General features: G+C 70.1%; 49 protein-coding genes and 3 pseudogenes. 21 read left to right on the top strand and 31 right to left on the bottom strand.

Annotated features, from left to right (window positions below; genetic code table 11):
- Positions 1-30: 30 nt before the first annotated feature.
- The 6 genes from ACWDA7_RS24110 to ACWDA7_RS24085 form a co-directional block, all read right to left on the bottom strand.
- Positions 31-513 (bottom strand): methylated-DNA--[protein]-cysteine S-methyltransferase, encoded by a 483-nt coding sequence (locus ACWDA7_RS24110; protein WP_432934394.1) that lies wholly within the window; start codon positions 511-513, stop codon positions 31-33.
- Positions 514-522: 9 nt separating this feature from the next.
- Positions 523-1989 carry an AlkA N-terminal domain-containing protein gene (locus ACWDA7_RS24105; protein WP_450606283.1) on the bottom strand — a complete coding sequence of 489 codons (1467 nt, stop codon included), beginning with the start codon at positions 1987-1989 and terminating at the stop codon, positions 523-525.
- Between the two features lie 144 nt (positions 1990-2133).
- Positions 2134-2643, bottom strand: a complete 510-nt coding sequence (locus ACWDA7_RS24100) for an O-acetyl-ADP-ribose deacetylase (protein ID WP_450606281.1) — start codon at positions 2641-2643, stop codon at positions 2134-2136.
- On the bottom strand, positions 2640-4049 hold the full coding sequence (locus ACWDA7_RS24095) for a phytoene desaturase family protein (protein ID WP_359398197.1): 1410 nt from the start codon (positions 4047-4049) through the stop codon (positions 2640-2642). Before ACWDA7_RS24095 ends, ACWDA7_RS24100 begins: the two co-directional genes overlap by 4 nt.
- Before the next feature lie 154 nt (positions 4050-4203).
- Positions 4204-5049, bottom strand: a complete 846-nt coding sequence (locus ACWDA7_RS24090; RefSeq protein WP_450606280.1) for an inositol monophosphatase family protein — start codon at positions 5047-5049, stop codon at positions 4204-4206.
- A 188-nt stretch (positions 5050-5237) separates the two neighbouring features.
- The gene (locus tag ACWDA7_RS24085) at positions 5238-7064 is read right to left on the bottom strand and encodes a gamma-glutamyltransferase family protein (RefSeq protein ID WP_450606279.1); all 1827 of its coding nucleotides are present in this window, start codon (positions 7062-7064) and stop codon (positions 5238-5240) included.
- A 128-nt stretch (positions 7065-7192) separates the two neighbouring features.
- Between ACWDA7_RS24085 and ACWDA7_RS24080 the strand changes: the two genes are divergently transcribed.
- Both ACWDA7_RS24080 and ACWDA7_RS24075 read left to right on the top strand, forming a co-directional pair.
- Positions 7193-7465 carry a DUF6480 family protein gene (locus tag ACWDA7_RS24080; protein ID WP_450606278.1) on the top strand — a complete coding sequence of 91 codons (273 nt, stop codon included), beginning with the start codon at positions 7193-7195 and terminating at the stop codon, positions 7463-7465.
- A 414-nt stretch (positions 7466-7879) separates the two neighbouring features.
- The gene (locus ACWDA7_RS24075) at positions 7880-8572 is read left to right on the top strand and encodes a hypothetical protein (protein WP_450606277.1); all 693 of its coding nucleotides are present in this window, start codon (positions 7880-7882) and stop codon (positions 8570-8572) included.
- 22 nt (positions 8573-8594) lie between these two features.
- On the opposite strand, the gene ACWDA7_RS24070 is transcribed toward ACWDA7_RS24075, so the two are convergent.
- Positions 8595-9149, bottom strand: coding sequence for a cytosine permease (locus tag ACWDA7_RS24070; protein WP_450606282.1), 555 nt, complete (start codon positions 9147-9149; stop codon positions 8595-8597).
- A 394-nt stretch (positions 9150-9543) separates the two neighbouring features.
- On the opposite strand from ACWDA7_RS24070, the gene ACWDA7_RS24065 reads away from it, so the two are divergent.
- Positions 9544-10113, top strand: a complete 570-nt coding sequence (locus tag ACWDA7_RS24065) for an HD domain-containing protein (protein ID WP_450606276.1) — start codon at positions 9544-9546, stop codon at positions 10111-10113.
- A 10-nt stretch (positions 10114-10123) separates the two neighbouring features.
- On the opposite strand, the gene ACWDA7_RS24060 is transcribed toward ACWDA7_RS24065, so the two are convergent.
- Positions 10124-10591 carry an NUDIX hydrolase gene (locus ACWDA7_RS24060; protein WP_450606275.1) on the bottom strand — a complete coding sequence of 156 codons (468 nt, stop codon included), beginning with the start codon at positions 10589-10591 and terminating at the stop codon, positions 10124-10126.
- A gap of 7 nt (positions 10592-10598) precedes the next feature.
- A complete protein-coding gene (locus ACWDA7_RS24055) occupies positions 10599-11348 on the bottom strand; it encodes a helix-turn-helix domain-containing protein (protein WP_450606274.1) in 750 nt (249 codons plus the stop codon).
- A 98-nt stretch (positions 11349-11446) separates the two neighbouring features.
- Between ACWDA7_RS24055 and ACWDA7_RS24050 the strand changes: the two genes are divergently transcribed.
- From ACWDA7_RS24050 to tyrS, 11 genes and pseudogenes are all read left to right on the top strand, one after another.
- Positions 11447-12145, top strand: coding sequence for an HAD family hydrolase (locus tag ACWDA7_RS24050; protein WP_450606273.1), 699 nt, complete (start codon positions 11447-11449; stop codon positions 12143-12145).
- Between the two features lie 147 nt (positions 12146-12292).
- On the top strand, positions 12293-13387 hold the full coding sequence (locus ACWDA7_RS24045; RefSeq protein ID WP_450606272.1) for a hypothetical protein: 1095 nt from the start codon (positions 12293-12295) through the stop codon (positions 13385-13387).
- Positions 13387-15432, top strand: a complete 2046-nt coding sequence (locus ACWDA7_RS24040) for a phosphoketolase family protein (RefSeq protein ID WP_450606271.1) — start codon at positions 13387-13389, stop codon at positions 15430-15432. The genes ACWDA7_RS24045 and ACWDA7_RS24040 overlap by 1 nt, the downstream gene beginning before the upstream one ends.
- On the top strand, positions 15429-16499 hold the full coding sequence (locus ACWDA7_RS24035) for an enolase C-terminal domain-like protein (protein ID WP_450606270.1): 1071 nt from the start codon (positions 15429-15431) through the stop codon (positions 16497-16499). Before ACWDA7_RS24040 ends, ACWDA7_RS24035 begins: the two co-directional genes overlap by 4 nt.
- On the top strand, positions 16481-16927 hold the full coding sequence (locus ACWDA7_RS24030) for a hypothetical protein (protein WP_450606269.1): 447 nt from the start codon (positions 16481-16483) through the stop codon (positions 16925-16927). The genes ACWDA7_RS24035 and ACWDA7_RS24030 overlap by 19 nt, the downstream gene beginning before the upstream one ends.
- Positions 16924-17589 (top strand): HAD family hydrolase, encoded by a 666-nt coding sequence (locus tag ACWDA7_RS24025; RefSeq protein ID WP_450606268.1) that lies wholly within the window; start codon positions 16924-16926, stop codon positions 17587-17589. Before ACWDA7_RS24030 ends, ACWDA7_RS24025 begins: the two co-directional genes overlap by 4 nt.
- A complete protein-coding gene (locus ACWDA7_RS24020; protein WP_450606267.1) occupies positions 17586-18383 on the top strand; it encodes a class I SAM-dependent methyltransferase in 798 nt (265 codons plus the stop codon). The genes ACWDA7_RS24025 and ACWDA7_RS24020 overlap by 4 nt, the downstream gene beginning before the upstream one ends.
- Before the next feature lie 10 nt (positions 18384-18393).
- Positions 18394-19116: pseudogene (locus ACWDA7_RS24015) on the top strand (creatininase family protein); the annotation flags it as partial.
- Positions 19100-19864 carry a phytanoyl-CoA dioxygenase family protein gene (locus ACWDA7_RS24010; protein ID WP_450606266.1) on the top strand — a complete coding sequence of 255 codons (765 nt, stop codon included), beginning with the start codon at positions 19100-19102 and terminating at the stop codon, positions 19862-19864. The pseudogene ACWDA7_RS24015 and the gene ACWDA7_RS24010, both read left to right, overlap by 17 nt.
- A 3-nt stretch (positions 19865-19867) precedes the next feature.
- Positions 19868-20518, top strand: coding sequence for an L-threonylcarbamoyladenylate synthase (locus ACWDA7_RS24005; protein WP_450606265.1), 651 nt, complete (start codon positions 19868-19870; stop codon positions 20516-20518).
- A gap of 184 nt (positions 20519-20702) precedes the next feature.
- Positions 20703-22108: pseudogene (gene tyrS, locus ACWDA7_RS24000) on the top strand (tyrosine--tRNA ligase).
- Between the two features lie 413 nt (positions 22109-22521).
- Here tyrS and ACWDA7_RS23995 read toward each other — a convergent pair.
- From ACWDA7_RS23995 to ACWDA7_RS23950, 10 genes and pseudogenes are all read right to left on the bottom strand, one after another.
- Complete coding sequence (locus tag ACWDA7_RS23995) at positions 22522-24072, bottom strand: NCS1 family nucleobase:cation symporter-1 (RefSeq protein WP_450606264.1); 1551 nt, start codon at positions 24070-24072, stop codon at positions 22522-22524.
- A 239-nt stretch (positions 24073-24311) separates the two neighbouring features.
- Positions 24312-24491: pseudogene (locus ACWDA7_RS23990) on the bottom strand (nitrate reductase); the annotation flags it as partial.
- Positions 24492-24651: 160 nt separating this feature from the next.
- Positions 24652-25671, bottom strand: coding sequence for a TIGR03842 family LLM class F420-dependent oxidoreductase (locus tag ACWDA7_RS23985; protein ID WP_450606263.1), 1020 nt, complete (start codon positions 25669-25671; stop codon positions 24652-24654).
- 11 nt (positions 25672-25682) lie between these two features.
- Positions 25683-27083, bottom strand: coding sequence for a dihydropyrimidinase (hydA, locus tag ACWDA7_RS23980; protein WP_450606262.1), 1401 nt, complete (start codon positions 27081-27083; stop codon positions 25683-25685).
- A 133-nt stretch (positions 27084-27216) separates the two neighbouring features.
- Complete coding sequence (locus ACWDA7_RS23975) at positions 27217-28059, bottom strand: nitrilase-related carbon-nitrogen hydrolase (protein ID WP_450606261.1); 843 nt, start codon at positions 28057-28059, stop codon at positions 27217-27219.
- 148 nt (positions 28060-28207) lie between these two features.
- Positions 28208-29767 (bottom strand): PucR family transcriptional regulator, encoded by a 1560-nt coding sequence (locus ACWDA7_RS23970; protein ID WP_359398215.1) that lies wholly within the window; start codon positions 29765-29767, stop codon positions 28208-28210.
- A gap of 67 nt (positions 29768-29834) precedes the next feature.
- Positions 29835-31118, bottom strand: a complete 1284-nt coding sequence (locus tag ACWDA7_RS23965; RefSeq protein WP_450606260.1) for an aspartate aminotransferase family protein — start codon at positions 31116-31118, stop codon at positions 29835-29837.
- Positions 31115-31957 (bottom strand): nitrilase-related carbon-nitrogen hydrolase, encoded by an 843-nt coding sequence (locus ACWDA7_RS23960; RefSeq protein ID WP_450606259.1) that lies wholly within the window; start codon positions 31955-31957, stop codon positions 31115-31117. Before ACWDA7_RS23960 ends, ACWDA7_RS23965 begins: the two co-directional genes overlap by 4 nt.
- A 184-nt stretch (positions 31958-32141) precedes the next feature.
- On the bottom strand, positions 32142-34244 hold the full coding sequence (locus ACWDA7_RS23955) for a hypothetical protein (protein ID WP_450606258.1): 2103 nt from the start codon (positions 34242-34244) through the stop codon (positions 32142-32144).
- Positions 34245-34401: 157 nt separating this feature from the next.
- On the bottom strand, positions 34402-34653 hold the full coding sequence (locus ACWDA7_RS23950) for a helix-turn-helix domain-containing protein (protein ID WP_450606257.1): 252 nt from the start codon (positions 34651-34653) through the stop codon (positions 34402-34404).
- Positions 34654-34704: 51 nt separating this feature from the next.
- Here ACWDA7_RS23950 and map point away from each other — a divergent pair, with 51 nt between their 5' ends.
- Both map and ACWDA7_RS23940 read left to right on the top strand, forming a co-directional pair.
- Positions 34705-35481, top strand: a complete 777-nt coding sequence (map, locus tag ACWDA7_RS23945; RefSeq protein ID WP_450606256.1) for a type I methionyl aminopeptidase — start codon at positions 34705-34707, stop codon at positions 35479-35481.
- 265 nt (positions 35482-35746) lie between these two features.
- Positions 35747-38401, top strand: a complete 2655-nt coding sequence (locus ACWDA7_RS23940) for an ATP-dependent Clp protease ATP-binding subunit (RefSeq protein ID WP_450606255.1) — start codon at positions 35747-35749, stop codon at positions 38399-38401.
- Between the two features lie 12 nt (positions 38402-38413).
- Here ACWDA7_RS23940 and ggt read toward each other — a convergent pair whose 3' ends face one another.
- Positions 38414-40213, bottom strand: coding sequence for a gamma-glutamyltransferase (ggt, locus tag ACWDA7_RS23935; protein ID WP_450606254.1), 1800 nt, complete (start codon positions 40211-40213; stop codon positions 38414-38416).
- Between the two features lie 264 nt (positions 40214-40477).
- Between ggt and ACWDA7_RS23930 the strand changes: the two genes are divergently transcribed.
- Both ACWDA7_RS23930 and ACWDA7_RS23925 read left to right on the top strand, forming a co-directional pair.
- Positions 40478-41233, top strand: a complete 756-nt coding sequence (locus ACWDA7_RS23930; RefSeq protein ID WP_450606253.1) for a hypothetical protein — start codon at positions 40478-40480, stop codon at positions 41231-41233.
- Positions 41234-41348: 115 nt separating this feature from the next.
- Positions 41349-42914: a CocE/NonD family hydrolase gene (locus tag ACWDA7_RS23925; protein WP_450606252.1), complete on the top strand. Its 1566-nt coding sequence runs from the start codon at positions 41349-41351 to the stop codon at positions 42912-42914.
- A gap of 52 nt (positions 42915-42966) precedes the next feature.
- Here the strand turns inward: ACWDA7_RS23925 and ACWDA7_RS23920 are convergent, their stop codons facing one another.
- The 11 genes from ACWDA7_RS23920 to ACWDA7_RS23870 all read right to left on the bottom strand — a co-directional run bounded on the left by ACWDA7_RS23920 (position 42967) and on the right by ACWDA7_RS23870 (position 52669).
- Positions 42967-43857 (bottom strand): amino acid ABC transporter permease, encoded by an 891-nt coding sequence (locus ACWDA7_RS23920; RefSeq protein ID WP_450606251.1) that lies wholly within the window; start codon positions 43855-43857, stop codon positions 42967-42969.
- Positions 43854-44498, bottom strand: coding sequence for an amino acid ABC transporter permease (locus ACWDA7_RS23915; protein WP_450606250.1), 645 nt, complete (start codon positions 44496-44498; stop codon positions 43854-43856). Before ACWDA7_RS23915 ends, ACWDA7_RS23920 begins: the two co-directional genes overlap by 4 nt.
- 11 nt (positions 44499-44509) lie before the next feature.
- Positions 44510-45421, bottom strand: a complete 912-nt coding sequence (locus tag ACWDA7_RS23910) for a glutamate ABC transporter substrate-binding protein (protein ID WP_450606249.1) — start codon at positions 45419-45421, stop codon at positions 44510-44512.
- Between the two features lie 18 nt (positions 45422-45439).
- Positions 45440-46183 (bottom strand): amino acid ABC transporter ATP-binding protein, encoded by a 744-nt coding sequence (locus ACWDA7_RS23905; protein ID WP_450606248.1) that lies wholly within the window; start codon positions 46181-46183, stop codon positions 45440-45442.
- 138 nt (positions 46184-46321) lie between these two features.
- Positions 46322-46762 (bottom strand): DUF6278 family protein, encoded by a 441-nt coding sequence (locus ACWDA7_RS23900; protein ID WP_359403739.1) that lies wholly within the window; start codon positions 46760-46762, stop codon positions 46322-46324.
- Between the two features lie 285 nt (positions 46763-47047).
- A complete protein-coding gene (locus ACWDA7_RS23895) occupies positions 47048-47827 on the bottom strand; it encodes an exodeoxyribonuclease III (protein WP_450606247.1) in 780 nt (259 codons plus the stop codon).
- 85 nt (positions 47828-47912) lie between these two features.
- Positions 47913-48548, bottom strand: coding sequence for an MBL fold metallo-hydrolase (locus tag ACWDA7_RS23890; RefSeq protein ID WP_450606246.1), 636 nt, complete (start codon positions 48546-48548; stop codon positions 47913-47915).
- Positions 48549-48618: 70 nt separating this feature from the next.
- The gene (gene pcaDC / locus ACWDA7_RS23885) at positions 48619-49917 is read right to left on the bottom strand and encodes a bifunctional 3-oxoadipate enol-lactonase/4-carboxymuconolactone decarboxylase PcaDC (RefSeq protein ID WP_450606245.1); all 1299 of its coding nucleotides are present in this window, start codon (positions 49915-49917) and stop codon (positions 48619-48621) included.
- 30 nt (positions 49918-49947) lie between these two features.
- A complete protein-coding gene (locus tag ACWDA7_RS23880; RefSeq protein WP_450606244.1) occupies positions 49948-51186 on the bottom strand; it encodes a site-specific integrase in 1239 nt (412 codons plus the stop codon).
- Positions 51187-51212: 26 nt separating this feature from the next.
- Positions 51213-52019: a hypothetical protein gene (locus tag ACWDA7_RS23875; RefSeq protein WP_450606243.1), complete on the bottom strand. Its 807-nt coding sequence runs from the start codon at positions 52017-52019 to the stop codon at positions 51213-51215.
- 122 nt (positions 52020-52141) lie between these two features.
- On the bottom strand, positions 52142-52669 hold the full coding sequence (locus ACWDA7_RS23870) for a hypothetical protein (RefSeq protein ID WP_450606242.1): 528 nt from the start codon (positions 52667-52669) through the stop codon (positions 52142-52144).
- A gap of 175 nt (positions 52670-52844) precedes the next feature.
- Between ACWDA7_RS23870 and ACWDA7_RS23865 the strand changes: the two genes are divergently transcribed.
- The 3 genes from ACWDA7_RS23865 to ACWDA7_RS23855 form a co-directional block, all read left to right on the top strand.
- Positions 52845-53108, top strand: coding sequence for a helix-turn-helix domain-containing protein (locus ACWDA7_RS23865; RefSeq protein WP_450606241.1), 264 nt, complete (start codon positions 52845-52847; stop codon positions 53106-53108).
- A complete protein-coding gene (locus tag ACWDA7_RS23860; protein ID WP_450606240.1) occupies positions 53105-53326 on the top strand; it encodes a DNA-binding protein in 222 nt (73 codons plus the stop codon). Before ACWDA7_RS23865 ends, ACWDA7_RS23860 begins: the two co-directional genes overlap by 4 nt.
- 210 nt (positions 53327-53536) lie before the next feature.
- On the top strand, positions 53537-53883 hold a 347-nt coding region (locus tag ACWDA7_RS23855), incomplete at its 3' end, for a hypothetical protein (RefSeq protein WP_450606239.1).

The following is a 53883-nucleotide window of genomic DNA, read 5'->3' as shown; positions in this document are numbered from 1 at the left end:
GCCGGGCGCACGCGCCCGGCACCGCCGCCTTCAGAACAGACCCGCTCCCTGTTCGAAGTCCAGCAGGCGCCTCTTGCGGTCGAGGCCGCCGCCGTAGCCCGTCAGGCCGCCGCCCGCGCCGATCACACGGTGGCAGGGGACGATGATGCCGACGGGGTTCTTGCCGTTGGCGAGGCCGACGGCACGTGAGGCGCCGGGATTGCCCAGGGCGTCGGCCAGTTGGCCGTACGAGCGGGTCTCGCCGTAGGGGATCCGGGACAGCTGCTCCCAGACGCTGCGCTGGAACGGCGTGCCGTGCAGGCGCAGTTCGAGGGTGAACTCCTTCAACTCGCCCGCGAAGTAGGCCCGCAGTTGATCGATCGCCTCCCCGAAGGGGGTGTCGTCCGGCTCGCCGAAGCTCTCCTCGGGTGGGCGGTGGCGCTGGCCGACCATGTACAGACCGCACAGGACGCCGTCGTCGGCGACGAGGGTGAGCGGACCGTAGGGGCTGTCGATGACCGTGTACTGCTTCATGGAACGTCCTTACACAGGCAGGAAATTGATGGGGTGGCCGTCGGTCGCCCAGAGGTACTGGACCGCGTACGCCCGCCAGGGCCGCCAGGCCGCCGCCCGGGCCGTGAGCGCGGCCGGGGTGGACGGCAGGCCCAGCCCCTGGGCCGCGCGCCGGATGCCGAGGTCGGTGGGCAGGAAGGCGTCGGGGTCGCCGAGGGCGCGCATCGCGATCACATCGACGGTCCAGGGGCCGAAGCCGGGCAGCGCGAGCAGGCGGGCCCGGGTCTCCTCCCAGTCGCTCTCCACGCCCAAGTGGATCTCCTTGTCCGCGAGCCGGCGGACCAGGGTGGTGAACGTGGTGCGGCGGGTGCGGGGCATCGCGAGCGACTCGGGGTCGAGCGCGGCGAGCGCCTCGGGTGCCGGGAAGAGGTGGGTGAGGCCGCCCTCCGGGTCCTCGACCGCCTCGCCGTACGCCGTGACCAGACGGGCCGCGTGGGTGCGGGCGGCGGCCGTGGACACCTGCTGGCCGAGGACGGCCCGTACGGCGAACTCGTCCTCGTCCACGGTGCGCGGGACCCTGCGGCCCGGGGCCTTGTCGACCAGCGGTGCCAGCAGCGGATCGGCGCGCAGCTGGTCGTCCACCGCGACGGGATCGGCGTCCAGGTCGAGCATCCGGCGGCAGCGGCTGATCGCCACGGGCAGGTCGCGCAGATCACTCAGGGTCAGACGGCAGCCGATGTGGTCGGGCCGCGGTGTCAGGGCCACGATCCCGTGGCCGTACGGCAGCCGGAGGGTGCGCCGGTAGGCGCCGTCGCGCCATTCCTCGACGCCGGGTACGGCGGTCGCGGCGAGGTGGCCGAAGAGGTTGTCCGGGTTGAGCGGGGCCCGGAAGGGCAGCCGCAGGGTCAGGACACCGGGCGCGATCGCCGTCGTCTTCGGCAAGCGGGCGCGCAGTTCGCCCGGCGCCAGCGCGAAGACCTCACGGACTGTGTCGTTGAAGGAGCGGATCGAGGAGAAGCCGGCCGCGAACGCGATCTCCGCCATCGGCAGCGCGGTCGTCTCGATGAGGAGCCGGGCCGTCTGGGCGCGCTGCGCCCGGGCGAGCGCGAGGGGTCCTGCACCCAGCTCGGCGAGGAGCTGGCGCTCGATCTGGCGGGTGCTGTAGCCGAGGCGCGCGGCCAGCCCGGGCACGCCCTCCCGGTCGACGACGCCGTCGGCGATCAGCCGCATGGCGCGGGCGACCAGGTCGGCCCGCTGGTTCCAGGCCGGCGAGCCGGGGCTGGTGTCCGGGCGGCACCGCTTGCAGGCCCGGAATCCGGCCTGCTGGCAGGCGGCCGCACTCGGGTAGAACGTCATGTTCTCCGGCTTCGGCGGCACCACCGGGCAGCTGGGTCGGCAGTAGATCCGCGTGGTCAGGACGGCGGTGAAGAACCAGCCGTCGAAGCGTGCGTCCTTCGACTGCACCGCGCGCACGCAGCGCTCCCTGTCGGTGTGCATCCCGTTCCGCATGCCTCCAGCATGGGTCATGACCGGCGGCCGGGCTGGCGGAAATCCGACATGTACGTGAGCCTACCTGGCACTGTCCCGATCGCCAGCGGCGCCGGAACGGGCCGCGGTGCGTCCCGGCCGAGAGTGCCCGCGTCAGACGACGTGGGCGGCGAACGCCTCGTAGGCCCGCTCGTCGAAGAGGACGAACCGCACCTCCACGACGTCGGTCGCCACGCTCCGCACGGTCTCGACCGCGATACGGGCTCCGTCGTCCAGCGGCCAGCCGTAGACACCCGTGGAGACGGCCGGGAACGCGACCGTCCGGGCGCCCAGTGTGTCGGCGACCCTGAGGGACTCCCGGTAGCAGGAGGCCAGCAGCTCGGAGCGGTCCTCGGTGGCGGACCAGACCGGGCCGACGGTGTGGATCACCCAGCGTGCGTCCAGTTCGCCCGCGGTCGTGGCGACCGCCTGGCCGGTGGGCAGTCCCTTGCCGTAGTGGGAGGCACGCAGTGCGCGGCACTCCTCGAGGATCGCGGGCCCGCCGCGCCGGTGGATCGCGCCGTCCACGCCTCCGCCGCCGAGCAGCGAGGAGTTGGCCGCGTTGACGATCGCGTCGGCGCTCTGCCGGGTGATGTCGCCCAGCACCAGGGTGAGACCGGTCATGTCGCTCTCAGCCTCCTCCAAACGGCCTTCGCCGCGTTGTGCCCCGACATGCCGTGCACTCCGGGGCCCGGCGGGGTGGCCGAGGAGCAGATGAAGACGGCCGGGTGGGGGGTGTTGTACGGGAACAGGGACGGTTTGGGGCGCAGCAGGAGCTGGAGACCGGACACCGCGCCGGAGGCGATGTCACCGCCGACGTAGTTGGCGTTGCGGGCGGCCAGTTCGGGCGGGCCCGCGGTGGCGCGGGCGAGGACGCGGTCGCGGAAGCCCGGCGCGAAGCGCTCGAGTTGGCGTTCTATGGCGTCGGTGAGGTCTCCCGTCCAGCCGTTCGGCACATGGCCGTACGCCCAGAAGACGTGCTTGCCCTCCGGTGCCCGGGTGGGGTCGGCGACGCTGGGCTGCACGGTGATCAGGAAGGGTTTGTCGGGGGCGCGGCCCTCCCGGGAAGCGGCGCGCAGGGCATGGCCGATCTCCGCCTTGTCGGCGCCGATCTGGACGGTGGTCGCGACACGCGGTTCCTTCGCGGTCCAGGGCACGGGGCCGTCCAGGGCGTAGTCGATCTTGAAGATGCCGGGGCCGTACCGGAAGCCGTCGTAGTACCGGCCGAGACCTGCGATGCGGGCCAGGGCGGTGGGCGAGGTGTCGAAGATGTAGGCGCGCGCCGGGGGCAGGTCGTCGAGGCGCTTGACCTCGTAGTCGGTGTGGACGGTGCCGCCGAGGTCCTTGAGGTAGGCGGCGAGGGCGTCCGAGACGGACTGGGAGCCGCCGCGGGCCACCGGCCAGCCGCGGGCGTGCGCGGCCAGCGCGAACACCAGGCCGATCGCGCCGGTGGCGAAGCCGTCGAGCGGGGCGATCACATGGGCGACGAGACCGGCGAACAGGGCTTTCGCCCGCTCGTCGCGGAAGCGGCGCATCAGCCAGGTCGACGGGGGCAGCCCGACGAGGCCGAACCGGGCCAAGGTGACCGGGTCACGAGGGAGCGCGGTGAGCGGCAGGGACATGAAGTCACGGGCCAGGGTGTCCCAGCGGCCGAGGAAGGGCTCGACCAGCCTGCGGTAGGCCCCCGCGTCGTGCGGCCCGAACGAGGCGGCGGTCTCGGCGACGGAACGGGAGAGCACCGCGGCGCTGCCGTCGGGGAAGGGGTGCGCCATGGGCAGCTCGGCGTGCAGCCATTCGAGGCCGTAGCGCTCCAGGGGCAGTGCCCGGAAGGCCGGCGAGTTGATACCGAGGGGGTGGGCCGCCGAGCACGGGTCGTGCCGGAACCCGGGCAGCGTCAGCTCCTCCGTCCGGGCGCCTCCGCCGACGGTGTCGCGGGCCTCGAAGACGGCCACGGAGAATCCCCGGCGAGCCAGCTCCACGGCGGCCGTCAGTCCGTTGGGCCCCGCTCCCACCACGACCGCATCGTGCATCGACGGCACCTCGGACTCCTTCGTCAGCCGACGCCCACAGGCATTCAGGATATGCCGGGGCACTGACAGTGCGGAGGTGCGGGTGGCGGCCGCCGGATCCGGCGGTGACGGCGATGTCGGCCTGGACGCAAGGGCGTTGCGGGCGCTTCCGGGTTCAGACGCCGCCCGACAGCAGTCCCACCACCCGCCGGGCCGTGGCCTCGTCCCTGGCGGCGGTGAACGGCAGGGTGTTGCCGCCGGTGACGCGGTACGGCTCACCCGTGATCGTGAGGTGGGCGCCGCCCGCCTCCTCGACCAGGAGGATGCCCGCCGCGTGGTCCCATGCCGCTTCCCAGGAGAAGGCGGTGGCGTCCAGCAGGCCCTGGGCGATCTTCAGATACTCGAGGCCCGCCGAGCCGCACGAGCGCGGGCGTATTCCCTCGGTCTGCAGGCCGAGGAGCGCGCGCTTCTGCTCGTCCGTCGTGTAGTACGGGTGCGAGGTGGCCACCTCCAGGTCGCGGCCCGGGGCGGGTGAGCCGGAGCGCAGGCGTACGCCGTCGAGGAAGGCGCCCTGTCCCCGTACGGCCGTGGCGAGCTTGTTCTGGGCCGGTGCGTAGGTCCACGAGGCCAGCAGGACGCCGTCCTGCGCGAGGGCGACCAGCGTGCAGAACCCGAGGTCGCCGTGGACGAACTGCCGGGTGCCGTCGACCGGGTCGACGATCCAGACGGGCTCGCTGCCCCGCACCGCCTCGTACGTCGCCGGATTGGCGTGGACCGCCTCCTCGCCCACCACGACCGAGCCGGGCAGCAGCTTGACGAGCGCCTCGGTGAGGTAGGCCTCGGCCTTGCGGTCGGCGTCGGTGACCAGGTCGTGCGGGCCGCTCTTCTCGTCGATCTCGTCTGCGGCGAGCCGGCGAAAGCGCGGCATGATCTCGGTGGCGGCCGCCGTGCGGACGGCCTCCTCCACGTCTGACGTGCGATGAGCGAGAAACTCGTCGATGGTTTCAAAGCCTTCGATCATGCGTCCATGAGAGCACGCGACGCTGACAATCCCCCCCGGCCCGGTGTACCACCGGTGGAATCCGGATGAATTGGAGACTTCGTTGATCGGGACGCGGGCACACTCGATCGCCCGTCGCCACCGGGGTAACCGGCCCGGCCGCGCCACTCCGGCCCGGCAGCGCGACCTCGGCGGCCCGCCGCTCCCGCCTAGCGGCCGACCGCATACCCCTGCATCCCGCGCGGATTGGCCGCGGCGGACAGCACCCCCGTCCGCGGCTCCCGGGCCACCGCGCACAGCCGCCCCTCGGACCAGGCGCCGCCGACGGTCACGTCATGGCCGCGCCGGCGCAGCTCCTCGACCACCGCGGAGTCCATGCGGGACTCCACGGTGACGCTGCCGGGGCGCATACCGCGCGGGTAGAAGGAGCCGGGGAAGCTGTCGTTGTGCCAGTTCGGGGCGTCGATGGCGCCCTGCAGGTCCAGCCCGCCGCGGACCTCCGGGAGCAGGGCGGCCGCCAGGAAGAAGTGCATCTGCCACTGGTCCTGCTGGTCTCCGCCGGGCGTGCCGAACGCCAGCACCGGCACACCGTCGCGCAGCGCCATCGTGGGGGTGAGGGTGGTCCGGGGGCGTCGGCGCGGGGTGAGGGAGTTCGGCAGGCCCTCGTCCAGCCAGCTCATCTGCAGCCGGGTGCCGAGTGGGAAGCCCAGCTCGGGCACGACCGGGTTGGACTGCAGCCAGCCACCGCTGGGCGTGGCGGCGACCATGTTGCCCCAACGGTCGACGACATCCAGGTGGCAGGTGTCGCCGCGGGTGGTCCCGTCGGCGGCGACGTCCGGTTCGCCGGGCACCGGGGAGGTCGGGCTCTTGGCGACCGTCGGTTCGCCGGCCCCCATGGGGTCGAAGCCGGGGTCGTCGGCGGCCACCACGCACGCGTACTCGCTCAGGCGGGGAGCGCGGCCCCTGGGTGCGCCGGGGCGCACCTCGTAGGAGGCCTTGGCGCCGACGAGGTCGCGCCGCCCGGCGTTGTAGGCGTCCGAGAGCAGGTCGCCCAGCGGCACCTCGGCCGCGTCGCCGTACCAGGCCTCGCGGTCGGCCATGGCGAGCTTGCAGCCCTCGATCAGCAGGTGGACATAGTCCGCGGAGCCGTAGCGGGGCAGCTCGGGCGGGAGCAGGGCGAGCTGCTGGAGCAGGGCCGGGCCCTGGCTCCAGGGGCCTGCCTTGCACACCGTCCAGCCGTTCCAGTCATAGGTGGCGGGCCGCTCGTAGGAGGCGGACCAGGAGGCCAGGTCGTCGGCGGTCAGGGTGCCGCTGTGGCGCTCGCCGCTGGTGTCCTTGGTGGGCCGCCGCGCCTGCCGCACGAGCGCCTCCGCGATGAAGCCCGACCGCCACACCCGCCGGGCGGCCTCGATCTGCGCCTCCCGGTCCCCCGCCCCGGAGACCTCGGCGAGCAGCCGCTTCCAGGTGGCGGCCAGCGCGGGATTGCGCAGCAGCTCACCGGGGACGGGTGCCTTCCCGTTCGGGAGGTACACCTCGGCCGAGGAGGTCCACTCCGTCTCGAACAGCTCGCGGACGCTTTCGACGGTCTCGCCGACGCGCTCCACTGGCGCGTGCCCGTGCTCGGCATAGCCGATGGCGTACTTCAGGACGTCGGCGAGGGGCTTCGTACCATGGTCGCGCAGCAGGAGCATCCAGGCGTCGAAGGCGCCGGGGACAGCCGCGGCGAGGGGTCCGGTGCCGGGCACGAGATCCAGACCGAGTCCCCGGTAGTGGGCGATCGTGGCCCCCGCGGGTGCGACGCCCTGACCGCACAGCACCCGTACCTCACCGCCGGCGGGGGCGAGCAGGATCGGGACCTCCCCGGCGGGTCCGTTCAGATGCGGCTCCACCACATGCAGCACGAACGCTCCGGCCACTGCGGCGTCGAAGGCGTTGCCGCCGTCCTCCAGCACCGCCATGGCCGACTGCGAGGCCAGCCAGTGGGTGGAGGAGACCATGCCGAAGGTGCCCTGGAGCGTGGGGCGGGTGGTGAACATCGGAAACTCCTCACTGCTCGCCGTCCGGTGCGGCGATCGTACGCACCCCCGGTGCGACTAAGGCAGCACCTGCCCTTTTTATCCCGATATGCCTGCTTGACCGCAGGTGGCCGGGGTATTCGGAAGACATGAACCAGATGCACCGGAACAGCGGAATGAGCGGCGCCTGGGACGACCGCTACGGAGCCCCCGCGGCATCGTCATGGAGGCCGAGGGTGGAGCAGGGCGGGGTTCCGCCGGGCGAGACCCCACCAGGCGAGAGCAGCGTCGAAGAGGCCGTTCCGCAACTGGAGTACCAGCGGCAACGAGGCTGGGCCATGGGGCCACTGATCGCGATCATGATCGTGACCGTGCTGGTGGCCGGGTTCTTCCTGGCGTACGCCATCTCGCTGATGCTGTGAGCGGCACCGCCCCCTGTGCCGCCGACGAACCCGACTCGCAGAAGGGGACGACGAGCCGGGGTGATGAAGCACGCCCGACGGCCGAGAAATGATCCGCGTACGACGGCCGGGGTGATGACCCGCGTACGAGGCCAGGCTCAAGACACGCACGACGGACCGGAGCCACGCCCCTCGAACCCCGGATCCCCTCCGCGACTACGCGGCACGCAGAGCCCGTCCAGGTCCTGACGGCGAGGACAAAAGCGGCACACCCCAGCAAGGACGTACAGACCTCACGGCCCGTCAACAGCCGTCCGCTGTCACCGAGCAGGCACGGAGCGAGTTCGCACTTCCGCCTCACGGGCAGTCATGTGACACTGGCGTCCCGTCCGCAGTGTGGACCCCCACTCCGCACCGTCCCCCACGAGAGCGCCCGTGCAGTCTCTTCCTCTGCCGCTCGCCCTGACCGCACGCCTACTGCCGGTCGCCGTCCTCGCCGCGGCGGGCTGGTCCCTGTCGTCCGGGCCGCTCGCCGCCGCCCCGGCCACCGACCAGAAGGCGGCGCAGGGGACCCCGAGCACGCAAGGCACCGAGAGCGCCGGGGGCGCCTCCACCACCGCCACCGCGCCGGCGGCCAAGACCTACTCCGCCGCGCCTGCGCCGTGCGGCGCCGTGGCCACCAAGACGATCGAGTCGCTCGTCCCCGGCGCCAAGACGGACGGGAAGGAGATCCCGTCGACGGACAAGTCCGTCCGGCGCACCTGCTCCTGGAACGCGCTCAAGGGCTACGACTACCGCTGGCTCGACGTCTCCTTCGAGATCACCGGCTCCAACGCCCAGGCGCAGAAGTCGTACACCGAGCGGACCACGGAGAAGAGCGGCGGCGGCGCGGTCCCCGGCCTCGGCGATTCGGGCTACTCGGTGGTGAACCTCACCACCGAGGACAAGCAGCAGACCCGTGAGGGCGTGGTGCTGGTCCGCGTGTCCAACGCGCTGGTGTCCATCACCTACAACGGCAGTGACTTCGAGACGAAGAAGGCGCCGAGTACGGACGAGATCAACAAGGGCGCCATCAAGGCCGCCAAGGACGCGGTGGCCGCGCTGGAGAACGGCCAGACGAAGGGCTGACCGTCCTCCAGCGCGGGCCGGGTCAGGCCGCGGCCCTCTCCCGTCCCCGCAGCAGCATGAGCACCACGTACAGCACTAGCGACGTACCGAGGCCCACCGCCCAGCCGTAGTCCGCAAGGGGCCTGAGGGCCGGGATCGGACGTCCGTCGACCAGCGGATGGAAGTCGGCGCCGCCGATCGCCAGGACGCCGCCCACCACGAAGGCGACGACGGCCCGCCAGTTCCAGCCACCCTCGTACCAGTAGCGCCCGCCCGAGCGGTACAGGTCCCCGAGGCCGAGGGAGCCGCGGCGCAGGATCCAGTAGTCGGCGATGAGAATGCCCGCCACCGTGCCGAGCAGTCCGCCGACCAGGCCGAGCCAGGTGAAGATGTAGCCCTGCGGGTCGGAGGCGCGGGCGGAGACCGGGAAGGGGATCCCGTACTTGGGTCCCGCGTGCCCGGTGAGCAGCATCGGGACCAGCGCGATCACATTGGCCAAGGCGATGGTGAACACCGCCTGCTTCCAGTCCATGCCCACGGCGATCAGGCCCGAGGCCAGGGTCCAGGACGCCGTGTTGTGGGCCCTGCCGACCCACAGTGCACGTGATAGAACACGTACTCTGTTCGAATCCGAATCCGCCCAGCGGTGTCACCGCATTCCGCCGCCACGAGGTGGCGGCCTCATTTCGGGCCCGGTAACGGGGGCCCGTCGGCGGGGCATGGGGCCACCAAGCGGGGCCGTTCCTCCCCGCGCTCGGGAGGGTCTTCACCTCGGGGCGCGAGACCGCCTTCCCAGCTGTCGGCGGCTCTCTCGGCACGCGTGATCCCTGGCTACTCGTCTCCGTCAACGGGTTGCCCGGAAGGATACGGACGCCGCGATCGCGTCCGCAATCGAGAAACCTTTCGGTGTCTCCTGTAGCGTCCGGGCTTCCCGTTACCCACGATCACGGATGCCCAAGACGCTCTGGCCGTTGCTGCCCTATCCTCCCCGCGTGGCGACGACCGAGGTTGACTGGGCGTATGAACTGGCTGGCGAGCTGCTGAGTAGCAGCCTCCCGCGCAGGTGGGCACACACGCAGGGCGTTGCCGCTTGCGCCCGGATGCTGGCGCCGCTGGTCGGCAACAGCGCCCCGGTACTGGAAGCCGCTGCGGTGCTCCATGACATCGGCTACGCGCCACCGCTGGTCTCAACCGGATTCCATCCGCTGGACGGAGCACGGTACCTCTGGAGCGTGCACGCGGCGGAGGAACGGGTTGTCCGCTTGGTCGCGAACCACTCGTACGCCCTGCTGGAAGCCGAGGAGCGTGGCCTACGAGACGAGTTGACCGACGAGTTCCCCCTCCTGGGTGATCCGCTCCTGGTGGATGCGCTGGTCTACTGCGATATGACCACGACGCCGGACGGCCGGCGGACGACGTCCCATGAACGGCTGCATGAGATCTTGGGCCGCTACGGCGAGGACAGCGTGGTGGGGCGTTTCATTCGCCGGGCCGCGCCGCACATCCACGCGAGTGTGGATCGGGTGCGGGCGGCCGCGGTCGAGGCCGACTTCGAGTTGTGAATGCGAGCCGTCACCCGAGGTAGGGGTAGGCCCCGGTGAGGTAGTGGCCGATCTGCTCGTGCATGCTCGCGTGGATGTCCAGCGTGTGCAGGTCGTCCGGGTGAACCCAGCGCACGCCGTCGGCCTCGTCGTTGACGGTGGGCTTGCCGCCGACGGGGCGGCCGATGTACACGGCCTCGTACTGTTGCCGGATCTCGCCGTCGGTGTACTCGATGATGTGGTCCGGGTTGGAGTAGACGCCGAGGAAACCGGTGACCTCCGCGACGATGCCGGTCTCCTCCTCGCACTCGCGGACGGCGCACCGTGCCGGGCTCTCGCCGATGTCCTGGGCTCCGCCGGGCAGGGCCCACTGGCCGGTGTCGCGGCGTCGCTGGAGGAGGATGGCGCCTTCGTCGTTGACCACGAGCAGGTTGCTGGCGGGGATGAGGGTGTTGGCCTTGGGGGCCTTGGGGTCGTGGTAGTACTCGGTCCTGCCCACGGTGGTGCTACTCCTGACTGTTGGGCGCCCAGGGGCGCGCGGATTCCCACACGGCCTCGAAGCTGTCGCTGTACCGCTGGAACCACTCTTCGCCGTCGGTGTTGCGGAGTTGGAGTAGCGGGTTGGCGCTGGCCGGCTGGCCCCAGATGTGCGGGTTGACCATGAGGTGGTCGTCGTATCGGAAGATCGAGTTGTAGAGTGTCGTGTCGTGAAGGCGTACCTCGCAGCCTGGGTAGCCGACGAGGTCGCGGTAGTACGTGAGGGACGCCTTGATCTTGGCCGCGAGCGTGTCTCCGATGTCCTCCTCCCTGCCCCTGACACGGACCGCCTCCCCGTCCGGATCGCCGAAGCACAGCCGGATACGAACGCCTGCCTGCGCCCTTTCCTGGAGCATCCTCGCGATGTGCGGGTTCGTCTGCGCGAAGAAGGTCCCTGAGAAGACGAGTACGTCAACTTGCTTCATTGCCCCCAGGAGCAAGGAGAGCCACACATCGCGGGGGACGCTCGCCCGGTTGGGATAGGTGTCGACGAGTTCCGAGCGGGCCGTACCGGGCCGTTGAGCTCCCTGGCCGTTCTCCGGCCACAGGTATGTCTCGTCGACGCTCAGTAGGTTTGCGACCGTCCAGCGGTGCCGACGGTGGGGGACCCGACCGCCGACCCACCGGCTGGCAGTCTTGGGATCCACGGCGCAGGCTTCGGCCAACTCCTCCACGGTCAGGCCGCGTTGCACGAGCGCGGAACGCAGTCGTTCATTCACTCAGGCAAGCCAACCGGACTGTGGCAGCAGGCCGCAAGTGCGATGAGCCCGGCGGACGCGGTTGTGGCCGGAACTGTTCGTACGCCTAGGCTGGCCCGGTGCCACTGATCGTGCTCTGGGACATCGACCACACCCTCATCGAGAACTCCGGCGTCAGCAAGGAGATCTACGCCGCCGCGTTCGAAGGCGTCGTCGGCCGTGCCGCCGACCATCCGGCCCGCACCAAGGGCCGGACCGACCGACTGATCCTCACGGGGATGTTCCGGGACCACGGTATGGAGTCACCGGAGTGGGCGTTGATCCAGCCCGCCCTGGAGGCCGCCGGCGCAGCGCGGGAGGCTGATCTCGCCCGTCGTGGCCGAGCGCTTCCCGGTGCTCGCGAGGCGCTCGCCGCGGTGGCGGCCGAGCCCGGCCTGATCTCCTCAGTCCTGACCGGGAACATCCGGGCGAATGCCCGGGTCAAACTCAGGGCCTTCGGGCTGGACGGACTGGTCGATATGGAGTGCGGGGCGTACGGAGCGGATGCGACGGACCGGGCGGATCTGGTCGACGTCGCCCGGGGCCGTGTCCGCGCCGCCTATGGCACCCCGGCCGAGACGCCTGTGGTGCTCATCGGCGACACCCCGCGTGATGTCCAGGCCGCCCTCGACTCCGGCGCGCACGTGATTGGCGTGGCCTCCGGTGTCCACAGCGCAGATGAGCTGAAGCAGGCCGGAGCGAGCACCGTGCTCGCCGACCTCACGGACATCGCCGCCCTGATGCTTCACCTACGGTCACTGGCCCACGCCGTCTACTGAAAAACGTCCCAGGACGTCCGCCAAAAATCCCTGCGCGTGGTTCGCCGTCCTGCCCTACGACGGCACGCTCTTGGAAGCCGTCGACGGAGCATCCCCCGGGTTCCGCCGACGCCATCCCCTCTCCCGCCTCATGGATGGAGCATGCGCGTGACAGCTTTACTCGGCGGACAGGCGGGCGCGACGTCCACACTCGCGGGCGTAGAGCGACTCGCGCAGCAGTACGGCATCCCGGTCGAAGACGCTTTGCTCATCGCGATCAACCTCCACGGAATCGACGGGGAAGCCCCGCGTCACCGCGCCCGCTTGCAGGTGCGGCTGGACAGCGCACGTTCGGTGCCCTGGCAGCTCATCGTTCCGCTTAACGCGGCGGAGTCGCCCTTCCGCCTCTTGGCGGACGGGCAACTGCTGCTGGGTGAATCCGCAATCGGCCTTGTGGAGCGTGTCGATGCCGATGAGGCTGTCGGTGGCTACTTCCGCGACAACGGCACCGCTATGACCCTCAACCCGAACGCCCGTAGCCGATGCGTGGGCTGCGCCTTCTGCCCCAACACACTGGAAGCGGCGGCAGACCCGCGGCTGTCGGAGGAACAGGACCTCCGAGAACTCCTCGTCGCGCTGCGCGAACAGCACCCGCGGCGGAACCTGACGGAAGTCCGAGAGGTCACCGTCTCCACCGGATGCTTTGAGCGGGAGCCCGCGGCCGTTGTCCATCTGCGGGCTCTGCGCTCGGTACTCGTCGAGTACGGCATCGAAGCCCGGCTCGGCTTCCTCACCTCAGTGCTCCACTCCAGGCAGGCGTTCGACGAGCTAGCCGACGTCGGCCCCTTCGTGCTCCGGCTCACCGCTGAGTGCTTTACCCGACGCGACCTTCTGCTGAAGGCCAGCAAGGCCGTACTGACGAGCACCTCGATGCCGGAAGTGCTGAGGCGGGCGGTCGCCGCCGGCCACGGCACGTCGTTCACGTACATCGCGGGCCTGGACGACCTCGACGCATTGCGCACCGGTGTCGAGGCCCTCGCGCCGTACGTGACCGAGTTCCCCAACTTCCAGGTCTACCAGGCACACAACCGCATCATGGCCGGCCTGCGCGCCTCGGGGGCCCAGGAGCTTGAGTACTACCTCCGCGCCCGCACCGAGATAGAGAAGATCATGAAGCCCTCCGGGCTGCGGCCTGCGGCATGGGAGTGCTACCGACCCCTGTGGTACTTCACCTTCGCTGACGAGCCCCTGGTCGGTGGCTGATGGAGGGCAATGCCGTTCTGGCCGATGCCCTGTGGAGAGCCGTCTGCTACGCCTCGGTGTGCCAACTCCACCTACAGGACAACGTCCTGCTCAGTCAGCCGCTGACCGCCGAACACGTGAAGTCGCGCCCCTCGGGTCACTGGGGAACCGTGCCGGGCACGGCCTGGGCCTTGTCCCACCTCGCTCTCGCCGCCGGGGCCCTCGAAGAAGAAGTCGGCCTCGTGCCGCTGCTCGGAGCCGGGCACGCTGGCGTGGTCCAGCTCTCCGCCTCCTGGGTGACGGGCGAGCTTGGCAGGCTGCGCCCCGATTTCGGCCCGGACGCCGACGGTTTGCGACGGCTTTCCAGGTCGTTCCCCGACGTGGATGGACTGGGTGCCGAGGTCACCCCGACGCTTCCCGCAGGTGCCTTTCTCGGCGGACGCCTCGGCGGCTGCCTGCCCTTTGCCCAAGGAGCCGCCCTGGGCGCTCGCGGTAGGGTCGTCGTCCCTGTGATCGGCGACGGCGAGTGCGAGACTCCGACCACCGCAGCCGCTTGGCTCGCGCACGGAGACCTCGCTGGCGCTGCCGTCCTTCCCGTAGTGCACGTGAACGGCTTCCGCATGGGTGGTCCATCTCTGCTCGGACGGCTGAACGACGATCGCCTTCGCGCGTACTTCGCCGGCCTTGGATGGGATGTCGAGGTCGTCCACGTCACCACCGGATCACAGGCCGAGCACGCCTCCTTTCACGCCGCTCTATGGGAGGCCATGGAGTTCACCCTGCATGGCAGGCCTACAGCTCTCGTCCTGCGCTGCGTCAAGGGGTGGACCGGCCCCGTCGCCCTCGGCAGCCAGACGCTCCTCGGTACGCCTGCCCTGCACAAGACACCCCTCACGAACCCGCGCGCCGACGCGGAACAACTGGCGCAGCTCAATGACTGGCTAGCCTCCTACCGGCCTTCACAGCTCTTCGACGCGAACGGGCACAGCCGAGGGTCTCTCGCGGAAGCGGTCGCTCAGGTTCGCTGGTACTCCCTTCCCTCCGCACGGTCGGCAACTCCCCCTGCTCCACGAGAGGTCAGTGTGGTTTCGTTCGCAAGCGCGGTCACTGGGATTGTCCGGCAGCACGCCGAACGAGGGGACTTCCTGCTCCTCAGCCCCGACGAACTGGCCTCCAACCGTCTCCCCGATCTCACAGCTGAGCGATGGGCTCACGAGCTGCTGGCAGAGGAGATACTGCTGGAGTGGCTCGCTGGCTGGACCGCCAGCGGGCGACGGGGCCTGCTCGTGTCGTACGAAGGCTTCGCCCCTCTGCTCTCGAGCGGCCTGGTGGGGCACATCAAGCAGCGACGCCTCGACGGCGCGCGGGGCCTGCCCAGCCTCAACGTCCTCCTGACCTCCTACGGCTGGCACAATGTCCACACGCACGGCGACCCATCCCTCGCCACAGCCCTGCTGGGACTGGGCGCGCCCGGAGTGCGCGTGCTGACGCCGGCGGACCCGGCGCGGACGGCGGCGGTCTTGGACGAGGCGCTCGACTCTGTGGACCGCGTCAACCTGATCATCACCGGCAAGCACAGCCGCACTCGCCACCCAGCGGGATACCTCGCCGAGGAACAGAGCCGTGGTCTCGCGGTGTGGTCGCACCTCAGCGACGATGACGAGCCTGACCTGACAATCGTGACAGCAGGTGACATCCCCGCTGCCGTGGCCACGGAGGCCGTCGACCGCATTCGCAACCGTCACCGGTGCCGGGTCCGAGTCGTCAATCTGCTGGACCTCACGGTCCTCGGTGCTCCAAGCGTGTGGCCACGGGGTCTGAACGGTCGTGAGATCGAGCACTATCTCGGTGCCCACGCTCCCGTTTTCATCCTCACTCTCGGCCACCCGGCGGCTGTGTGGGGCCTGTTGGCGGGAAGGCTTCGCCGCCCCGTCGACGTCATCGGCTGGCAGGAGCCCGCCGGACCGATGCTGCAGCGCGATCTCGCCCGCACCATGGGCATGGACGTGTCGGGAGTCGAACGGGCTGCCGACCTCCTCCTGGCCTCCCGCGAGGTGGTCCGATGACCTCGTGGACCATCCAGGACCTCCACGTGGTCCAGACAAGGCAGCCCGCGGCAGTCGGAGACGACACCTTCTTCGTCGCGGCCCGCGCTGGGCACGCGGTCGGCTGGTACGGCCCGGTCGGGGAATGCGTGGCACGCTTCGTGAACGACGTACTGGCCCCTGAGACGAAGGACGCGCTGGTCACCGACCACGTTGGCCTGCTCGACGGCCTGCGGACTGCGGCTCGCAGGCATCCGTCCGAGGTGGCCTCGTGGGCGGTCGGCACGGTCGACTGCGCCGTCTGGGACCTCCACGGCCAACTCGCCGAGCGCAGCGTGGCCGAACTCATTACGACCGCAGCCCCCCAGCCGCTCATCCCGGCGTATGCCTCCTGGCTTACCCAGGATCTCAGCAGCATCAACAGCCCGAACGTGCTGACCAGCGTCATGGCCGGCGGCTGGAGCTTCAGCAAGTGGGGGCTTCGTCGCGATCCGGCCGAACCGTCGGGGGAAGCAGCGGCCCGCATGGCCCAAGCGGTAGAGCTCTTCTCCGATGCTCTCGGCGCGCCGCTCGCCGTCGACGCGGTCGGCACCTGGACACCGGCCGTTGCCCTGGCCTTCGCGCAGGCCGCCGATCCCGCCTGCCTTCGGTGGCTGGAGGACCCGCTCCTGCGTCACGACGCGGACACCTACGAACTCCTGGCGGCTTCCCCGTTGCCCTTGGCAGTCGGCGAACGCGCGCACTGCGACGAGGACCCCGCCGGACTGATCCAGTACATACGGCCCAGTGCCCTGACCCTCGACGCCGTCGGATGTGGCGGTCTGACCCGAGCGGCACAGATCATCCCAGTCGCCCAGGCCCATGGCGTCCCCGTGTACCCGCACGGTCGCTCATTCCTGCCCGGCCTCCACCTCGCCGCCGCCTATCCCGACGCCGTCCCGGCCGTCGAGTACCGGCTGCGGTGGGAGCCCGGTCGCCAACGCCTCTACGAGGTGCCGCTCCGCCCTGAAAAGGGCCACATCCGCCTGCCCGACACCCCAGGTCTTGGCACCACACCAAGGAGCACAGCATGCCCAACGCCTCACTGAACGTCCCTGTCGAGGGCACGGTTACCCACAGTCCGGAAGGGCCCCTGCTCCGCCTGTCGCGACGACTCGACGGCCACGACACCTTCCTCACCGGAAGCCTCGACATCGAGGACTCGTCCGTCCCCGTGCGCATCCTGACGCTGGACGACGTCACCGTCTTGCGCCCCACGAACGGCTTTCCGGCATCGGCTGACGGCGAGCACTGGCACGGCCGACTGCACGTGCCGCACGGATTGCGTCCCCGCAGCGTCCCACCGGACCTCAACGCCGCCGCCGATCAGGAAGGGCGATCACTCGGCGCGCTCGACGAAGCGGAGCTGCGGTACGTTCTCACGTTCCTCTCCGAAGCCACCACGCCGGACATCCGGCAGGCCCGTATCGAAGCCGTCGTCTCCGCGCTCCCGGCCACCACGGGGAGGACCCAGTGACGTCACGGCCCGAACTGCTGGTCTCGGTGGACGTCGGGGGCACCCTGGGCATGGCCGACGGCCCCGGCCTGACGATGCGGCTGGTCGAGGCGTCACCGCTTCCTCCCGCGCGTACCCGCGAGATCCTTCGGTCCAGCCTCCACACCCGCCCGGTCTTGACCGACTCCCTGGTCCACGAGGTCTGCGAGGCCATCCAGGTGCCGGCAGAGACGTTCCCGCACGATGTGCCACCGGCCCCGTTCAGCCTCTACCCCGGTACCATCGAGGCCCTGCGCCGGGTCAGTGCCGTAGCAACCGTCGTAACCCTCTCCAACGTGACATGTGTCGACGCCGACACCGACGGAATGCGCACGCTCCTCTCCCCGTGGGTGAGCGACTTCTTCCCGTCCTGCCGCATCGGCCACACCAAGCCCGACCGTCGCGCCTTCCAGGCCGTAACCGACCACTTCCACACGGACCCAAGTGGCCTGATCCACGTCGGTGACGACTGGGCGTGCGACATCTTGGGTGCCATCGCAGCAGGGGCGCGTCCCGTGTGGATCTCACGCGGAAGACAGGTCCCCGACGAATCCCTGCTCGTTGACCACCGTGTGCTCGTCGCCGACGACTTGGCGGCAGCCGCTGCCCACATCCAGCACCTCGCACCACGGAGCGCCTCATGAGCCTGTTCACCGGAACCGCCAGCTACTACCGCCAGTTCCGACCCGGCATCCCGGAAGACGTCGCCGCAGCCTTGAACCAGGCCGCACCGACCCGTACCGGCGGTCCACGTCGCCTACTGGACGTCGGCACCGGCACCGGACTGGTCGCTGAGGCACTGCTCGGCCGCTTCGACGACATCATCGCCATCGACAACGACGCCGACATGCTCGCCGCGGCGGAGTCGGCGCTACGCCCGAAGCTCCCCGAGCGAACACGCCTGTCGCTCGTAGAGAGCACCGCCGAGGACTTCGTGCCGCCCGCCGACTGGAAGGCCGACTTGGTCACGATCTGCCGCGCATTCCACTGGCTCGACCAGGCCGCCGTACTGACCCGCCTGGACGACCAGGTCGCTCCCGACGGCGTCGTGGCCATCTTCGGCGACAGCAGCTTCTGGACCGCCACCAACCCCTGGAAGGAGGCCGCCCGAGACGTCATCAAGGCGTTCCTCGGCCAGGAACGGCGCGCCGGCTCCGGCACCTTCCAGCACCACAACCGCCCCTACAGCGAGATCATGGAGGAGTCGCCCTTCGACCAGGTCGAGGAGGCGCGAATCCCTGTCCACCGCACCTGGACCACCGAGAGCATCCTCGGCTACCTCTACTCCACCTCCTTCGCCGCACCCCACCTCTTCGGCGACCGGCTGCCGGAATTCGAGACCGCGGTCAAGGAGCGGCTCACGGACTTCAGTAAGGACGACACCTTCCCGGAGGAGAACGAGTTCCTGATCCGCTTCGGGCGGCGGAGCAGGAGGTGAACAGCACGGCCCACACCTGCCCCTGGACACCGACACCGTCATCGCCGAGCGCTTCGCCCACCGTCTGGCCGCGCATGTGGCGGGCCGGTGCGACCTCTGGGTAGGACCGGCCGTCCCCTACGGTCTCTCGCCCGAACACGCTCGCACGCCGGGGACCATCACCCTGGACCTCCACCTGTACGCCACGCTGATCACCACGCTCGTCACCGAGTACACCCGCTCCACGCGCGTCGGCTCCGTGCTCCTCATCAACGGACACGGCGGCAACCGCGGCGTGCTGGAAGCGGTCGTCCACCAGCTCCGCCACTCCCACAGCGTTACCACCTGCGTACTGCACCCGGCCGCACTCGCCGCCGGCCGCATTCCGCTCGACAGCGAGCTGCCCGAGGTGCATGCCGGGGCGCTGGAGACCGCCCTCATGCTCGCCCTCGACCCGGACCGGGTCCGACTGGACCTCCTGCCGAGCGAGACGTTCCCCGGCCCCGGCCAGCCCCGGGCGATCGGCCAGCTCGTACTCGATCGGGGCGTCACCTGGCCTTGGACCTCCGACGACCCCGCGCTCTCCACCGACGGCGTCATCGGCGGCGATCCGCGCAAGGCCACCCCGGAAGTGGGCCAGAAGCTCCTCACCGCAGCGCTCGACGCCAGTACGCACGTCCTCGACCGCATCGACACGGCCACGTCCCATGGGCCGTCGCAGACCCTACGGAGGCACTATGCCCCTCACGTCTGAGGAGCAGACCACGTTCAAACAGGCGGGCGTTCTCGTACGCCGTGCACTAGTCGCCCCCGCACTCGTCCAACGCGCCACCTCCCTGGTCGGAACCTGGTACCGCGACCTGAAACCCGGCGACATCCCGGCCTACAGTCAGCGCACCTTCGCCCCCGAACTCGGGAGCCACCCCGACATCCTCGCCCTGTACGGGGAGACGGACGCCGCCGAACTCGCCACCGACCTCCTCGGGGACACCCTCCCCGTCACCACCGCCCAGATCCAGATCCGCGTGCCCGAGTCGGAGTTCCCCGAAGCGCAGCCGGAGAAGGCGATGCACGTGGACGGGGTCTCCTGCCCTCACCTCGATCCGCGAGAACTGCGTACCTTCTCGCTCCTCGTCGGGGTCATCCTGTCCGACGTGAGCAGCGCGCAGGACGGCGCGCTGCACTACCAGCCGGCCGGTCACCACACCATGGCGGGCTGGTTCCGGACTCAGTGGTCGCTCGGCATGACGGAACAGGTGCCCCCAGAGGTCGACCACGAGCAGGGTGTGCCCCTGCTCGGCGCCCCCGGCGACGTCCTGCTCATGCACCACCTCGTCCCGCACTCGGTAGGACGAAACCTCACCCCGTTCCCCAGGGTGATGGCCTACTTCCGCGTCTCCCACCCGGACCACCCGCGCCGCCGCCTCGAAGCCCTGCGCGACCCATGGCTCGACTATCCACCTCTCACCGCGACCTCTCAACCCGCAGTCGACAAGGAGTAGCCCATGCGTGTCATCGGTCCCGAAGACCTCGAAGCCGCAGCACAGGCGATCGAGGGCGGAGGACTCGTCGTCGTCCCGACCCGACGCTGGTACATGGTCTGCGCCGACGCGAGCAACGCGCAGGCGTGCGACGACATCATCACGGGCAAGCGCCGCCCGAGCGGCAAGCCCCTCGCCTACGTAGCCACCTCCACCACCTCCTGCGAGGAACGCTTCAGCCTCAGCCCGGAGGCCAGGCTCCTCGCCGCAGCCTTCTGGCCCGGCGACCTCGCCTTGCTACTGCCGTGGCAGAACGCGGCAGACGCCGCCCAGCACGCGGCAGTCGGATCACCCGCCCTGGTCACCATCGCCCCCGGGTTCCTCGGGGACCTCGCGTCGACGGTGCAAGTTCCTCTCGCGGCCACCACAGCCAACATCTCCGGGGACGCCGGCCCCAACGACCCCGGACCGGCCATCACCCTCGACCAGGTCCACGCCTTCCTGGCCGCATCCGGCCTGGAACCCGACGTCATCGTCGACGGAGGAGTGTGCCCAGCGGCGAACCACATGACCATCGTCGACTGCTTCACCCCGGAGGCTAGGCTGGTGCGTACGGGCCTCGTCCACCAGCGTGCCATCTCGGCGGCGCTCGGCACCGAGATCCGGACCGCCTGACGGCCTCGCCCCCTCCCACTGAGCAGACAGGAGCGGGCTACCGGAGCGAACAAGAGGGTGCGCGGGCCGTGCAGTTGCCGTCTCCCAAATTCGATGTACTGGCACAACGCCTACTCGGTAGTGTCGCCGCTTCCAAATCCTTACTGGACAAGGATGTTGTCCGGCCCAGGAGTGCAGAGGTGCCATGAGCCGTTTGAGTGAGTCCGTCACCCGTGTGATGCACATCCTCGATGGAGCGGACCTGGGCGCGGACTACACGGTCGCGCAACTGCTCGGCGAGACAACAGCAAGGCGCTCCCTCGACCTCTCCGACCTCTCCCCCCAGGAGCAGGCCTCCCTGGTCGAGCGGCGCGCGATCAACCTTATCCCCTCAGCGACGGTGCTCGCCGAGAAGATCGAGGCCGCGCAGGCGGCGGGACGGCCGTTCGTCGTGAAGTACGGCATCGACCCGCCCTCGCCGGATGTCCACCTCGGACACGCGGTGCCGATCATTATCGCAAGCCAGTTCCAGCGGACGGGCCACCACGTCGTCTTCATCATCGGCGACGTCACGGCCAAGATCGGCGACCCTTCGGGACGCTCCTCCGAGCGACCGCCCCCCCACCGACGAGGACATCGCCCGCAACCTGAGCGGCTACCAGCAGCAGGTCACGCCGTTCATCGACTTCGAGCGCGCCGACCTGCGTTTCAACGGCGAGTGGCTGAACCAGGTCACCCTGCCGGAGCTCGTCTGGGTCCTCGCCCCGGGTGCCGGTCTCCATGTCGCTCCAGCGCGAGGACTTCCGCACCCGGCTCGCCGAGGGCCATGGGCTGTCGGTCGCCGAGTTCGTCTACTCCGTCGTCATGGCGTGGGACTCGGTGGCCATCGACGCCGATGTCGAACTCGGCGGTGTGGACCAGCTGCTGAACCTCCAGATGTGCCGCAAGGTGATGGAGATCTCGGAGCAGACCCCCGAGGTCGTCATCACCACCCCGCTCATCGAGGGCACCGACGGCACGGGCACCAAGATGAGCAAGAGCAAGGACAACTACGTGGGCCTGACGGCGTCGCCTGATGACGTCTACGGCCGGCTGATGTCCATCCCCGACCACCTGACCGAGCCGTATCTCCAGCTGCTCACCGAGTGGACGGACGACGAGATCCGCGTGGTCACCAAGCGCCTGGAGGAGGGAACGGCGCACCCGATGGCGGTCAAGCGCATCCTGGCCGGCGAGGTGGTGGCCGCCCTCCACAGTCTGGACGCTGCTGCCGCGGCCCGCGCGGAGTTCACGGCGCGCTTCTCCAAGCGCTCCTTCGGAGACGCCCAGAACCTCCCCGTCGTCTCCCTCAAGGACCACGCCGAAGACACACTCGGGACGCTGATCAGTCGCACGCTGGACTTCGCTCCCAGCATCTCCGCCGTGCGCCGTGTGGCTCAGCAGAAAAGCCTCCGCCTGATCCGCGAATCGAACGGAGACCAGCAACCGACTCCGCTCACGGAGGCTTCTGTTCAACAGGCGCTCGGCGCAGTTGTGAACGAGGCCGGGGCACTCGATGGCGTCGAGCAGTACCTCAAGGTGGGTCGTAAAGTCGCCCGTATCCACGTCTGAGATCGAGGTCCGGCGCCGACCCACCAGTGTGGGTCAGCGCCTTTCTCTTTGGCCTCTGTGCGACCGCGCGAGGCAAGCCGGGGTAAGGGCGTGATTCACGCCCACTGGCGCGCTGTGTCCCGTCGATCCGAACCAGTCGAGAGACATCGTCCGCCCCTCAACTCCTGGGCCTTTTCAGGGACTTTCAGCGCTGTCCGAGGGACTTCCGAGGGACTTTTCGCCGCCTTACACGGCAAGCCCCCGAAAGACCGGAAAGAGCCTCCGACGCAGGTCAGAGGCCCTTTCCCTGGCAAAGCCGCAGATAGCGGCAGACGAGTCGGGCTGTACGCCGGGTACTGTCGCCCTCCCGGTACAAGGGCACGGGCGTACTCCGCCACACCCGTGCCCGGCGTACTCACCAGCCAGTCTGCGGTTCAGGCGTCCTGCTTCCGCCCGGTGCCGAGGCTGAGCAGCGTGTAGAGCAGCACGGCGGAGGCCAGGCCGACCGCCCAGCCGTAGTCGGCCAGCGGCTTGAGGAATGGGATGACCCCGTCGACGGGGAACGGGCCCTGCTTGACGCCCTTGACGACGGTCGAGTACGAGCCACCGACGGCCAGGATGCCTCCAACCACGAATGCCGCCACCGCGCGCAGGTTCCACCCGCCCATGTACCAGTACCGGCCGCCAGACTGGTACAACTCCCCCAGCGCCAGGCGGGTACCGCGCACGATCCAGTAGTCGGCGACGAGGATGCCGGCCACCGTGCCGAGCAGGCCTCCGACGAAGCCGAGCCACGTGAAGATGTACACGTGCGGGTTGGCGATCAGCTTCCACGGCATGATCAGGATGCCGACCACGCCGGTGATCAGCGCGCCGGTGCGGAAGCTGACCAGTCGCGGCAGCAGGTTGGACAGGTCGTACGCCGGTGAGACGACGTTGGCGGCGATGTTCACCGACAGGGTCGCCACCATGACGATGAGCAGTGCGAACAGGGCGCCGACGGTGTTACTCATCTTCGCGCTCAGTGCGATCGGGTCCCAGATCGGCTCCCCGTAGACAGCCTGCGAGCCTGACGTGACCAGCACCGATAGGACCGCGAAGAGCGTCATCGTGGTCGGCAGGCCCAGTGTCTGGCCCCACAACTGAGCGCGTTGGCTGCCGCCGAAGCGGGTGAAGTCGGGGATGTTCAGCGACAGTGTGGACCAGAAGCCGATCATGCCCATGAGCGAGGGGAAGAAGACCTTCGCGAAGTCGCTCCCCCAGCCGAGACGTGAGGGCTGGTCCAGGAGCGGGCCGAAGCCTCCCGCCTTGGCGGCCATGAAGCCCAGCAGGGCCAGCGCGCCGACGATCACCAGCGGCGCCGCCCAGTTCTCGACTCTGCGCAGGGTCTCCATGCCGCGGGTGATGATGGCGACCTCGATGAGCCAGAAGACAAGGAACGACAGCCACTGAGTCCATGGCGTGCCCGCTATAGTGCCGGCGTTCAGCCAGCCGTGGCCGAACAGTTTGCCGGCGAGCAGGAAGATGCCCTCCCCGCCGATCCAAGTCTGGATGCCGAACCAGCAGCAGGCCACCGCCGCGCGCACCATCGCCGGCAGGTTGGCGCCGCGCACCCCGAAGGACGCCCGGGCGAAGACGGGGAACGGGATGCCGTACTTGGTGCCGGCGTGGCCGGTCAGCAGCATCGGTATGAGCACGATCACGTTGGCCAGCGCGATCGTCAGCACCGCCTGCTTCCAGTCCATCCCCAGCGCCACCAGCCCCGAGGCCAGCGTCCACGACGGGATACAATGCGCCATTCCCACCCAAAGGGCGAGATAGTTGTAAGTCCCCCACTTACGGCGCTCGATCGCGACCGGCAGCAGGTCCGCGTTGGCGAAACGCGAGTCGTCCAGCACCGCCGAATCAGACAAGGCGACCCGGCCGTCCGGATACGCGTGCTGGGCAACGGCCGGATCGGCCAGGGTTCTTCCACTGGAGGACATTGGAGACCACCTCGCAACTCGGAGACTCATGCAGGGACGTGAATCCTGGGCCTTGTCGCAACCCCGGGGACTACAGCGAACGATGGAGAAGCCGACCAGCTCCGCGCGCACAGCTGCGGAAGGCGGCCTACTCCGACGGCGTCAAGCACGCACGCTGGACGCGTGCTCGCGCGACCAGCGCGGTCGCCGGCGAAGCACCTGTCAGCGCCTCACTGCGCAGTATGTGTTCTCTCTTACGCAACACCCAGTGCGGAGAAGTTGTACGTGGTCCAGGTGCGCCGTGCGACGGGGACCGGAAGCAGGTCCTCGTTGGCGTACGGACCGGTGGGCTGCGCGGAGCCCGGGGCGAACTCCACCCGCCCGTCGGGGCCGGTGACTTGGTCGGACAGCGGTATGGCCGTAGGAGCCGTGTCGGTCATGGGCAGGCCAATCATGAGGCGGGACGGGAAAGGCCGTGGGGGTGGCGTAGCCGATGGGGGGTGCGCCCCGGCAACGAAGGGACGGGAGCGCCCTGGCCCCTTCTCGGGGGAGCGAGAAGGGGACGAGCGAAGAGGGCCGGTGGAAGGACCCTTGCGGGAACTAGCCGTTGACGGCCGGGATGATCTGACTTCCGTACACGTCGATGACTGCTTCCTGAGCGTCGTGCATGTCGTAGACGGCGAACTGGTCGACCCCGAGGTCGCGCAGCGCGTTGAGCTTGTCGATGTGCTTCTCGGGCGGGCCGATGAGGCAGAATCGGTCGACGATCTCGTCGGGCACGAACTGGGTGTCGGGATTGCCGCTGCGTCCGTGGTGGGAGTAGTCGTAGCCCTCGCGGGCCTTGATGTAGTCGGTGAGTTCCTCGGGTACGGCGGCGGAGTGCTCGCCGTACTTGGCGACCAGGTCGGCCACGTGGTTGCCGACCATGCCGCCGAACCAGCGGCACTGCTCACGGGCGTGCGCGAGCGCCTCGGGCGAGTCGTCCTCGGTGACGTACGCCGGGGCCGCGACGCAGATCTTGACCTCGGACGGATCGCGTCCGGCGGCGACGGCCGCGTCCTTCACGGCCTTCACCATGTACTCGGTCAGATACAGATCGGCGAGCTGGAGAATGAAGCCGTCCGCTTCCTCCCCGGTCATCTTCAGGGCCTTGGGGCCGTACGCGGCCATCCAGACCGGCAGTTCGGCGCCCGGCTTGATCCACGGGAACCTGATCACCGCGCCGCCGAGGTCCGCCTCCTCGCCACGGGCGAGGGCCCTGATGACCTTCATGGCCTCGCTGATGCGGGCCAGGGTGTTGGGTTTGCGGCCCGCGACGCGCATGGCCGAGTCGCCGCGGCCGATGCCGCAGATCGTGCGGTTGCCGAACATGTCGTTGAGGGTGGCGAACGTGGAGGCCGTGACCTCCCAGGTGCGGGTGCCCGGGTTCGTCACCATTGGACCGACCGTGAGCTTCTGGGTGTTCGCCAGGATCTGGCTGTAGATCACGAACGGTTCCTGCCACAGCACGGCCGAGTCGAAGGTCCAGCCGTAGCGGAAGCCGTTGCGCTCGGCGCGCTTCATCAGGCTGACGACCCGCGATGCCGGCGGGTCGGTCTGCAGGACGAGTCCGAAGTCCATGGGCGCCACTCCTAGTTGAGGTACTGACAGGTGGAGCGGGGGGTGTAGACGCCGTGGCCCGCATGTCCGGTGAACTCCCGGTCGGTGATGACGGGCTCCCCGCGCGAGAGGACGGTCTCGACCCGGCCGGTGGTGCGCTTGCCCTCGTACGCCGAGTAGTCGACGTTCATGTGGTGGGTCTCGGCGGAGATGATCTGCTCGGCGTGCGGGTCGTAGATGACGACGTCGGCGTCCGCGCCCGGGGCGATGGTGCCCTTCTTCGGGTAGAGCCCGAACATGCGGGCCGGGGCGGCGCAGGCGATCTCGATCCAGCGGCGGCGGGAGATGTGCCCGTCGACGACGGCCTGGTGGAGCAGGTCCATACGGTTCTCGACGCCGGGCATGCCGTTGGGGATCTTCGAGAAGTCGCCCCGGCCCAGCTCCTTCTGGCCGACGAAGCAGAAGGGGCAGTGGTCGGTGGAGACCACCTGGAGGTCGTTGGTGCGCAGCCCCTTCCACAGGGCCGCCTGGTGCTCCTTGGGGCGAAGCGGCGTGCTGCACACGTACTTCGCGCCCTCGAAGTCCGGCTCGGCGAGGTTGTCGGTGGACAGGAAGAGGTACTGGGGGCACGTCTCGCCGAAGACGTTGAGCCCCTCGTCCCGTGCCCTGGCCAGCTCGGCGACCGCCTCCTGCGCCGAGACGTGCACGACGTACAGCGGCGCGCCGGCGACCTGGGCGAGCTTGATGGCGCGGTGGGTGGCCTCGGCCTCCAGCAGGGCCTTGCGGACCTCACCGTGGTAGCGCGGGTCGGTCTCGCCGCGGGCCAGTGCCTGTTCGACCAGTACGTCGATCGCGATGCCGTTCTCGGCGTGCATCATGATCAGGCCGCCGTTCTCGGCGGAACGCTGCATGGCGCGCAGGATCTGGCCGTCGTCGCTGTAGAAGACGCCGGGGTAGGCCATGAACTGCTTGAAGGAGGTGACACCCTCCTCGACCAGCAGATCCATCTCCTTGAGCGTCTCCTCGTTGACATCGGAAACGATCATGTGAAAGCCGTAGTCGACGGCGCAGTTACCCTCGGCCTTGGCGTGCCAGGCGTCCAGGCCCTCGCGCAGCGTGTGGCCGACGCTCTGCACGGCGAAGTCCACGATGGTCGTGGTCCCGCCCCAGGCGGCGGCCCGGGTCCCGGTCTCGAAGGTGTCGGAGGCGAAGGTGCCGCCGAACGGCAGCTCCATATGGGTGTGGGCGTCGACACCGCCCGGGATGACGTACTTGCCGGTGGCGTCTATGGTCCGCTCGGCCGTGAAGGCCTCGGCGGTCGGGGTGCCGGTCGCGGCGAGGGCGGCGATGCGGCCGTCCTCGATCAGGACGTCGGCGTGGATCTCGTCGGACGCGGTGATGACGAGGCCACCGCGGATGACGGTACGAGTCATGCTCACCCTCCGGGCGTTGACGGCGGTCGTGAGAAGTGCGGGTTGTCTGTGGCTTGTCGCGCTCACGCGGCGGAGCCGCATGCCGGGCCTGCCCCCGCGCCCCTCTTCAGGGGCGCGGGGGCATCTTCGCCCGTTACGGCGCGGTCAGCGGGCCGTACGTGCCCGGGGCGCGGTCGCGGTAGAACTGCCAGCGGTCACGGACCTCGCGCAGCTTGGCCAGATCGAGGTCGCGCACGACGAGCTCGGTCTCCTTGTCGCTCGCCACCTCGCCGACGAACTGCGCCTCGGGGTCCACGAAGTACGAGGTCCCGTAGAAGTCGTTGTCGCCCAGCTCCTCGACGCCCACCCGATTGATCGCACCCACGAAGTACTCGTTGGCCACGGCGGCGGCCGGCTGCTCCAGCTGCCAGAGATAGCCGGAGAGGCCGCGCGAGGTGGCCGACGGGTTGAACACGATCTCGGCGCCCGCGATGCCGAGGGCCCGCCAGCCCTCCGGGAAGTGGCGGTCGTAGCAGATGTAGACGCCGATCCGGCCCACCTTGGTGTCGAAGACGGGCCAGCCGGAGTTGCCGGGACGGAAGTAGAACTTCTCCCAGAAGCCCTTCACCTGCGGGATGTGGGTCTTGCGGTACTTGCCGAGGTACGAGCCGTCGGCGTCGATCACCGCCGCCGTGTTGTAGAGGACGCCGGGCTGCTCCTCCTCGTACATGGGCAGCACCAGTACGATGCCCAGCTCCTTCGCCAGCGCCTGGAAGCGCTTGACGATCGGGCCGTCCGGAATCCGCTCGGCGTACTCGTAGAACGCCGGGTCCTGGACCTGGCAGAAGTACGGCCCGTAGAACAGCTCCTGGAAGCACAGGACCTGAGCACCCTGCGCGGCCGCGTCGCGGGCCGCCTGCTCGTGGACCTGGATCATCGATTCCTTGTCGCCCGTCCAGGCGGTCTGGAAGACGGCGGCACGGATCACTCTGCTCATCGGGACCTCCGGTCGCTCGGTGTGCGGTGAGCTTAGGAAGCCGTGCGGGCCGCTTTGAGTTGCACCGTGTCACGTCTGCGGGCGCCCTGCGTTGCACGGTGTCAACCCGGCTCGTACACACTGGTTTCCCGCACTTTTCCACGGTGTTTCACCCCTGTTGGGCGTCGTGCGCGAGCAGCGCGATGTGCACGGAGGCGGCCTGTTCGAAGTCGTCGAGATCGACCCCGAGGCGGGCCTGGATGGCCTCCAGCCTCCGGTAGAGGGCGGGACGGCTGACGTGGTGGAGCTGTGCGGTGCGGGACTTGTTGCGGCCGGTGGCGAGATACGTCCGCAGCACCGGCAGCAGCTCCTGCTCGGCGTCGCGCCCGCACAGCAGTCCGTCGAGTTCCCGCTCGGCGAAGGACTGGACGTGCGGGTCGTCGCGCAGCAGCCGGATCAGACCGCGCAGATGGACGTCCCTGAGCCGGACCACCGGCGGCAGGTCGAGCGCGGCCGAATGCCCGGCAACGGCGTCGGCCACATGCCGGGCCTCGCGCAGCCCGGCGGGTACGTCCTCCCAGGCGGCACGCGCGTCGGCCGCCGCGACGACCGTTCCGCCCGAGACCGACTCCGTCCTCAGCCGGGCGGCGAAGTGGGCGGTCAGCGCCTCGGCGTCCTGGTCGCGGGGGAGGCTGAGCAGCACGGCGGTGGCCCCGTCGGCGAGTTCGGCGACGAGCCCGGAGAGCCCGAGCAGGCGCAGCATCCGGTCCAGATGGGCCGGGTCCCCGTCGCGTACCACGAGCGGGACGAAGGTGCGGCGGTTGACGGGCAGTCCGGCGGCACGCGCCCGCGGCAGCAGCTGACGGGCCGGCACCACGCCGAAGACGAGGTCCGTCAGCAGGCTCTGGGCGGACTGCTCCTCCCAGCTGTGCACCGAGCCGCCGAGCATGCGGTGCAGGACGAGGGCCTCGGCCGCGCGCTCGGCGAGAAGGCTCCCGATGGGGCTGTCGCCGCGGTAGCCGCACAGCACGATCCGGCCCCAGCGCTCGCCGCGTCCGCCCAGTTCGGCGCGGACCCAGCCGTCGCCCTCGGTGCCGCCCGCCTGCCGGGCGATGCGCTCCCAGTCGCGCAGCACGTCGTCCACCGCGGACCGCTCCCCCGCCGTCGCGAGCACGCGGTGCGCGAGGTTGGCGAGGATCACGGGACAGCCGGCGTGCACGGCGATCTCGTCGAGCAGCCGCTGCAGCGGGGCGCAGGCCGTGATGAGTCCGGTCAGCGCCGTACGGACGGACTCCGACAGGCTCACGGCCGCGAAATTCCGCCGCACGAGCCGGGACTGGACCTCCTCGGTCAGTTCGGCGAACGGGAAGGGCCGGTGCAGGACCACCATGGGCAGTCCGCAGCGTTCGGCGGCCCGGCGCATCACGTCCGGTGGCGTGGGGAAGGCGCGGCCGAGTCCGAGGACGACGGCCGCGGCCTCCGCGCGGTGCAGGGAGCGGATGTAGTCGGTCTGCTTGTCCTCGTCGCCGGCGAGCAGCACCCCGGTGGTCAGGACCATCTCGCCGCCGGTGAGCATCACCCCGACGTCGGCGGCCTCGGCGACGTGCACCCAGCGCACCGGCCGGTCGAGGTTCGCCGCGCCGGCCACCACCTCGGGCTCTCCGGCGAGCACCCGGTCCAGCGTGAGGACCTGGCGTACCGACAGGGCGGGTTCCAAGGCGGTGGTCATGGCTGTCTTCCCTTGCTCTGGTCTTACCGAAGACACCTCGTGACGGCGCTGTCGAGGGGCTGGACCATCAGTGGACGCTCGCCAGGGCTCGCTCGAGGATCGCGGCGCCCTCTTCGGCCTCCGCGACGGTGAGCGTGAGCGGTGGGGCGATGCGCAGCACGCTGGTGTTGTGGCCGCCGCCCTTGCCGATCAGCAGACCGCCCTCGCGGGCCGCCTCGAGCACCGCGGACGCCGCGTCCGGGTCGGCCTGGTCGGTGCCCGGCCGCACCAGCTCGACGCCGATCATCAAGCCGCGTCCGCGCACCTCCCGTACGGCCGGCAGCTGCGCGGCGACGGCCCGCAGGCGCTCCAGCAGCAGCCCGCCCACGCGCCGGGCATTGCCCTGCAGGTCGTGCTCCAGCAGATACGAGAGGTTGGCGAGACCTGCCGCCATCGTGATCTGGGTGCCGCCGAACGTCGAGATGGAGTTGGCGTCCAGGCAGTTCATGATGTCGGCGCGGGCGACGACACCGCCGATGGACATGCCGTTGCCGATGCCCTTGGCGAAGGTGAGCATGTCCGGCGGTCCGCTGCGGCCGTGGGCCTGCCAGCCCCAGAAGTGGTCGCCGGTGCGGCCCCAGCCGGTCTGCACCTCGTCGGCGATCCACAGGATGCCGTGCTCCTGGAGCACGTCGCGGAAGGCCGCGTACAGCCCGTCCGGCGGCGAGGTGAAGCCGCCGACGCCCTGGATGGGCTCGGCGATCAGCGCCGCGGGCGGCCGTGTGTGCCCGAGCAGGTCCTTGAGGTCCTCGACGCAGGCCGCGATGAACTCGGCGTCGCCCAGGTGGGCGAACGGGCCGCGGGTGCGGACGCCGCCGTGGACGTACAGGGTCTGCAGCGGGGACAGCGAGGTCGGGGACCAGCCGCGGTTGCCGGTGATGCCGACCGCGCTGAAGGAACGGCCGTGGTAGCTGTTGCGCATCGCCAGGATCTGGTTGCTGCGCCGGTACGTCGTCGCGAGCAGCAGCGCGGTGTCGTTGGCCTCGGTGCCGGACGTGGTGAAGAAGACACGGGCGTCCGGGATGCCGCTCAACTGGGCGATACGCTCGGCGAGTTCGACCATCGGCCGGTTGAGGTAGAGGGTCGAGGAGTGCAGGATCCGTCCGGCCTGCTCGGTCACCGCCTTGGTGACCTCGGGCAGCGCGTGCGCGGTCATCGTGGTGAGGATGCCGCCGAAGAAGTCGAGATACTTCTTCCCGTCGCCGCCCCAGACATGGCGGCCCTCGCCATGGGTGATCTCCAGGGGCTCCTTGTAGTAGAGGGCCAGCCAGTCGGGCAGGACGGCCCTGTGGCGGGCGTGCAGGTCACTCACGGCTTCACCAGTCCTTCGTACGCGTCGGGGCGGCGGTCGCGGTAGAACGCCCACTGCTGCCGCACTTCTTCGATGAGATCGAAGTCGAGGTCCCGGACGACGAGCTCCTCCTCCTTGTCGTCGGCGACCTCCCCCACGAACTGCCCACGCGGGTCGACGAAGTAGCTCGTTCCGTAGAAGTCGTTGTCGCCGTACTCCTCCCGGCCGACGCGGTTGATGGCGGCGATGAAGTACTCGTTGGCAACGGCGGCGGCGGGCTGTTCGAGCTGCCAGAGATAGGCGGACAGGCCGCGCGAGGTGGCGGACGGGTTGTACACCAACTGGGCGCCGTTGAGTCCGAGTTGCCGCCAGCCCTCCGGGAAGTGGCGGTCGTAGCAGATGTACACGCCGACCCTGCCGACCGCGGTGTCGAAGACGGGCCAGCCGAGGTTGCCCGGTTTGAAGTAGTACTTCTCCCAGAAGCCCTTGACCTGCGGGATGTGGTGCTTGCGGTACTTGCCGAGGTAGCTGCCGTCCGCGTCGATCACGGCCGCGGTGTTGTAGTAGAAGCCGGACTGCTCGAGCTCGAAGACGGGGACGACGATCACCATCCCGGTCTCGCGGGCCAGTTCCTGCATTCGGGTGACCGTGGGGCCGTCCGGCACCGGCTCGGCCCAGCGGTAGTGCTCGGGCTCCTGGACCTGGCAGAAGTAGGGGGCGTTGAAGACTTCCTGGAAGCCGATGATCTTCGCGCCCTGCCGGGCCGCCTCGCGGGCGTGCTCCATATGTTTGGCGATCATGGATTCGGTGTCACCGGTCCAGGTCGCCTGGACCAGTGCGGCGCGTACGACGTGGGCCATGGTGCCGCTCCTTTGCCTGTTGTCCGCCGCAGGGACGTCAGAGCCTCTACGCCCGTAGACACAGGTGGTAGAGGCTCGAACGTAAGCCTCTGGGACGGCCTTGCCAAGACCATCGTCGTCAACCCGCTGAGTCGATCACGTTTCGCACCCCTGCGGGTGAGTGCTCGGATGGCCCGCGGGCCGCTCAAGCGGGGAGTCCGGCGACTCTGAGGGCATGGACGAGATCCCAGTGCCTCTGGTCGGAGACCCCTCGGGCCGCCTCCAGAAGCAGCGGTACGAGCCGCTGCGGGTCCGGCGCGGCACTGCGGGCCGCCTCCTCGGGGGTACGGGCGCGTACGTATACGTCGAGAAGGGCGCGGACCTCGCGGTGCCGGCGCCCCTCGCTCAGCCCGAGCACGGCCTCACCGATCTCCCCGGCGGGGCGCACCACGCCCTGGCGGAGCATCTGCTCGCCGTCCGCGGTCCGGCCCGCCGAGGTGAGCGCATCAGCGGCGGCGACCAGGCCTGCGACGGACAGCGAGGCTGCCTCCCACAGAAGGGTGGTCCAGTCCGCGTGGAGGCCCGCTCGGTGCAGTTCGTCGGCGAGCAGCGGGTAGCGGGCGGGCGGCCAGTGGGCGGCTTCGACGAGCAGGGCGTGCGCCTCGCCACTGCGGCCCTCCGCGCGTAACCGGGTGAGGGCCGCGACCGTCTCCGCGGTGAGGCGCCGGTCCGTCTCGTCGGGGACGTCCCGGCGTGACGGGGTATCCGCCGGGGGCCCGGCGGCCGTGGCCCCGGCGAAGCGGGCGCCACGCGGGCCGCGAGGGCTCGTGGCCGGTGCGGGCGCGGGACCCGCGGACGCCTCTTGTACGTCCATCACGCCGGCGAATCGCGCGCTGCCGCGGGGGCGGCGTCGGGAGCGCTGCTTGACGGGGTCCTCGGACTGCCCGGCCGCCGGGTGGGGCTCTTCGGCGACGGGCGGGTGGGGTGCGGCCGAATCGGCAGGTGGCCGGCCGCCGGCGCGAGAGCCGGACCCGTGCTCCTCAGGGCCAGGGTGGCCGTCCGGCCACACGGAGCCGCCGTCGACGCCACCGCCGTCCCGAGGCCTCGCGGTCGCGGGCCCCCCGTCGGCCTCCCGTCGCGCCTCCACTGAGGGGGCCTGCGCACCTGCGCCGGGACCGCCGGCGTCACTCCCGTCGGGCCGCCCGGGTCCGCTGACCGGCACGCCGGACGCATCCCGGCCCTCCGGCCACCGTGCCGGGGCCACGCGGCGGGCCTCCGGCCACTCGGCACCAGCACCGCCCGGCCCTCCACCGACACCATCCTGCCCGCTCGCCCCACGGCCTTCCGGCCACCCGCGGTCGCCGACCGGCACCCCAGAAGCATCCAGGCCCTCCGGCCACCGTGCCGATCGCGCCCGAGCCGGGTCTGCGCGGCGGGCCTCCGGCCACTCCGCACCAGCACCGCCCGGCCCGCCACCGGCACCATCCGGCCCGTCCGCCACACGGCCTTCCGGCCACCCGCCGCCACCGACCGGGTGGACCTCGGCGCCCCGGCCGACCGCTTCGCCATCCCGGCCCGTCCCGCGCACTGCCGTGCTCGCTGTCTCCCCCGGCCACCCGCCGTCCACAGGGCCGGTCGCCCGGAAATCACCCGCACCCTGGGAGAGCGGACCCGAGGCGCCCCGGTCGCGCTGGCCCTCCCTCCCGCGCACCGCCCCGCCTCCGGTCTCCCCCGGCCACCCGCCGTCCACGGCGCCCGCCGCCCGGAAATCACCCGCGCCCTCGGCGAGTGGACGCGTGGCGCGGTGGTCGAGGGCTTCCATGCGGCGCCGGAGTTCCCCGCAGCGGGCCGTGGCGCGTTCGTGGTCGTCGTGGGCCCAGGCCAGGTCGAGACGGAGCGAGTCGGCCTCCTCGCGCGTCGCGGCGTTCTCGAGCCGGCGGCCGAGGTCCGCCTGACGATCGGCCGCACGGCGCTGCTCGTGGAGCATCACATCGAGCCGGTGCCCGAGGGCGTCCCCGCCGCCGGGCCCGGCGTCGTACGCGGCGAGCGAGGCACCGTGCAGCGCCCGCGCCCGCTCGGCCTCCCCGGTGGCGGCCTCGGGACCGTATGCCGCTCCGAGGTCGTGCAGCAGCGCCTCCACGACGTCCCAGGGCGGCACCTCCCGCCCGTCGAGGCAGGCCCGCATCCCCTCCGGGTCGCGCTGCCAGAACACTCCGCACCAGCCGCCGCCCTGGTCGAGCCGCGTCAGCAGCGCGTTCAGGTAGTCCGCGAATTCCCGCACCCCGCCCGGGAGTCGATCCACAGCCATCGCCAGCTCCCGCCCGAGTGGAGTACCCCGGTCCGGTAGGAAACACCAGCCGTGTTACGGATCGGCTACAGGGAGTTTTCAGGCCGCGCCCGGACAACCTCACGGGAGCGTCCCGCACCCTGTGCGCCGCCGTCGGCCAACGGGGGGCGTCCGCGGTTCAGGCCGCCACCGGCGCGCACAGTCCGACGAGTTCGTCCAGGGACAGGCCGAGCACCCGGGCCAGCGCAGCGACCGTGAAGAACGCGGGGGTCGGTGCGCGCCCGGTCTCGATCTTGCGGAGGGTCTCGGCGGAGATCCCGGCGCCCGCGGCCACTTCCGCCATGCTGCGGGACCCGCGGGCCTCGCGCAGCAACAGCCCGAGCCGCTCGCCGCGTTCGCGCTCTTCGGGGGTCAACGGGTTGCGCACCATGCGCCCATTCTAATACCGGTCCCCCACAGCGCGACCGGTATAGTAATTGGCATGGTGGAACTCAAGACAGATCCGTCGATCGATGCCATGCACGCGGCAGGGCAGGTCGTCGGCCGGGCCCTCACGGCGGTGCGGAACGCCGCCGGCGTGGGCGTCTCCCTGCTGGAACTGGACGAGGTGGCCCACGGGGTGCTGCGCGACGCGGGTGCGCGCTCGCCGTTCCTCGGCTACCGCCCCTCCTTCGCGCCGACCCCCTTCCCGGCGGTCATCTGCGCGTCCGTCAACGACGCGATCGTGCACGGGATCCCGGACGGCTACCGGCTGCGCGACGGCGACCTGGTCTCCGTGGACTGCGGCGCCGAACTGGACGGCTGGGTCGGCGACTCGGCGATCAGCTTCGTCGTGGGCAGGCCCCGGCCCGAGGACCTGCGGCTGGTCGAGACCGCGGAGCGGGCCCTCGCGGCCGGCATCGAGGCGGCCGTCGTCGGCAACCGCATCGGGGACATCGCCCATGCGATCGGCTCGGTGTGCCGGGCCGCCGGGTACGGCATCATGGACGATTTCGGCGGGCACGGTGTGGGCCGCAGGATGCACGAGGATCCCGCGGTCCCGAACGAGGGCCGCCCGGGCCGCGGGCTCCGGCTGCGCCACGGCATGGTCCTGGCCATCGAGCCCATGCTCATCGGCGGCGGCACGGACAGCTATCACGCGGCCCCCGACGGCTGGACCCTGTGCACGGACGACGGCTCCCGTGCCGCGCACACGGAGCACACGGTGGCGATCACGGACGCTGGCCCGCGGATCCTCACCGCACGGCAGGCCTCTTGAGGGAGCGAGCCGCCGTGACGCGTACGGCGTCCGCGGGACCTGCGGCGGAGCTGCGCGAACCCGTTCGGCCATGAGCGCCGCGGAGATCGCAGGCGGCCTCCCGGCACGCGGCTCCGAAGGTGCCCGCCGCAGGGGATCGTGCCATCGTGGTACGAGCGGCAGGTGCGCCCCACAGGTGTAGCCGGGCCCCGCCCGGGCACCCGGCACCGGCACGTCGATCAACGAGCGTGTCCCGGGCCCCGCCGGGACGCCGGAACGGATGGCCATGACCAGCGGGTTCAACGGTCCGCAGGGCTACGGCTCGGACCCCTTCGCAGAGTTCTTCTCCCGGATCTTCGGCGGACAGCGTCCCGGTCCCCGGCAGATCGATCTCGGACGGCTGCTGAGCGAGCCCGCCCGGCAACTGGTCGTCGGGGCGGCGCAGTACGCGGCCCAGCACGGCAGCCGCGATCTCGACACCCAGCACCTCCTGCGCGCCGCGCTCGCCGCCGAACCCACCCGGAGCCTGCTCAGCCGTGCCGGAACGGATCCCGACTCACTGGCGACGGAGATCGACCAGCGGTCCGGCCCGCCCCAGGGCTCGCGCGAGGCGCCGCCGCCCACCTCGCTCTCCCTGACGCCCGCCGTCAAACGCGCCCTGCTGGACGCGCACGAACTGGCCCGGGCGAGCGGCGCCGGGTACATCGGCCCGGAGCATGTGCTCAGCGCCCTGGCCGCGAACCCGGACTCGGCCGCCGGGCACATCCTGCACTCCGCGCACTTCGCGCCTCCCTCCCCGCCGCCCGAGGTCGGGGAGGCCGCGCAGGCACGTCCGGAGCGGCCGCGGCCCAGCCCGACCCCCACTCTCGACAAGTACGGCCACGATCTCACCGGCCTCGCGCGCCAGGGCCGTATCGATCCCGTGATCGGGCGGGACGAGGAGATCGAGCAGACCATCGAGGTGCTCTCCCGCCGGGGCAAGAACAACCCCGTGCTCATCGGAGACGCGGGCGTCGGCAAGACCGCCATCGTGGAGGGACTCGCCCAGCGCATCGCCGACGGCGACGTGCCCGACATCCTCCTCGGCCGCCGGGTCGTCGCCCTGGACCTGACCGGGGTGGTCGCCGGCACCCGCTACCGGGGCGACTTCGAGGAGCGGCTCAACAACATCGTGGGCGAGATCCGCGCGCACTCGGACGAATTGATCGTCTTCATCGACGAGCTGCACACCGTGGTGGGCGCCGGTGGCGGCGGCACGGAGGGCGGGTCCATGGACGCGGGCAACATACTCAAGCCCGCCCTGGCCCGCGGTGAACTGCATGTCGTGGGCGCCACCACGCTGGTGGAGTACCGCCGTATCGAGAAGGACGCGGCGCTGGCCCGCCGCTTCCAGCCGATCCTGGTTCCCGAGCCGTCCGTCACGGACGCCATCGAGATCCTGCGTGGACTGCGCGACCGCTACGAGGCGCACCACCAGGTCCGCTACACCGACGAGGCGCTGGTCGCGGCCGTCGAACTCTCCGACCGCTATCTCACCGACCGTCATCTGCCGGACAAGGCGATCGACCTCATCGACCAGGCCGGGGCCCGGGTGCGGCTGCGCGCCCGGACCAAGGGCACGGACGTACGGGCCATGGAGCGCGAGGTCGAACAGCTGACCAGGGACAAGGACCAGGCGGTGGCCGACGAGCAGTACGAACAGGCCACGCAATTGCGGGACCGGATCACCGGGCTGAAGGAGCGGATCGGGCAGGCCTCCGGAGACACCCAGGCCGACGAGGGCCAGCACCTGGAGGTGACCGCCGAGGCCATCGCCGAGGTCGTCTCCCGGCTCACCGGCATCCCGGTCAGCCGGCTCACCGAGGAGGAGAAGGAACGGCTGCTCCAGCTCGAACAGCATCTGCACCAGCGGGTCGTCGGGCAGGACGAGGCGGTCAGCGTGGTCGCCGATTCGGTGCTGCGCTCTCGCGCAGGCCTGTCCAGCCCCGAACGGCCGATCGGCAGCTTCCTCTTCCTCGGTCCGACCGGCGTCGGCAAGACCGAACTGGCCCGCGCGCTGGCCGAGGTGCTGTTCGGCAGCGAGGAGCGCATGGTGCGGCTCGACATGAGCGAGTACCAGGAGCGGCACACCGTCAGCCGCCTGGTCGGCGCCCCGCCCGGGTACGTCGGGCACGAGGAGGCCGGCCAGCTCACCGAGGTGGTGCGGCGGCACCCGTACTCGCTGCTGCTGCTCGACGAGGTCGAGAAGGCGCACCCGGACGTCTTCAACATCCTGCTCCAGGTCCTCGACGACGGCCGCCTCACCGACGCCCAGGGCCGCACGGTGGACTTCACCAACACCGTCATCGTCATGACCAGCAACCTCGGCTCCGAGGCCATCACCCGGCGCGGCGCCGGCATCGGGTTCGGTCCGGGCGGCCCGGACGCGGACGAGGAGGCGCGCCGGGAGCAGATCCTGCGTCCGCTGCGCGAGCACTTCCGGCCCGAGTTCCTCAACCGCATCGACGAGATCGTGATCTTCCGGCAACTGACGGCCGAGCAGCTGCGGCGCATCACGGACCTGATGCTCGACAAGACACGCCGCCGGCTGCACGCCCAGGACATCCACGTCACGTTCACCGAGGCGGCCGTCGACTGGCTGGCACAGCGCGGCTTCCAGCCGGAGTACGGTGCCCGGCCGCTGCGCCGCACCATCCAGCGGGAGGTCGACAACAAGCTCTCCCGGCTGCTGCTGGACGGCCATATCGAGCGGGGCGGCCGGGTCGTGGTGGACGTCGCGGAAGGCGACCTCGCCTTCCGCACCGAGCCGCCCGCCGCACGGTCGGACGGGACGGGCTCCGCGCCCCAGGGCACCGCCACGGAGCCGGCCACGGCACCCCCCGCTGTGCAGGGCGGCGAGACGGCCCGCCCCGAAGGGAACGGGGCCGCCCGCCCCGAGTGAGCCGCGTGGCCGCTACGGCACCGGGTTCACCACCATGGCGGACCCGCCGCCGCGCCGTGCCTTCTCGGCCGCCGCGAGCCACTTGCCGTCGGGCAGCCGCTGCACACCGGTGGCGGCGCCGATCTCCGGATTCAGCTTGAAGGAGTGGCCGATCGCCTCGAGCTGTGCCCGCAGGGGACTGTCGTAGAGGCCGGGTTCGAGTTCGGTCTGGGCGGCGTTGCGCTGGCTGACCCGCGGTGCGGCGATCGCGTCCACGAGCGGCAGATGCCGGTCGAGGAAGCCGGTCAGGGTCTGCAGCACGGTCGTGATGATGGTGGCGCCGCCGGGCGAGCCGAGCGCCACGACCGGCCGGCCCTGCTTGTCGAGCACGATCGTCGGCGAGATCGAGGAGCGCGGGCGCTTGCCGGGGCCGGGCAGGTTCGGGTCGTGGACGGCCGGGTCGGCGGGCGTGAAGGAGAAGTCCGTGAGCTCGTTGTTGAGGAGGAAGCCGCGGCCCGGGACGGTGATCGCGCTGCCGCCGGTCTGCTCGATGGTGAGCGTGTAGGAGACGACGTTGCCCCACTTGTCGGCGACCGTGAGGTGGGTGGTGTTCTCACCCTCGTACGTGGTGGGGGCGGCCTTGCCCCCACTGCCGCAGGCCGCCGGGTGGCGAGGGTCGCCCGGCGCGAGCGGGCTGGTGAGCACCGCGTCGTCCTTGATCAGGCACGCGCGCGAGTCGGCGTACTTCTGCGACAGCAGCTCCTTCGTCGGCACGTCCTCGTAGACGGGGTCGCCGACCCAGCGCCCCCGGTCCGCGAACGCGATGCGGCTCGCCTCGATGAAGTGGTGCAGATACTGGACCTCGCTCGCCTTGGACAGGTCCGTCCGCTCCAGGATGTTGAGGGCCTCGCCGACCGTCGTGCCGCCGGAGGAGGAGGGCGCGATCGAGTAGACGTCCAGACCGCGGTACGAGGTCCTCGTGGGCGCCTGGAGCTTCGCGCGGTACGCCGCGAGGTCCTGCTCGGAGAGCCTGCCCGGGCGGGCGTTCCAGCCCGCGGCCGGGTCGACGGGCGGCTTGTTCACGGTGGCGACGATGTCCTCGCCGAGGTCGCCGTGGTAGATCGCGCCGATGCCCTTGCGGCCCAGCTCCTCGTAGGTCCGGGCGAGGTCGGGGTTCTTGAAGCTGGAGCCGACCGCGGGGAGCTGCCCTCCCGGCAGGAACAGCTCGGCCGTGTCCGGGAAGTACCGGAAGCGGGTCTCGTTGGACGCGGTCTGCGAGCGGAAGGTGTCGTCGACGGTGAACCCGTCGCGGGCTATCCGCTCGGCCGGCTTCAGGACGGTGCGAAGGCGCTCGGTGCCCCATTCGTCCAGCGCCTTCTGCCAGGTCGCGGCCGTGCCCGGGGTGCCCACACTCAGCCCGCTGCTGACCGCGTCGGCGAAGGCGAGCGCCTTGCCGTTCTCCACGAAGAGGCGGGAGTCCGCGGTGAGGGGGGCCGTCTCCCGGCCGTCGATCGTGTGGACGGTGCGCGACTTGGCGTCGTAGTAGACGAAGTAGCCGCCTCCGCCGATGCCCGCGGAGTAGGGCTCGGTGACGCCGAGCGCGGCGGCCGTGGCGACGGCCGCGTCCACCGCGTTGCCGCCCTTTCTGAGAACCTCGATACCGGCGGCTGTGGCGTCCGCGTCGACGCTGGACACGGCACCGCCGTAGCCCACGGCCACGGGGACCTTTCCGGGAGCCGGGCGGGCGGCCTGCGGCGGGGCCGCCGCTCCCACCGACACCATGGCGGCTGAGACCGCCAGGACCGCCAGATTCCGTGCGACAGGGCGACGCATTCGTACCTCCAGGCTCCTCCATGGCTGGGCTCGCCTCCGGGTGCCGCAGCCGGTGTCCAGGGCCCGGTTGTGCTCAGCCCTTCAGGTCTCCGCGCTCCCCCGCGCCCGGTTTCGCTCGCACGGGAGGCGGCCCCATGGCCCCTCGACACCGGCGCGCCCCATTGGCTCACTCGCCGCGACCGTCCGCCGAGCGTAACCGGATTGCCATGGTCCCGTCAGTCCCATCGAACACCGGTCCATCTTGGCCCGCTAGCATGCGCGCCCATGAACGACGACGTGCGCAATATCGTCCTGGGAGTGGTCGCGGCCGGCATCAGCGCGGCCCTCGGCTGGCTGGCCCGTACGTATCTCTGGAGGCGGAAACTCCGCCGCAAGCAGGCATTCTTCGGGCTGCCCGACAACTCCGAGTCGCTGCTGGTGGTCAACCGCGACGCGGGCGGCCCCGAGCTGACGGTGACGCGCCACGACGTGTTCGCGCTGCTGGAGTTGTCCGCGCTCATCAAGGACTGCGGCGCCAACGCCCAGGTCATAGCGCACGACGCGGCCCAGCAGGGCTTCGGCGAGCGTACCGAGTTCTGTGTCGGCGGCCCGGCGTCGAACCGCCGGATGGCGGCGCATCTGCACTCCCTGCTACCGGGCATCGAGGTGAACACCGACCCCGAACCGGGCCCGGAGCGAGGGGCGTTCAGGATAGGCGGCGAGCGCTACGGACTGGAGGCCGGCAAGGCCGAGTTCGTGATCCTCGCGCGGCTCACCGCGGACCAGGGGCACGGCGCGCGGCCGGTCTTCCTGTTCTGCGGCCAGCGCGCGATCACCAACCAGGCGGCGACGCGCTATCTCGCGCGCCATCACGAGCGACTGGCGCGCAAGCACGGCGGCAACTCCTTCGTCCTGCTGCTGAAGGTCGTCAACTCGCAGGCGTACGGGCCAGATGTGGTCGAACTGGTGAAGGACGTCACCCGGGCCGCCCAGGCTCCCGCTCCGGTGCCGGCGCCCCGTAACTCCCACCGTGCCGCCTAGGTCCGTCCGCACGTCAACAATCGTTACTCCCACGTAACTTACCGACGGGTTACCTCCGGTAATGGCTTGAGGTTACCGTCTGGTCACTTTGCACTGAACGAGTGAGGAGTGACCCGTGGGAACTTCACGCAAGGCCCTGCGTACGACCGCCGTGGGTGCCGTCTCGGCGACGCTGATCGCCGGCAGTGCCCTTGGGCTCGCCCCTGCCGCTCAGGCCTCCGGTGCCGTGCGGTTCGTCGACATCGCCGGCGACGGCGGCACCGTCCTCAAGGCGAACGTCGCCACGCCCCAAGGCGCCGACGGCACGCGACGCTATCCGCTCGTCGTGCTTCCGACGAGCTGGGGTCTGCCGCAGGTCGAATACCTCGCCCAGGCCCAGAAGCTCGCCGACTCCGGTTACGTCGTGGTCGCTTACAACGTCCGCGGGTTCTGGCAGTCCGGCGGCGAGATAGAAGTGGCGGGGCCGCCCGACATAGCGGACGCCTCCAAGGTCATCGACTGGGCGCTCGCCAACACACCTTCCGACGCCCGGCACATCGGCATGGCGGGCGTCTCCTACGGCGCCGGCATCAGCCTGTTGGCCGCCGCGCACGACAAGCGCATCAAGGCGGTCGCCTCGCTCAGCGGCTGGTCGGACCTGATCGGCTCGATCTACTCCGGCCGCACCCAGCATCTGCAGGCGGCGGCCCTGCTGGACGGTGCGGCGACGCTCACCGGCCGGGAGAGCCCCGAAGTCAGGCAGGTGTTCAACGACTTCTACGCCTCCAACCTGGCCAAGGAACAGGAACTCATCGCCTGGGGCAAGAAGCGCTCGCCCGCCACCTACCTCGATCAGCTCAACAGGAACGGCGCGGCGATCATGCTCGCCAACGCCTGGGGCGACACGATCTTCCCGGTCAACGGATACGCGGACTTCTACGAGAAGCTGAAGGTCCCGAAGAGACTCGAACTGCGGCCCGGCGACCACGCCACCGCCGAGCTGCCCGGACTGTTCGGGCTGCCCAACGACGTGTGGGGCGACACGCAGCGGTGGCTGGACCACTACCTCAAGGGTGTGGACAACGGCATCGACAGGGAGCAACCCGTACAGCTCAAGTCCCGTTCCACGGACGGCTACGAGGGCTACCCGGACTGGAAGTCGGTGGCCGCGACCAGCAGGAAGATCGACCTCGCCGGTACCACCACGATCCACGCGAACGTCGATTCCGGCGCCGACGGCGGGGTCATCTTCCTCTCCAGCATCCTCGACCAGGTGGCGCGGGTGCCCCCGATCGCCTCCATCCCTCTCCTCCCGCGCCGCTGGGCCGCCGTCTGGCAGTCGCAGAAGTCCGCCACCGCCCAGCGGATCCGCGGCACGGTGAGGCTGCACACCACGGTCACCGGCACCAAGGAGAGCGGCACCCTCGTCGCGTACCTGTACGACGTGGGCCCGCTCGGCCTCGGCAAGCTGGTCAGCAACGCGCCGTACACCTGGTACGGGCAGACGCCCGGCCAGCCGTTCGGCGTCGACCTGGAGCTGTTCTCCACGGCCTACGACGTCCCGGCCGGGCACCGGCTCGCCCTGGTCGTCGACACGGTCGACCCGCTGTACATCGAGCACAACCCGTCCGGCGCGCAGCTGACCTTCTCATCGCCGGCGGACGATCCGTCCTATGCGTCCGTTCCGCTGCGCGAGCAGTGATCTCCGGCCGGCGCCGGCCGGGCCTGGCCCTGTGGCTGCCGCCCTCCTCCCCCTACGGTCCCGGGGCCGTGGGGGGAATCCCACCCGGCAGCAACGTCCCCGCCCCGGCCGTGGCGATGTCCACGGCCTCGGTCTTGGGACTGCGCCGCTCCCACCGGGACGCCCATTGCGCGACCCGCGAGAGCACCATGCACATCCCGATGTAGATCGGTGAGATCACCAACACCACAGGGATGAACGGCAAATCGTAGTCGAGGTTCGAGGCGATGAGCTTCCCGGCGTGAAGAAACTCCTCATAGGTGATCAGAAACCCGAGGGAGGTGTCCTTCAGCGCCACCACCAACTGGCTGATGATGGCGGGCAGCATGGCCCGTACGGCCTGCGGCACAAGGACGTACGACATGACCTGCGTCTTGCGCATGCCGAGCGCGTAGGCGGCCTCCCGCTGGCCTCGGTCCACCGAGGCGATCCCGGAGCGGAACACCTCGGCGAGCACCGACCCGTTGTAGAGGGTGAGTCCCGCGACCAGTGCGGGCAGGGGCTGCACCTTCAGCGCCACGAAGATGAAGAAGATCATCACCAGCAGCGGCATGGCGCGGAAGAACTCGACGACGAGCGTCGACAGCCAGCGTACGGGGGCGTGTTCGGAGAGGCGTCCGGTGGCGAGGACCCCGCCGAGGGCCAGCGAGAGCACGGCCGCCATCGAGAAGGCCTTGAGCGTGTTGCCGAGGCCTCGCAGCAGAAGCTCCTGAATTCCCTTGTACTCGAAGGGCATCCACTTCGTGTACGAGAACTGGCCGGTGTCGACGAGGAGATACACGATCCAGGCGACGATTCCGAGAAGGACGACGGCGGCAACGGCCGCGAAGAAGCGGTGCCGTTGCCGGGCCCGGGGGCCGGGGATGTCGTAGAGGGCCGTGGTGACCGCGGCCTTGCCGGTCATCGGGCGATTCCCCAGCGGCGCTCCAGGAGGTTGAAGAGCGCGCTGATGGCGCCGGTGATGACCAGATAGCCGACGGCGATCCAGAAGAACGTCCAGACGACGTTGTAGCCGAGCTCGCTCAACGTCCGGTAGGTGCCGAGCAGTTCGGTCACGCTGAAGGCGCCCGCGATCGCCGAGTTCTTGGCCAGCGCGATCAGGATCGAGCCGACCGGCGGGATCACCGAGCGGAAGGCCTGCGGCAGCACGATGTGCGACAGGGTCTGCCGGAAGGTCATCCCGAGACTGCGCGCCGCCTCGCCCTGGCCGGTCGGCACCGTGTTGATGCCGGAGCGCAGTGCCTCGCAGACGAACGCCGAGGTGTAGCAGCCGAGTGCCAGCACGGCGAACACCATGAAGGGCAGCACGAGCCCAAAGCGCGGCAGCCCGAGCAGGACCGCGAAGAACAGCAGGGTGAGCGGGGTGTTGCGCAGGACCGTCACCCACGCGGTGCCGAAGGCCCTCAGGGAGCGCACGGGCGCGACCCGGAAGGAGGCCATCACGAAGCCGAGCGTGAGGGCCAGCAGCGAGGAGTAGACGGTGAGTTCGACGGTGCCGAGGAAGCCCTCGGCGAAGACGGAGAGGTTGTCGGTCAGTACCTTCACACGTGCCTCGTTCAGGTCGCCGGATAGCGGTCGATCGCGGGCGGGGTGGGCGCGGGCACCCCGGACAGGCCGAGCGTCGCCTCGAACGCCTTCTTCCAGTCGCCGTCCTTGATACGGGCCTCCAGCGCGTCGTCGAGGGCGAATCGGAGGGAGTTGTCGCTGCGCGGAACGCCGATGCCGTAGGGCTCCTTGGAGAAGGGCCTGCCGACTACCCTGAGTTCCTTCGGGGCCTTCGCCGCGAAGCCGATGAGGATGGCGTCGTCGGTGGTGACGGCGTCGACCTGGTACGTGAGCAGGTTGTCGACGCAGACGGAGTAGGTGTCGTAGGCGACCAGGGCCGCCTTCGGGTACTCCTTCTTGATGCGCTGGTACGGAGTCGAACCGGCCACCGAGCACACGCGTTTGCCGTCGAGGTCCTGCGGGCCGTCGACGCCGTGCTCGTCCTGGCGGACCAGCAGGTCCTGGCCGGCCATGAAGTACGGGCCCGCGAATCCGACGAGCTTCTTGCGCAGGGCGTTGATGGTGTAGGTGCCGACGTAGTAGTCGATCTGCCCGTTCTGCAGGGCTGTTTCACGGTTGGCGGAGGCGATGGTCAGGAAGCGGATCGTCTTCGGGGAGAGGCCGAGAGAGGCCGACATCATCCTCGCGATCTCGATGTCGAACCCGGAGTAGATACCCGTGGCCGGGTCCTTCTCGCCGAGGTAGGGCTGGTCCTCCTTGGCGCCGACGACGAAGTAGCCGCGTTTCCTGGCCCGCTCCCAGGTGGGCGAGCCGGGGAGCCGGAACCCCTGGGCCACTTGGTAGTGCGGGAGCCTGTCCGTCGCCGGCCCCTTGGTGGGCGGACTGCCCTCCTTGCCGCAGGCGGCGGCCGCCGAAGCGACGAGCAGCGCGAGGGCGAGGCACACGGATCTGGTTCGGATCACGGATCGCACACCCCCCGGTCAGTGCTTGAGGATCTTGGACAGGAAGTCCTTGGCGCGGTCGCTGTGCGGATCGGTGAAGAACTCCTCGGGGGTGCGGTCCTCCACCAGCCGGCCCTCCGCCATGAAGACGACACGGTGGGCGGAGGCGCGAGCGAAACCCATCTCGTGGGTGACCACGACCATCGTCATCCCGTCGCGGGCGAGCCGCCGTATGACCTCCAGGACCTCGTTGATCATCTCGGGGTCCAGGGCGGAGGTCGGCTCGTCGAACAGAAGCGCCTTGGGCTCCATGGCGAGGGCGCGGGCGATGGCGACGCGCTGCTGCTGGCCGCCGGAGAGCTGGGCCGGGTACTTCGACGCCTGGGAAGCCAGGCCGACGCGGTCGAGGAGTTCGAGGGAGCGCCGGTCGGCCTCATCCCTGCTACGTCGGCGGACCTTGACCGGGGCGAGCGAGACGTTCTGGAGGACGGTCTTGTGGGCGAAGAGGTTGAAGGACTGGAAGACCATGCCCACGTCGGCACGGAGACGGGCGAGTGCCCTGCCCTCCTCGGGCAGCGGCCGGCCGTCGAGTCTGATCGTGCCGGACTGGATGGTCTCCAGCCGGTTGATCGTCCGGCAGAGCGTGGACTTGCCCGATCCCGACGGGCCGACGACCACGACCACCTCGCCCTTGCCGACCGTGAGCTCGATGTTCTGCAGGACGTGCAGGTCGCCGTACCACTTGTTCACGCCGTGAAGCTCGATCAGCGGATCGCCCGCCATGCCCAGCCCGTCCTACTCGCCGAGTGCCGCAGGCCCCGCAACCTATCCGGACGGGAACGGGCCCGACACCCGACACGCACCTTTCGGTGATTAGCCGTATTTACCGGGCGCTGAGGCGAGGCACTGGCCGCGGCACTGCTAGGCCTCGGTCACCTCGGCGTATACGTAGGAGAGTTCAGGGGCGCCCGTGGCGGCCCAGGTGTGCCCGTCGGCCACCACGTCGATCTCGCGCCCGGAGGCCAGCCGCACCACGGGATGGCCGTTCGGCCAGATCGACCAGGCGGCGCCAGCGACCGTACGGACGATCACCGTGCCCAGATACAGGCCCGCGTCGTTCCCGAGCCAGGGGAGGATCTCCTCGTCGTCGCGCCAGCGCGGCACCAGCTGGTCGAGCGCCTCCAGGGACGCGGCGGAGTCGTCGAGTTCGACACCGTCCTGCCCGGCCTGTGCGCGTAACAACTCGCACTCGGAGAGGAGTTCGCCGACACCGGCCGCGTCGGTGTCGTCGTCGGAGAACACCGCCACACCGAAGGCGGGGCCACGCTTCTTGCGCCAGTTGCCCAGGAAGGGGATGTTCATAGGCTCAGCGTGTCACCGGCGACACCGGTCGCACCATAGTGACACTGCCCAAACCGTGCGGATCGCCACGCCGGACGGGCCGACGGCCACGAAAGGGGCTGCGATCGTGCGCAGCGACTCACCACGCATCGATGCCCTCCCTCCACAGCGCTTGATCAGCAACAGGAAGAACGGTACCGGCGGGCACTGACAGCGCCCGCCGTGCGTCGTGCGCGCTGCAACACACGAACCAGCACATGCTCGTGCACACTCATGCACGTCTGAAAACGAACAGCTCCCAACCCCCTACACGTCCAGGTCCACCACCACCGGCGCATGGTCGGAGGCGCCCTTGCCCTTGCGCTCCTCCCGGTCCACGTACGCGTCCTTGACCGCCGCCGCGAACGGCTTGTTGCCGTACACGAGGTCGATGCGCATGCCGCGGTTCTTGGGGAAGCAGAGCTGACGGTAGTCCCAGTACGTGAACGGGTGGTCGTACTTCAGCGGACGCGGGACGACGTCGGCGAGGCCGGTCTCACGCAGGGAGGCCAGGGCCGCGCGCTCGGCAGGGGTGACATGCGTGGCGCCCTCGAAGGCAGCGACGTCGTACACGTCGTCGTCCGTCGGCGCCACGTTGTAGTCGCCGAGCACCGCGAACGGGCGGCTGCCGCCGGCGTCGCCCGCCACGGCCGCCTTGAGCGCCTCGAACCACTGGAGCTTGTACGCGTAGTGCGGGTGCTCCACCTCGCGGCCGTTCGGCGCGTACACCGACCAGACGCGGACCGGGCCGCAGGTCACGGAGAGGGCGCGGGGCTCCTCGACGCCCTCGTAGCCGGGGTCGCCGGGCAGGCCCTTGACGACGTCCTCGATGCCGACGCGGGAGAGCACCGCGACGCCGTTCCACCGGCCGGTGGCGTGGACCGCCGCCTCGTAGCCCAGCTCGCGCAGCTGGTCGTAGGGGAACTGCTGCTCGGCGACCTTGGCCTCCTGCAGGCACAGCACGTCCGTGCCGCTGCTCTCCAGCCAGGCCAGGAGCCTCGGGAGGCGGGCGGTGATCGAGTTCACGTTCCAGGTCGCGATGCGCATGCCTCACAACCTACCCGGCGGGTGTGACAACGCGGCCCCGCGTCCCACGGAACCCCCGCGGCCCGGCATCCCCGGCTCCCGGTGCTCAGACGTCCGCCGTCGCCCCCGGCGTCAGCCGCAGGTGCTCGGCGCCGCCCAGCGCCCCGATCTGGTGGTCGTAGATGGGACGGGCCAGATCCGTCAGAAGGGCGTCGTGGATGTCGTACGCGCGCCGCGGCCCGACCTCGCGGACGTAGTCGATGACTTCGGCGATCTTGTTCCAGGGGGCCATCACCGGAAGCATCAGCGTCTCGACCGGCTGATCGGGGACGGTGAGCGCGTCGCCGGGGTGGAAGACCTTGCCGCCGTCGACGAGGTACCCGACGTTGGTGATGCGCGGGATGTCCGGGTGGATCACGGCGTGCAGTTCGCCGTGCACCTGGACGTCGAAGCCGGCGGCGCTGAACGTGTCGCCGTGGCCAACGGTGTGCACGCGGCCCGGGAACGCCGCGGAGATCTGCTCCGCCACGGACGCGAGCGTCCAGATCTCGGCGGCCGGGTTCGCCTCCATCCCGGCCCGCAGCCGCTCCTCGCTGAAGTGATCCATGTGCTCGTGCGTCACGAGGATGGCCTCTGCGCCGACCGCGGCGTCCTCCTCACTGAAGGCGCCCGGGTCGATGACGAGCCTGCGCCCGTCCTTCTCGAGCTGGATGCAGGCGTGCGACTTCTTCGTGAGCTTCATGCGTCCATCCTGCCCCGGCCCGGGCCGCCGGGGCCCGCCGAGCCTGGTGCTCCTGCTGCCCGGCTGACGATCATGCCTGTGGAGTCGTCTCCTCCCGGATGACCTGCTGAGCCACCTTGAACGCGCTGTTCGCGGCGGGTACGCCGCAGTAGACCGCGGCCTGGAGCAGCACTTCCTTGATCTCGCCGGGAGTGAGCCCGTTGCGCAGGGCCGCCCGGGTGTGGAAGGCGAGTTCCTCCAGGTGGCCGCCCGCCACCAGCGCGGTGAGCGTGACACAGCTGCGCGCCCGCCGGTCGAGGCCCGGCCGGTCCCAGATCTCGCCCCACGCGTAGCGGGTGATGAACTCCTGGAAGTCCCCGGAGAAGTCGTCCGCCGCGGCGAGCGCCCGGTCGACGTGCGCGTCACCGAGCACCTCGCGGCGGACCTTGATCCCCGCGTCGTACGGATCGGGCCTGCCCCCGGGCTCGAGCGGTACCGCCACCGGGGCGATCTCGGCCCGAGGGACCACCAGCGGCGCCGCGGACAGGACCGGTTTCACGGGAGGCGCGGTGATCGCCGCCATCTGGCCGGTCATCGCCTCGAATCCGGGCTGCCACGCGGTCGAGAAGTGGTGGACCAGCAGATCCGTGACCGCCGCGGGCTGCTCGACGGGCACCAGATGGGAGGCTCCGGGGACGACCGCGAGACGGGCGTCGGGTATCCCGGCGACCAGGGTCCGCGCCTGGGCGGGACCGGTGATCTGGTCGTCGGAGCCGACCAGGACGAGGGTGGGCACGCCGATACGGCCGAGTGCGGCCCGTGCGTCGAACGTGGCGAGCGCCTCGCAGGCCGCGATGTAGCAGCCGGGGTCCGTGGTGCGCACCATCTGCACCGCCCACTCGGTGATCGCGGGCTGGGCGGCCGCGAACCCGGAGGTGAACCAGTGCTCCGGGGACGTCCGGGCGATCGGGTCGAGGCCGTTGGTCCGGACGATCACTCCGCGCTGGCGGAACTCGTCGGCCGTGCCGAAGCGGGGGGAGGCGGCGATCAGGGCGAGGGAGGCGAGGCGTTCGGGGTGGCGCAACGCCAGTTCGACCCCGATGGCACCGCCGAGCGCGCAGCCCGCGTAGCCGAAGCGCTGCACACCGAAGCCGTCCAGGGTGGCGAGGAGCCGGGTGGTCAGGTCGGTGACGGAGCCCGCCGGGTGCGCGGGGGCGCCGCCGTGCCCGGGCAGATCGAAGCGGAAGATGCGCCACTGCCTGGCGAGTTCCGGGACCTGACGGTCCCACATGTGCCATGTTGTCCCGAGCGACGGCCCCAAGATCAGGACCGGGGCGTCTTCTGGCCCGTCAAAGCGGTATTGCAGGGGTGCGGCAGTCGTCTCACTCACTCGGCTCACGCTCTCACATCTCACAAAATCTCACATGCCGGGGGTGGGAGCACTCGCCAGGCCCTCCCACGCCGTGGCGGCGCCGCGGAGATCCTCGGTGTCTGGCTTCACGTACCACTTCTTGGTCGTCCGCACGTTCGTGTGCCCGGCCCACCGCGCCAAGATGTGATCCGGGACGCCGCTGTTAGCGAGGTAGGTCAGGCACGACGCGCGCGCATCGTACAGACGGACCCTGCGCAGCCCGAGGACAGCCATGAGCCTGTACGCCTCTTTCCGCACTTCCCGAATCCTCAGAACCTGGCCGACCTCGTCGACGACCACGTAACCCGAGTCCACGTAGTCCGCGCCCAGCGCGAGCCGCTCCTTCGCCTGCTGGGCACGGAACTTCCGCAAGGCATCCACGACGACGCCCGGCAGCGGCAGGCCGCGGTCGCCGGCCTCGCTCTTGGTGTCCTTCTCCACGACGACGCTGTTGTTCATCAGCGTGCGCGTGTTGGCGATCCACAGGGTCCGCGCGTCGAGGTCGATGTCGAACCAGCGCAGGCCGCACACCTCTGCCGGTCGTAGGCCCATGAGGGACAGCAGCAGCGGCGCGTACAGCCGCTCCTCGACAATGCCCGCGACGAACGCGCGGACCTCATCCGCTGTCCACGGCACGACGACGACCTTCGTCTTGCGTTCCTGCTTGCGTGCTCTGCGCGGGACAGTGACGTTCGCGGCAGCGTTCAGGTGCACGAGCCGCTTCGTGACCGCGCGGGCCAACACCTCCTTCAGCCGGCCCAGCGCCATGTCGACGGTGGTCGTCGACAGACCCGTGCCCGCTCGGCTGCCCCGGACGCGGCCGGAGGTGAGCAACCATCCGACCCACGCTTCGACTTGCTCCTCGGTCAGCTCCTGGAGCCGGACGTGCCCGAGCGCGGTCTTTGCGTGCCGCAGGGTCTCGCTGTAGGCGTTGATGGTGGTGACTTCGAGGTCCTCGGCCTTCTTGGCCAACCACGCGTCGATCCACTCCCCTACCGTGAGGTCGCTGGGGGCGATGAACGTGCCGGTCGCCTTCGCGTTCTCGATGCGGGCGAGCTCGGCCTGCGCTTCCCTCTTGGTGTCCCTGGTGACGGTCAACTGCTTGCGCTGCAGTACCGGTTGACCGGTCGCCTCGTCGACGATCGGTTCGCCGGTGGTCTTGTCGCGCTTGACCTCGTATCCGATGTCGACCACGAAGCGGTACCTGACGGCACCGCCCCGCAGCATTACTTTCTTGATCTCTGGCATGGCCTTCTCTCTGGTGTGTTGTGCCGTTACCCCCGTTCCTGCAGGCACGCCTGGGCGTGCAGGGCGGGGTCCACGACGAGGGCGATGCACCGCGGGGAGCGGGCGACGAAGGTCACCCCGTTCGGAGAAACCGCGGGTGTCGGGGCCTCGGCCGACACGGTCGGCGAGGCGCTGCCCGCGGGCGGCACGATTGCCAATCCAGTCTGCCCCGGCGCGGGCGGCAGCGTGACCGTATGGCGGATCGGGGCGGCAGGGACCGGAGTTGGCGTGTCATCGGTCCGAGAGCCGGTAGGCGGTGCTGTCGGGCCCCTGGACGGCGCGTGCGTCGCGTGCAGCACGTCCACGGGCGTACTGGTGATGGTCGCCGCCGCGGGCGTGGGCGGCGCGGTCGAGGGCGGCAGGGTTCCGGGTGCGTTCGGCAGTGACGTGAGCACCGCGGTGGCGGCCGTGGAGGCCGCGGTGACCCCAACGGCGGCGCCTACGAGCTGTGCCCGGTGCGTCTGCCATGCATGTCCCGCTGCTTCCCTGAACGCCGACAGCATGGCTGCCAGCCCTCCCCCGCCTCCCAGATAGAGGCCGAGGTGCCCCTTACGGCGGGCCGGCTGCCGGCTGTAGTTCCAGCGGTGCACTTCGTTCGCGGCGTAAGCCGCGTAGTCGCCATCCCCCTCCTGGACGTCTCGTAACGCTCGCAAGATCCATTCGCTGTTGTGCTCGGCACGCATGTCGCTGAGCTGCCGGTCGAGGTTGCGCCTCAACCGCCGGAAAAGCAGCGCATACGCGATGTGGCTAGCGGTGCCGAGCCCAGCCGCGAGAATGATTGAGGTGAGAATCATTCTCTTCCCCTGTACACGTCGGGACTCGGTGCCCCGCACACGTCAACGTGTGTGCGAGATACACACAATGCGACAGGAGTTGACTCAAGTGATTCACACAGACACGAAAAGTGACTGAAACTTTACGATCCGGTAGGACGCTTCTCAACTGCACGTGAACCGGGCCCCGTTGAAGAGGCGTCGGGCCCCCGATCCAGCTCGCCGGCCTCGACGCGCTCGGCAAGTCTGCGTAGCGCCGGCCCACGGTCCGCGGGCGGCAACTGCTGGAGCATGTCCAGGATGATGCGCTGCCGCTGCGCGTCCAGGTTGTCCAGCGGGTCCGGGAGGCTCGCCGCCTTGCCTGCCTTCTGTATCTGGATCTCGCGGAGGATCTCCGCCGCATCGGCGCGGCCGGCCTCGCTGAGCCGGCTGGGCGTGACGCCGACGGTGTGCGCCATGTGCGCGAGCGTCTTGTCCGGAGCGCGGACTAGGTCGGAGGCGCCGGCCTTCCCTTTGTAGCCGTTCTCGATCTGGCGCCACCGGAAGCCGCCGATGCGTACCGGGGTGCGGTCCGCGGCTTCCTCTGGGCTGAGACCGCGGGCCTGGCGGGCGAGGCGGATGAGTTCAGCCTCGGGCGGCGGCGCCGTGGGGCCGTGCTCGGGCGAGCCCATGACTTTCTCCTACTCCGGTCTAGTCCAGTGAAGTTTTAGCAACTTCAGTCAACTCTCGCAGAGTCCCGCCCTGCGGGACAGCCGGGAACCCCTCCGCACCAATCCTTCACAAATCGGTTTCAACTTTCCGCTACTCCGTCCTTGACTTCCCTCAACTTTCTTCTACTGTTGAAGCATGACCGCACCACTACAGAACCATCAGGCACTGCGGCGCCGCCGCATCGAACGGGGCCTGAACCAGGTCGAACTGGCTGCGAAGGTCGGGATCACCCCGTCACACATGTCAGTGGTCGAGCGCGGTCGGCGAGGCGCTTCACCGCGAGTCCTCAACCGGCTCGCTGAAGCCCTGGGCTGCGAGATCACAGACCTGCTGGCAGTCACGGCCGAGGCCGGCGCCGAGAACGGCGAGGCAGGCACCGAGGCAGGAGCGGCCCGATGACCGCGCAGGCCGAGACGACGCCGACGCCGACGCTCGACGAGGTCCGTACATGGCCTGCCACGTGCAGCGTGCCGCAGGCCGCATCCGCGCTCGGCATCTCGAAGGGCTACCTGTACGACCTGATCAAGCGCGGCGAGTCGCCGGTCAGGGTGCTGCCGCTCGACGGACGCAACCGCGTCGTCACCGCAGCCCTCGTACGGCTCCTGGAAGGCGCCTGATGCGGGACCGCCGACGGGCGCTCCTCGGCTGGGTCTGCCCGACCTGCCAGCACCGCAACCCGCCGATCCGCATGGCCTGCCGCAAGTGCACGCGAAACCGCCCACTCGGCGCCTGACCAGCACCTGAACACGCCGAAGGGCCGCTCACAGCTTCCCGGCCCGAGCAGCCCCACGACCCGGCGACCCCTACACCAGAGAAGAGAGGCCCCGATGGGCATCGAGACTACCGCCCCGAACCCTCAGATCATCGAACAAGCCGACGCCCTCGCGCTGCTCCTGTCCATCACGCAGGAGTTCAGCCACCTGCCCGCCGGATACCTCAAGATCCACGAACCGATGTACTCCTTCGGTGCCCGGATCGGCATCCAGCTCCAATCGTCGGCGACCTTCGAGCAGTGGCGGGAGGCGCTGGAACTTCCCGCCGCGGACGTGAAGCTGCACACGTCGCCCCAGTTCGTGTGGCTAGGAGCGTGTCCCGGTAACGGGCAATCGGCTGGTGATCGTGACGGTGAGATCGGTGGTGGTTGCTCGCTGCGTGCCTGCCGGGGCGGGTGGCC

This window comes from Streptomyces sp. NPDC001156 (assembly GCF_053598275.1).
The sequence above is the reverse complement of the archived record's forward strand: the minus strand, read 5'-3'. Positions and strand labels throughout refer to the sequence as shown.

What these genes read in the sequence shown, in the direction of transcription:
- ACWDA7_RS24110 (WP_432934394.1), bottom strand. Translation starts at nt 513, where the DNA reads ATGAAGCAGTACACGGTCATCGACAGCCCCTACGGTCCGCTCACCCTC.
- ACWDA7_RS24105 (WP_450606283.1), bottom strand. Translation starts at nt 1,989, where the DNA reads ATGCACACCGACAGGGAGCGCTGCGTGCGCGCGGTGCAGTCGAAGGAC.
- ACWDA7_RS24100 (WP_450606281.1), bottom strand. Translation starts at nt 2,643, where the DNA reads ATGACCGGTCTCACCCTGGTGCTGGGCGACATCACCCGGCAGAGCGCC.
- ACWDA7_RS24095 (WP_359398197.1), bottom strand. Translation starts at nt 4,049, where the DNA reads ATGCACGATGCGGTCGTGGTGGGAGCGGGGCCCAACGGACTGACGGCC.
- ACWDA7_RS24090 (WP_450606280.1), bottom strand. Translation starts at nt 5,049, where the DNA reads ATGATCGAAGGCTTTGAAACCATCGACGAGTTTCTCGCTCATCGCACG.
- ACWDA7_RS24085 (WP_450606279.1), bottom strand. Translation starts at nt 7,064, where the DNA reads ATGTTCACCACCCGCCCCACGCTCCAGGGCACCTTCGGCATGGTCTCC.
- ACWDA7_RS24080 (WP_450606278.1), top strand. Translation starts at nt 7,193, where the DNA reads ATGAACCAGATGCACCGGAACAGCGGAATGAGCGGCGCCTGGGACGAC.
- ACWDA7_RS24040 (WP_450606271.1), top strand. Translation starts at nt 13,387, where the DNA reads ATGGAGGGCAATGCCGTTCTGGCCGATGCCCTGTGGAGAGCCGTCTGC.
- ACWDA7_RS24035 (WP_450606270.1), top strand. Translation starts at nt 15,429, where the DNA reads ATGACCTCGTGGACCATCCAGGACCTCCACGTGGTCCAGACAAGGCAG.
- ACWDA7_RS24030 (WP_450606269.1), top strand. Translation starts at nt 16,481, where the DNA reads ATGCCCAACGCCTCACTGAACGTCCCTGTCGAGGGCACGGTTACCCAC.
- ACWDA7_RS24020 (WP_450606267.1), top strand. Translation starts at nt 17,586, where the DNA reads ATGAGCCTGTTCACCGGAACCGCCAGCTACTACCGCCAGTTCCGACCC.
- ACWDA7_RS24010 (WP_450606266.1), top strand. Translation starts at nt 19,100, where the DNA reads ATGCCCCTCACGTCTGAGGAGCAGACCACGTTCAAACAGGCGGGCGTT.
- ACWDA7_RS24005 (WP_450606265.1), top strand. Translation starts at nt 19,868, where the DNA reads ATGCGTGTCATCGGTCCCGAAGACCTCGAAGCCGCAGCACAGGCGATC.
- ACWDA7_RS23995 (WP_450606264.1), bottom strand. Translation starts at nt 24,072, where the DNA reads ATGTCCTCCAGTGGAAGAACCCTGGCCGATCCGGCCGTTGCCCAGCAC.
- ACWDA7_RS23985 (WP_450606263.1), bottom strand. Translation starts at nt 25,671, where the DNA reads ATGGACTTCGGACTCGTCCTGCAGACCGACCCGCCGGCATCGCGGGTC.
- hydA (WP_450606262.1), bottom strand. Translation starts at nt 27,083, where the DNA reads ATGACTCGTACCGTCATCCGCGGTGGCCTCGTCATCACCGCGTCCGAC.
- ACWDA7_RS23975 (WP_450606261.1), bottom strand. Translation starts at nt 28,059, where the DNA reads ATGAGCAGAGTGATCCGTGCCGCCGTCTTCCAGACCGCCTGGACGGGC.
- ACWDA7_RS23970 (WP_359398215.1), bottom strand. Translation starts at nt 29,767, where the DNA reads ATGACCACCGCCTTGGAACCCGCCCTGTCGGTACGCCAGGTCCTCACG.
- ACWDA7_RS23960 (WP_450606259.1), bottom strand. Translation starts at nt 31,957, where the DNA reads ATGGCCCACGTCGTACGCGCCGCACTGGTCCAGGCGACCTGGACCGGT.
- ACWDA7_RS23955 (WP_450606258.1), bottom strand. Translation starts at nt 34,244, where the DNA reads ATGGCTGTGGATCGACTCCCGGGCGGGGTGCGGGAATTCGCGGACTAC.
- ACWDA7_RS23950 (WP_450606257.1), bottom strand. Translation starts at nt 34,653, where the DNA reads ATGGTGCGCAACCCGTTGACCCCCGAAGAGCGCGAACGCGGCGAGCGG.
- map (WP_450606256.1), top strand. Translation starts at nt 34,705, where the DNA reads ATGGTGGAACTCAAGACAGATCCGTCGATCGATGCCATGCACGCGGCA.
- ACWDA7_RS23940 (WP_450606255.1), top strand. Translation starts at nt 35,747, where the DNA reads ATGACCAGCGGGTTCAACGGTCCGCAGGGCTACGGCTCGGACCCCTTC.
- ggt (WP_450606254.1), bottom strand. Translation starts at nt 40,213, where the DNA reads ATGCGTCGCCCTGTCGCACGGAATCTGGCGGTCCTGGCGGTCTCAGCC.
- ACWDA7_RS23930 (WP_450606253.1), top strand. Translation starts at nt 40,478, where the DNA reads ATGAACGACGACGTGCGCAATATCGTCCTGGGAGTGGTCGCGGCCGGC.
- ACWDA7_RS23920 (WP_450606251.1), bottom strand. Translation starts at nt 43,857, where the DNA reads ATGACCGGCAAGGCCGCGGTCACCACGGCCCTCTACGACATCCCCGGC.
- ACWDA7_RS23905 (WP_450606248.1), bottom strand. Translation starts at nt 46,183, where the DNA reads ATGGCGGGCGATCCGCTGATCGAGCTTCACGGCGTGAACAAGTGGTAC.
- ACWDA7_RS23900 (WP_359403739.1), bottom strand. Translation starts at nt 46,762, where the DNA reads ATGAACATCCCCTTCCTGGGCAACTGGCGCAAGAAGCGTGGCCCCGCC.
- ACWDA7_RS23895 (WP_450606247.1), bottom strand. Translation starts at nt 47,827, where the DNA reads ATGCGCATCGCGACCTGGAACGTGAACTCGATCACCGCCCGCCTCCCG.
- ACWDA7_RS23890 (WP_450606246.1), bottom strand. Translation starts at nt 48,548, where the DNA reads ATGAAGCTCACGAAGAAGTCGCACGCCTGCATCCAGCTCGAGAAGGAC.
- ACWDA7_RS23880 (WP_450606244.1), bottom strand. Translation starts at nt 51,186, where the DNA reads ATGCCAGAGATCAAGAAAGTAATGCTGCGGGGCGGTGCCGTCAGGTAC.
- ACWDA7_RS23875 (WP_450606243.1), bottom strand. Translation starts at nt 52,019, where the DNA reads ATGATTCTCACCTCAATCATTCTCGCGGCTGGGCTCGGCACCGCTAGC.
- ACWDA7_RS23870 (WP_450606242.1), bottom strand. Translation starts at nt 52,669, where the DNA reads ATGGGCTCGCCCGAGCACGGCCCCACGGCGCCGCCGCCCGAGGCTGAA.
- ACWDA7_RS23865 (WP_450606241.1), top strand. Translation starts at nt 52,845, where the DNA reads ATGACCGCACCACTACAGAACCATCAGGCACTGCGGCGCCGCCGCATC.
- ACWDA7_RS23860 (WP_450606240.1), top strand. Translation starts at nt 53,105, where the DNA reads ATGACCGCGCAGGCCGAGACGACGCCGACGCCGACGCTCGACGAGGTC.